Origin of the sequence: Streptomyces sp. NPDC059037 (assembly GCF_042740015.1) — a bacterium.
In the GTDB taxonomy this organism is placed as follows: Bacteria; Actinomycetota; Actinomycetes; order Streptomycetales; family Streptomycetaceae; genus Streptomyces.
The window spans coordinates 1-52,966 of record NZ_JBHYIG010000026.1; the positions used below are offsets into that span (position 1 = coordinate 1).

General features: G+C 69.9%; 40 protein-coding genes, 2 tRNA genes and 4 pseudogenes. 19 read left to right on the top strand and 27 right to left on the bottom strand.

Going from position 1 to position 52,966, the window contains the following annotated elements:
- Positions 1-327: 327 nt before the first annotated feature.
- A pseudogene (locus ACFWY6_RS08435) lies at positions 328-813 on the bottom strand (BRCT domain-containing protein); the annotation flags it as partial.
- Between the two features lie 253 nt (positions 814-1,066).
- Between ACFWY6_RS08435 and ACFWY6_RS08440 the strand changes: the two are divergent.
- Positions 1,067-1,270 (top strand): annotated as a pseudogene (locus ACFWY6_RS08440) (hydrolase); the annotation flags it as partial.
- 2 nt (positions 1,271-1,272) lie between these two features.
- Positions 1,273-1,998 (top strand): annotated as a pseudogene (locus tag ACFWY6_RS08445) (alpha/beta fold hydrolase); the annotation flags it as partial.
- A gap of 135 nt (positions 1,999-2,133) precedes the next feature.
- Here the strand turns inward: ACFWY6_RS08445 and ACFWY6_RS08450 are convergent.
- A complete protein-coding gene (locus ACFWY6_RS08450; RefSeq protein WP_384687461.1) occupies positions 2,134-4,758 on the bottom strand; it encodes a valine--tRNA ligase in 2,625 nt (874 codons plus the stop codon).
- Between the two features lie 136 nt (positions 4,759-4,894).
- Here ACFWY6_RS08450 and ACFWY6_RS08455 point away from each other — a divergent pair, with 136 nt between their 5' ends.
- A complete protein-coding gene (locus tag ACFWY6_RS08455) occupies positions 4,895-5,833 on the top strand; it encodes a hypothetical protein (RefSeq protein WP_384687462.1) in 939 nt (312 codons plus the stop codon).
- Positions 5,834-5,938: 105 nt separating this feature from the next.
- Entirely contained in the window at positions 5,939-6,937 is a 999-nt protein-coding gene (locus tag ACFWY6_RS08460) for a hypothetical protein (protein WP_384687463.1), read from the top strand.
- Positions 6,938-6,998: 61 nt separating this feature from the next.
- On the opposite strand, the gene ACFWY6_RS08465 is transcribed toward ACFWY6_RS08460, so the two are convergent.
- Positions 6,999-7,280, bottom strand: a complete 282-nt coding sequence (locus ACFWY6_RS08465; RefSeq protein ID WP_384687464.1) for a hypothetical protein — start codon at positions 7,278-7,280, stop codon at positions 6,999-7,001.
- A gap of 237 nt (positions 7,281-7,517) precedes the next feature.
- On the opposite strand from ACFWY6_RS08465, the gene ACFWY6_RS08470 reads away from it, so the two are divergent.
- The gene (locus ACFWY6_RS08470) at positions 7,518-8,381 is read left to right on the top strand and encodes a hypothetical protein (protein ID WP_384687465.1); all 864 of its coding nucleotides are present in this window, start codon (positions 7,518-7,520) and stop codon (positions 8,379-8,381) included.
- 69 nt (positions 8,382-8,450) lie between these two features.
- Here ACFWY6_RS08470 and clpX read toward each other — a convergent pair whose 3' ends face one another.
- The 5 genes from clpX to ACFWY6_RS08495 form a co-directional block, all read right to left on the bottom strand.
- The gene (gene clpX / locus ACFWY6_RS08475) at positions 8,451-9,737 is read right to left on the bottom strand and encodes an ATP-dependent Clp protease ATP-binding subunit ClpX (protein WP_160505024.1); all 1,287 of its coding nucleotides are present in this window, start codon (positions 9,735-9,737) and stop codon (positions 8,451-8,453) included.
- A gap of 178 nt (positions 9,738-9,915) precedes the next feature.
- A complete protein-coding gene (locus ACFWY6_RS08480; protein ID WP_361820235.1) occupies positions 9,916-10,596 on the bottom strand; it encodes an ATP-dependent Clp protease proteolytic subunit in 681 nt (226 codons plus the stop codon).
- Between the two features lie 60 nt (positions 10,597-10,656).
- Positions 10,657-11,262, bottom strand: coding sequence for an ATP-dependent Clp protease proteolytic subunit (locus ACFWY6_RS08485; protein ID WP_167829019.1), 606 nt, complete (start codon positions 11,260-11,262; stop codon positions 10,657-10,659).
- A gap of 407 nt (positions 11,263-11,669) precedes the next feature.
- Positions 11,670-13,061 (bottom strand): trigger factor, encoded by a 1,392-nt coding sequence (tig, locus tag ACFWY6_RS08490; protein ID WP_384687466.1) that lies wholly within the window; start codon positions 13,059-13,061, stop codon positions 11,670-11,672.
- Between the two features lie 172 nt (positions 13,062-13,233).
- Positions 13,234-13,310 (bottom strand) — tRNA-Pro (locus ACFWY6_RS08495).
- A 149-nt stretch (positions 13,311-13,459) separates the two neighbouring features.
- Between ACFWY6_RS08495 and ACFWY6_RS08500 the strand changes: the two genes are divergently transcribed.
- A tRNA-Gly gene (locus ACFWY6_RS08500) sits at positions 13,460-13,530 on the top strand.
- A gap of 45 nt (positions 13,531-13,575) precedes the next feature.
- Here ACFWY6_RS08500 and ACFWY6_RS08505 read toward each other — a convergent pair.
- On the bottom strand, positions 13,576-13,770 hold the full coding sequence (locus ACFWY6_RS08505; RefSeq protein ID WP_135335839.1) for a hypothetical protein: 195 nt from the start codon (positions 13,768-13,770) through the stop codon (positions 13,576-13,578).
- Between the two features lie 632 nt (positions 13,771-14,402).
- Here ACFWY6_RS08505 and ACFWY6_RS08510 point away from each other — a divergent pair.
- Positions 14,403-15,629 carry an acyltransferase family protein gene (locus ACFWY6_RS08510; protein WP_384687467.1) on the top strand — a complete coding sequence of 409 codons (1,227 nt, stop codon included), beginning with the start codon at positions 14,403-14,405 and terminating at the stop codon, positions 15,627-15,629.
- A 14-nt stretch (positions 15,630-15,643) separates the two neighbouring features.
- Here the strand turns inward: ACFWY6_RS08510 and ACFWY6_RS08515 are convergent, their stop codons facing one another.
- The 3 genes from ACFWY6_RS08515 to ACFWY6_RS08525 all read right to left on the bottom strand — a co-directional run bounded on the left by ACFWY6_RS08515 (position 15,644) and on the right by ACFWY6_RS08525 (position 19,992).
- Complete coding sequence (locus ACFWY6_RS08515) at positions 15,644-16,147, bottom strand: HD domain-containing protein (protein WP_384687468.1); 504 nt, start codon at positions 16,145-16,147, stop codon at positions 15,644-15,646.
- A 432-nt stretch (positions 16,148-16,579) separates the two neighbouring features.
- A complete protein-coding gene (locus tag ACFWY6_RS08520; protein ID WP_384687469.1) occupies positions 16,580-19,021 on the bottom strand; it encodes an FtsX-like permease family protein in 2,442 nt (813 codons plus the stop codon).
- A gap of 143 nt (positions 19,022-19,164) precedes the next feature.
- The gene (locus ACFWY6_RS08525; protein WP_384687470.1) at positions 19,165-19,992 is read right to left on the bottom strand and encodes an ABC transporter ATP-binding protein; all 828 of its coding nucleotides are present in this window, start codon (positions 19,990-19,992) and stop codon (positions 19,165-19,167) included.
- Positions 19,993-20,263: 271 nt separating this feature from the next.
- Here ACFWY6_RS08525 and ACFWY6_RS08530 point away from each other — a divergent pair, with 271 nt between their 5' ends.
- Positions 20,264-21,439 carry a cation:proton antiporter gene (locus ACFWY6_RS08530; protein ID WP_384687471.1) on the top strand — a complete coding sequence of 392 codons (1,176 nt, stop codon included), beginning with the start codon at positions 20,264-20,266 and terminating at the stop codon, positions 21,437-21,439.
- Here ACFWY6_RS08530 and ACFWY6_RS08535 read toward each other — a convergent pair.
- The gene (locus tag ACFWY6_RS08535; RefSeq protein ID WP_361820251.1) at positions 21,425-22,585 is read right to left on the bottom strand and encodes a PP2C family protein-serine/threonine phosphatase; all 1,161 of its coding nucleotides are present in this window, start codon (positions 22,583-22,585) and stop codon (positions 21,425-21,427) included. The genes ACFWY6_RS08530 and ACFWY6_RS08535 overlap by 15 nt on opposite strands.
- 129 nt (positions 22,586-22,714) lie before the next feature.
- On the opposite strand from ACFWY6_RS08535, the gene ACFWY6_RS08540 reads away from it, so the two are divergent.
- Complete coding sequence (locus ACFWY6_RS08540) at positions 22,715-23,944, top strand: GNAT family N-acetyltransferase (RefSeq protein ID WP_384687472.1); 1,230 nt, start codon at positions 22,715-22,717, stop codon at positions 23,942-23,944.
- On the opposite strand, the gene ACFWY6_RS08545 is transcribed toward ACFWY6_RS08540, so the two are convergent.
- The 3 genes from ACFWY6_RS08545 to ACFWY6_RS08555 form a co-directional block, all read right to left on the bottom strand.
- Positions 23,941-24,171 carry a superinfection immunity protein gene (locus ACFWY6_RS08545; protein WP_384687473.1) on the bottom strand — a complete coding sequence of 77 codons (231 nt, stop codon included), beginning with the start codon at positions 24,169-24,171 and terminating at the stop codon, positions 23,941-23,943. The genes ACFWY6_RS08540 and ACFWY6_RS08545 overlap by 4 nt on opposite strands.
- A 63-nt stretch (positions 24,172-24,234) precedes the next feature.
- Positions 24,235-25,053 (bottom strand): Fpg/Nei family DNA glycosylase, encoded by an 819-nt coding sequence (locus ACFWY6_RS08550; RefSeq protein WP_384687474.1) that lies wholly within the window; start codon positions 25,051-25,053, stop codon positions 24,235-24,237.
- Between the two features lie 122 nt (positions 25,054-25,175).
- Complete coding sequence (locus ACFWY6_RS08555) at positions 25,176-25,661, bottom strand: ribose-5-phosphate isomerase (RefSeq protein ID WP_361820260.1); 486 nt, start codon at positions 25,659-25,661, stop codon at positions 25,176-25,178.
- A gap of 173 nt (positions 25,662-25,834) precedes the next feature.
- Between ACFWY6_RS08555 and ACFWY6_RS08560 the strand changes: the two genes are divergently transcribed.
- The gene (locus tag ACFWY6_RS08560) at positions 25,835-27,349 is read left to right on the top strand and encodes an amino acid permease (RefSeq protein WP_384687475.1); all 1,515 of its coding nucleotides are present in this window, start codon (positions 25,835-25,837) and stop codon (positions 27,347-27,349) included.
- Here ACFWY6_RS08560 and ACFWY6_RS08565 read toward each other — a convergent pair.
- Positions 27,346-28,398 carry a serine/threonine-protein kinase gene (locus ACFWY6_RS08565; RefSeq protein ID WP_384687476.1) on the bottom strand — a complete coding sequence of 351 codons (1,053 nt, stop codon included), beginning with the start codon at positions 28,396-28,398 and terminating at the stop codon, positions 27,346-27,348. The two genes, ACFWY6_RS08560 and ACFWY6_RS08565, sit on opposite strands and share 4 nt — an antisense overlap.
- Before the next feature lie 158 nt (positions 28,399-28,556).
- Here ACFWY6_RS08565 and ACFWY6_RS08570 point away from each other — a divergent pair, with 158 nt between their 5' ends.
- Positions 28,557-29,888 (top strand): FAD-binding oxidoreductase, encoded by a 1,332-nt coding sequence (locus ACFWY6_RS08570; RefSeq protein ID WP_384687477.1) that lies wholly within the window; start codon positions 28,557-28,559, stop codon positions 29,886-29,888.
- Here ACFWY6_RS08570 and ACFWY6_RS08575 read toward each other — a convergent pair.
- The gene (locus ACFWY6_RS08575) at positions 29,878-30,456 is read right to left on the bottom strand and encodes a biotin transporter BioY (RefSeq protein ID WP_266866941.1); all 579 of its coding nucleotides are present in this window, start codon (positions 30,454-30,456) and stop codon (positions 29,878-29,880) included. The genes ACFWY6_RS08570 and ACFWY6_RS08575 overlap by 11 nt on opposite strands.
- Positions 30,457-30,733: 277 nt before the next feature.
- On the opposite strand from ACFWY6_RS08575, the gene ACFWY6_RS08580 reads away from it, so the two are divergent.
- The 3 genes from ACFWY6_RS08580 to ACFWY6_RS08590 all read left to right on the top strand — a co-directional run bounded on the left by ACFWY6_RS08580 (position 30,734) and on the right by ACFWY6_RS08590 (position 34,719).
- On the top strand, positions 30,734-32,230 hold the full coding sequence (locus ACFWY6_RS08580; protein ID WP_384687478.1) for an amino acid permease: 1,497 nt from the start codon (positions 30,734-30,736) through the stop codon (positions 32,228-32,230).
- Between the two features lie 146 nt (positions 32,231-32,376).
- The gene (locus ACFWY6_RS08585) at positions 32,377-33,816 is read left to right on the top strand and encodes an amino acid permease (protein ID WP_384687479.1); all 1,440 of its coding nucleotides are present in this window, start codon (positions 32,377-32,379) and stop codon (positions 33,814-33,816) included.
- A gap of 252 nt (positions 33,817-34,068) precedes the next feature.
- Positions 34,069-34,719, top strand: a complete 651-nt coding sequence (locus tag ACFWY6_RS08590; RefSeq protein WP_384687480.1) for a superoxide dismutase — start codon at positions 34,069-34,071, stop codon at positions 34,717-34,719.
- A 170-nt stretch (positions 34,720-34,889) separates the two neighbouring features.
- Here ACFWY6_RS08590 and ACFWY6_RS08595 read toward each other — a convergent pair whose 3' ends face one another.
- Positions 34,890-35,531, bottom strand: coding sequence for a DsbA family protein (locus ACFWY6_RS08595; protein WP_384687481.1), 642 nt, complete (start codon positions 35,529-35,531; stop codon positions 34,890-34,892).
- A 177-nt stretch (positions 35,532-35,708) separates the two neighbouring features.
- Between ACFWY6_RS08595 and pepN the strand changes: the two genes are divergently transcribed.
- Both pepN and ACFWY6_RS08605 read left to right on the top strand, forming a co-directional pair.
- Positions 35,709-38,291, top strand: coding sequence for an aminopeptidase N (pepN, locus tag ACFWY6_RS08600; protein ID WP_384687482.1), 2,583 nt, complete (start codon positions 35,709-35,711; stop codon positions 38,289-38,291).
- Positions 38,292-38,586: 295 nt separating this feature from the next.
- The gene (locus tag ACFWY6_RS08605; RefSeq protein ID WP_384687483.1) at positions 38,587-39,642 is read left to right on the top strand and encodes a hypothetical protein; all 1,056 of its coding nucleotides are present in this window, start codon (positions 38,587-38,589) and stop codon (positions 39,640-39,642) included.
- A gap of 90 nt (positions 39,643-39,732) precedes the next feature.
- Here the strand turns inward: ACFWY6_RS08605 and ACFWY6_RS08610 are convergent, their stop codons facing one another.
- From ACFWY6_RS08610 to ACFWY6_RS08630, 5 genes are all read right to left on the bottom strand, one after another.
- A complete protein-coding gene (locus ACFWY6_RS08610; RefSeq protein WP_384687484.1) occupies positions 39,733-40,908 on the bottom strand; it encodes a serine hydrolase domain-containing protein in 1,176 nt (391 codons plus the stop codon).
- A gap of 71 nt (positions 40,909-40,979) precedes the next feature.
- Positions 40,980-42,767 (bottom strand): TIGR03767 family metallophosphoesterase, encoded by a 1,788-nt coding sequence (locus tag ACFWY6_RS08615; RefSeq protein ID WP_384687485.1) that lies wholly within the window; start codon positions 42,765-42,767, stop codon positions 40,980-40,982.
- Between the two features lie 255 nt (positions 42,768-43,022).
- Positions 43,023-43,472 carry an NUDIX hydrolase gene (locus tag ACFWY6_RS08620; RefSeq protein ID WP_384687486.1) on the bottom strand — a complete coding sequence of 150 codons (450 nt, stop codon included), beginning with the start codon at positions 43,470-43,472 and terminating at the stop codon, positions 43,023-43,025.
- A gap of 82 nt (positions 43,473-43,554) precedes the next feature.
- The gene (locus ACFWY6_RS08625) at positions 43,555-44,448 is read right to left on the bottom strand and encodes a pyridoxamine 5'-phosphate oxidase family protein (RefSeq protein WP_384687487.1); all 894 of its coding nucleotides are present in this window, start codon (positions 44,446-44,448) and stop codon (positions 43,555-43,557) included.
- A gap of 40 nt (positions 44,449-44,488) precedes the next feature.
- Positions 44,489-44,953 carry a VOC family protein gene (locus tag ACFWY6_RS08630; RefSeq protein ID WP_266866917.1) on the bottom strand — a complete coding sequence of 155 codons (465 nt, stop codon included), beginning with the start codon at positions 44,951-44,953 and terminating at the stop codon, positions 44,489-44,491.
- 130 nt (positions 44,954-45,083) lie between these two features.
- On the opposite strand from ACFWY6_RS08630, the gene ACFWY6_RS08635 reads away from it, so the two are divergent.
- Positions 45,084-45,635 carry a CGNR zinc finger domain-containing protein gene (locus ACFWY6_RS08635; RefSeq protein WP_384687488.1) on the top strand — a complete coding sequence of 184 codons (552 nt, stop codon included), beginning with the start codon at positions 45,084-45,086 and terminating at the stop codon, positions 45,633-45,635.
- Between the two features lie 25 nt (positions 45,636-45,660).
- Here the strand turns inward: ACFWY6_RS08635 and ACFWY6_RS08640 are convergent, their stop codons facing one another.
- Positions 45,661-46,731, bottom strand: a complete 1,071-nt coding sequence (locus ACFWY6_RS08640; protein WP_384687489.1) for an alpha/beta hydrolase family protein — start codon at positions 46,729-46,731, stop codon at positions 45,661-45,663.
- A gap of 85 nt (positions 46,732-46,816) precedes the next feature.
- On the opposite strand from ACFWY6_RS08640, the gene ACFWY6_RS08645 reads away from it, so the two are divergent.
- Positions 46,817-47,773, top strand: coding sequence for an ArsR/SmtB family transcription factor (locus tag ACFWY6_RS08645; protein WP_384687492.1), 957 nt, complete (start codon positions 46,817-46,819; stop codon positions 47,771-47,773).
- 213 nt (positions 47,774-47,986) lie between these two features.
- Positions 47,987-51,298, top strand: coding sequence for a S8 family serine peptidase (locus tag ACFWY6_RS08650; protein WP_384687490.1), 3,312 nt, complete (start codon positions 47,987-47,989; stop codon positions 51,296-51,298).
- 68 nt (positions 51,299-51,366) lie between these two features.
- On the opposite strand, the gene ACFWY6_RS08655 is transcribed toward ACFWY6_RS08650, so the two are convergent.
- The gene (locus ACFWY6_RS08655) at positions 51,367-52,317 is read right to left on the bottom strand and encodes a molybdopterin-dependent oxidoreductase (RefSeq protein ID WP_384687491.1); all 951 of its coding nucleotides are present in this window, start codon (positions 52,315-52,317) and stop codon (positions 51,367-51,369) included.
- Positions 52,318-52,396: 79 nt separating this feature from the next.
- Positions 52,397-52,966: pseudogene (locus ACFWY6_RS08660) on the bottom strand (hypothetical protein); the annotation flags it as partial.

Here is a 52,966-nt window from a genome sequence, read left to right on the forward strand (position 1 = left end):
GAACAGGACCGAACGGAGCTTGAGGGGGGCGCGGGCGCCGCCCGGGGGGGGGGGGGCCCCACACTCCCGGGGTGGGTGTCGCGGGCGTCAAAACAACCCCCGGGGTCCCGTGGGGCACCCCGGGGCTTGTCGCGAGCGCTGGGCAGGCCTTGCACCTGCATTTCCCCACGGGAAGTGGGGCGTCTTTCCTTGGACCACCAACGCGAGGCCCGGTGCCGGGAGTTCCGGCTGTGGGCTCAAGATCAACTATAGCGCAGGCGCACGTGGTCCCGTGCCACCCCCGTTCGCACGGGGCCGGCCCACCCTTCTCCCGCTCGCTAGCTGCGCTCAGGCCAACAGCCCTGCCACCAGCTCGGCGAACTCATCCGGCGTGGCCAGGCGTACGTCGAGGGACTCGGCCTTGGTGCGCTTGGACCCGGCGCCTTCTCCCGCCATGACGAGGCTGGTGCGCTGGGAGACACTGGAGGACGCCTTGCCGCCCGCGCGCTCGATCAGTTCGTTCATCTGGTTGCCGCTGAGCTGCTCCAAGGGGCCGGTCATGGCGCCGGTGACCACCACGGTCATGCCCTCCAGCGGACCCGCCTGCGCGGCGGGCTCGCCCTGGCCGTCGGGCGAAGGTGCCGTGGCGCCCGGCTCGGTCATGTTCACCCCGGCCGCGGTGAGTTTGTCGATGCCCGGGCCGAGCACGTCCAGCTCGCCGACGATGACCGGGGCCTTCTCGCTGCCGATGCCCTCGACCTGCCGCATCGCCTCCGCGTCGGCGGACCGGATGTGGTCCATGGTGACGAAGTGCCGGGCGATACGGCGGGATTGGGGCGGTGACGGTCTGGCTGACGTGGACGGTCGGCATCTCGGCCTCTTGCGGGGGCTCGGGCGGCGGGTGAGCAAGACAGTGCCGACAGATCCCGAGGACGACTACGGACATCACTTGCGCGGGTAGTGCGCTGTCGTGCCAACTCCTGGGCACGGGGAGAAAAGTAGGTCGGTCGGACCGGTCGTAGTTTTCGGGTGTGCCGAGCCGCAAAACGCGGACGGCACGGTACCGACTTCTCCGAAAGGCCCCCTCATGTTCGACATCGCCAAGGTGCAGGCCGCCCCGAGTGCGGACCTCCTTACGCCCGACAACGCCGTCATGCTCTTTGTGGACCACCAGCCGCAGATGTTCTTCGGCACCGGGAGCGGCGATCGCGCCGCGATCATCAACAGCACCGTGGGTCTCGCCAAGGCGGCTCAGGCGTTCGACGTGCCCGCCGTCCTGACCACGGTGGCCGTCACTCCTGGGAGCGCCAGCGCGCCGCGCTCCTCGACGCCGGCCACCGCGTCATCACGTACGACCGCCGCGGCTTCGGGCAGTCCTCGCAGCCGACGACCGGCTACGACTACGACACCTTCGCGGCCGACCTGAACACCGTGATGGAAACCCTCGACCTGAACGACGCCGTCCTCGTCGGCTTCTCCATGGGCACCGGCGAGGTCGCCCGCTACGTGTCCACGTACGGCTCCGCCCGCGTCGCCAAGGTCGCCTTCCTGGCCTCCCTCGAGCCCTGCCTGCTCAAGACCGACGACAACCCGGACGGCGTGGCTCCGAAGGAGTTCTTCGACGGAATCGTCGCCGCCGTCAAGGCCGACCGCTACGCCTACTACACCGCCTTCTTCAACGACTTCTACAACCTCGACGAGAACCTGGGCACCCGGATCAGCGAGGAAGCGGTCCGCAACAGCTGGAACACCGCGGCCGGCGGCGGCTTCTTCGCCGCGTCCGCCGCCCCGTCGACCTGGTACACCGACTTCCGCGCCGACATCCCTTCCGTCGACGTGCCCGCCCTGATCCTGCACGGCACTGCCGACCGCATCCTGCCCGCCGAGAACACCGCGCGCCCCTTCCACAAGGCACTTGCCTCCTCCGACTACGTCGAGATCGAGGGCGCTCCGCACGGCCTGCTGTGGACCCACGCGGAGGAGGTCAACACCGCCCTCCTCGCCTTCCTGGCGAAGTGACGGCACACCCCGCCGGTACACACGGGTGAGCGCATCGCCGCGGGGCGCCCGGGGGGGCCCGGCCCGCGGGCCGCCCCGGGGGTGCCCGCACCCCCCCCGCCCCCCCCCCCCTCCCTCCATATCCTCTTCGTCTGACTACGCCTGCGGCAGACCGTCCAGCTGGGCCTGCAGCCGGGCGATGTCGGCGTCCGCCTTGGTGAGGCGGCCGCGGATCTTGTCGACCACGTTGTCCGGCGCCTTCGCCAGGAACGCTTCGTTGCCGAGCTTCGCCGTGGCCTGCGCCTTCTCCTTCTCCGCGGCCGCGAGGTCCTTGGCGAGGCGCTTGCGCTCCGCCGCCACGTCGATCGTGCCGGACAGGTCGAGCGCGACCGTGGCACCCGAGACCGGCAGGGTCGCCGTCGCCGTGAAGGCGTCGCCCTCCGGCTGGAGGCGCAGCAGCTGACGGATGGCGGCCTCGTGCGGGGCGAGCGCCGTGCCGTCCAGGGTGAGGCGGGCCGGGACCTTCTGGCCCGGCTGCAGTCCCTGGTCGGCACGGAAGCGGCGGACCTCCGTGATGACCTGCTGGAGCGTCTCGATCTCCCGCTCGGCGGCGGCGTCGCGGAAGCCGCTGTCGACCGGCCAGTCGGCGATCACGATCGACTCACGCCCGGTGAGCGCCGTCCACAGCGTCTCGGTGACGAACGGGACGATCGGGTGCAGCAGACGCAGGGTGACGTCGAGGACCTCGCCCAGGACACGGCCGGAGACCCTGGCCGCCTCGCCGCCGCCCATGAACGTGGTCTTGGACAGCTCGACGTACCAGTCGAAGACCTCGTCCCACGCGAAGTGGAAGAGGGCGTCCGACAGCTTGGCGAACTGGTAGTCGTCGTAGAACGCGTCGACCTCGGCGACCGTCGCGTTCAGCCGCGAGAGCACCCAGCGGTCGGTGGCCGACAGCTGTTCCGCGGGCGGGAGTTCGCCCTCGGTGGTGGCGCCGTTCATCAGCGCGAAGCGCGTGGCGTTCCAGATCTTGTTGGCGAAGTTGCGCGAGCCCTGGACCCAGTCCTCGCCGATCGGCACGTCCGTGCCGGGGTTGGCGCCGCGGGCCAGCGTGAAGCGCAGGGCGTCCGAGCCGTACTTGTCCATCCAGTCCAGCGGGTTGACCGCGTTGCCGAAGGACTTCGACATCTTCTTGCCGAACTGGTCGCGGACCATGCCGTGCAGCACGATCGTGTGGAACGGCGGGGTGCCGTCCATCGCGTACAGGCCGAACATCATCATCCGGGCGACCCAGAAGAAGAGGATGTCGTAGCCGGTGACCAGGACCGAGTTCGGATAGAACTTCTCGAGGCTCTCGGTCTGTTCGGGCCAGCCGAGCGTGGAGAACGGCCACAGGCCGGAGGAAAACCAGGTGTCCAGGACGTCCGAGTCCTGGTACCAGCCCTCGCCGGTCGGCACCTCGTCATCCGGTCCGACGCAGACGACTTCGCCATTCGGCCCGTACCAGACCGGAATGCGGTGGCCCCACCACAGCTGGCGCGAGATGCACCAGTCGTGGAGGTTGTCGACCCAGTCGAAGTAGCGCTTCTCCATCTCCTGCGGGTGGATCTTGACCTGGCCGTCGCGGACCGCGTCGCCCGCGGCCTTCGCGAGCGGGCCGACCTTGACCCACCACTGCATCGAAAGACGCGGCTCGATGGTGGTCTTGCAGCGCGAGCAGTGGCCGACCGAGTGGGAGTACGGACGCTTCTCGGCGACGATGCGACCCTCGGCGCGCAGGGCGCCGACGATGGCGGAGCGAGCCTCCAGTCGATCAAGCCCCTGGAAGGGACCAGGGACCGTGATGACCGCGTGCTCGTCCATGACCGCGATGTTCGGCAGGCCGTGGCGCTGACCGATCTCGAAGTCGTTCGGGTCGTGGGCGGGCGTCACCTTGACGCAGCCGGTGCCGAACTCGGGGTCGACGTGCTCGTCCGCGACGACCGGGATGGAGCGGTCGGTCAGCGGCAGCTTGATGAGCTTGCCGACGAGGTGCTTGTACCGCTCGTCCTCCGGGTGGACGGCGATGGCGGTGTCACCGAGCATCGTCTCGGCGCGGGTGGTGGCGACGACGACGGTCTCGTCCCCGTCCCCGTACTTCAGCGAGACGAGCTCGCCGTCGTCGTCCTGATACTCGACCTCGATGTCCGAGATGGCCGTCAGACAGCGCGGGCACCAGTTGATGATGCGCTCGGCGCGGTAGATCAGCTCGTCGTCGTACAGCTTCTTGAAGATGGTCTGGACGGCCTGCGAGAGACCCTCGTCCATGGTGAACCGCTCACGGTCCCAGTCCACACCCTCGCCGAGGCGCCGCATCTGCCCGGAGATCTGGCCGCCGGACTCGCCCTTCCACTGCCAGACACGCTCGACGAAGGCCTCACGGCCCAGGTCGTGGCGGGACTTGCCCTCCTTGGCGAGCTCGCGCTCGACCACGTTCTGGGTGGCGATGCCTGCGTGGTCCATGCCCGGCTGCCACAGCGTCTCGAAGCCCTGCATGCGCTTGCGGCGGGTGAGGGCGTCGATGAGCGTGTGCTCGAAGGCGTGGCCCAGGTGCAGGGAGCCGGTGACGTTCGGCGGCGGGATGACGACGGTGTACGGCGGCTTCTCGCTCTTCTCGTCGGCGGCGAAGTAGCCCCGGTCTACCCAGCGCTCGTACAGCGTCCCCTCTACCTCGGCCGGCGCGTACTGGGTCGGCAGTTCGGAGGTGGGCGCTGGATTCTGCTGCTGAGTGTTCTCGGTCACGGGCTCAGTTTAGAGGTGTCACAGGCCCGTCCCGAAACCGGATTCTTCAGTAACGGTTGCCGCCCCGCGCCCCATGGCGCGTCTCCTTCGTACAGGATGTCGGGAACACATAAGCGTTCGGAGGGGAACCCACGCAATGAGCTACAACCAGCCGGGCCCGTACGGCGGGCAGCCGCAGCAGCCCGGACCGTACGGTCAGCAGCCGGGCCAGCCTGGCCCCTACGGCCAGCAGCCGCAGGCCCCGCAGCCCGGCTATGGCTACCCCCAGCAGGCGCCGCAGGGTGTTCCTCCGCAGCAGGGCGGCTACAGCCAGCCCCAGCAGCCTGGCCCGTACGGTCAGCAGCAGGCCCCCTACGGGCAGGTTCCGCCTCCGCCGCCGCCCGCGGGTGGCGGCAAGAAGACCGGCCTCATCATCGGCGCGATCGTCGCTCTCGTCGCGATCGGCGGCGGCGTGTGGTGGTTCACCGCGGGCAAGGACTCCTCGGGCGGCGGCAACTCGGCGGTCGCGGACGACGGGGCGCACAAGCTGGTCACTCCGGAGACGGTGCTCTCCGACTACAAGAAGAAGGCCGGGGCCAGCGACGGCTTCGATGACGAGGCCATGAAGGACGCCGAGAAGGATGGCGTCAAGAACGGCACTCCTGTGGACGCCGAGTACCAGTCCGGCGACGAGAGCAACCCGCTCGCCGGGAAGATGATCAAGTTCATGGGCGTCTACGGAGAGATCGACGACCCCTCCAAGGTCGTCGACGGGATGTTCGCCAAGATGAAGGAGAAGTCCGCGTCGGAGCAGAGCGACACGGGCGAACTGGTCGGCAGCCCCAAGAGCTTCGACGCCGACGGCGCCGTGCTCAAGTGCCAGGAGACGGTCATCAAGAACGACTCCCCCTCCAGCGGCTCGGCCTCCGGTCCCAAGGAGATCCGGATGCCGGTCTGCATCTGGGGCGACAAGAGCACCATCGGTGTCGTGATCCCGGTCGAGATGGCGAGCGCCATCACGGGCAAGAGCCCCTCGCTCGAGGACGCCGCCGACACAACGACGAAGTTCCGCAAGGAAGTCCGAGTCAAGGCCTGACGCCGCGCGGCATCGCGCGTCTCGCTCAGCAGCCCCGGTCGCATCGGCCGGGGCTGCTTCCGTCAGGATGTCTGATACGCATAAGCACGGAGGGAACCCCAGACAATGAGTTACAACCAGCCGGGCCCGTACGGTGGCCAGCAGCCCCAGCAGCCCGGACCGTACGGCGGTGGGCAGCCTCAGCAGCCCGGCCCCTACGGTCAGCAGCCCCAGGCCCCCCAGCCCGGCTACGGCTACCCGCAGCAGGCTCCGCAGCAGGGCAACTACAGCCAGCCCCAGCAGCCTGGCCCCTACGGCCAGCAGCCGCAGGCCCCCTACGGGCAGGTCCCGCCGCCTCCGCCCCCGCAGGGCGGCGGCAAGAAGGTCGGCCTCATCATCGGCGCCGTGGCCGTGGTCATAGCGGCGGCGGTGGGCGGCTACTTCGTCTTCGCCGGCGGTGACGACGAGAAGGGCGGCAAGGACGGCGGCTCCTCGAACGTGGCGGGCGGAGGCGACGACTCCGGCGTCAAGGACGACGGCCCGCACAAGCTGATCACCCCGGCGACGGTCCTCACGGAGTACAAGAAGAAGAAGGAGGGCCCCGCCGAAGGGGGCATGAGCTCCGGCGACGTCGCGAAGGCCGAGCAGTACGGCGTGAAGAACGCCAAGGACGTCGCAGCCCAGTACCAGTCGGGCAGCGAAGAGAACCCACTCTCGCAGAAGCTCCTGCAGTTCAACGGCGTCTACGGCGACATCGCGGACCCCGAAAAGGTCGTCGACGCGATGTTCGGCGAGGCGGAGAAGAACGCCAACGAAAGCGGCAGCGGCAGCACGGGCGAGAAGATGACGCTGGTCGGCGAGCCCAAGGAGTACAAGCCCGCCGGGCTCGATGGCGCGGTGATGAAGTGCCAGGAGATGAAGTACAACCTCGGCTCGGCCGGGACCGGCAGCACCGCGGGCCCGAGCGACATGTCGATGGCGACCTGCATCTGGGGCGACAACAGCACCATCGGCATCGCGATCACCACGGACATGGCGAGCGCGATGGGCGGCAAGCCCGCCGACCTCGACGCGGCCGCGGAGACGACGGCCAAGTTCCGCGGGGAAGTCCGCGTCAAGCTCTGAGGCAACCGAACGTGTTTGGAGGGGACATCGCCCTCCAAACACGAGCCTACGGATGCAACGCCTAGGCCGCCGCCGCACGGCATGCGGTGGCGGCGTGATTGGGCTTAACGCCGAACGTCACAAGGGTGACGGGGCACGACTGCCGGATAACCGCGCTGCCGGAGTCCCCGTTCTTGCAGGAGTTTATCGCCTTCGACCCAATTGAATAGCCCTCGTGCTTCAGGTAAGTGACGCACTCGATCGGCGTGGCCGACGCCGGAGCCGCCGTCACGATCGGCACAACTGCTGCCGCTGCGGTCATACTTGCCGCCACCAAAACTCGCTTCGCATTCAGCGACTTCACGCTGTACCCCCATCAGTACTTGTTCTGCCAGCCGCCAGAAGTGGCGGTTGACGTGGTCATACATCAGTAGATCAGTCCGAGCGGTAGTGATCAATTTCTGGCGCCGCTATCGGCCTGAACCACTCGCTCCCACCTCGGCCACTGAAGTGCGCCAGGAGGCAGGCCCGCCCTCCGCGTCCCCACCCCCATCAGTCAGGATGTCGGGACCACATCAATACGCGGAGGGAAACCCACGTAATGAGCTACAACCAGCCGGGTCCGTACGGCGGTCAGCAGCCGCAGCAGCCGGGGCCGTACGGCCAGCAGCCGCAGGCGCCGCAGCCCGGCTACGGCTACCCCCAGCAGCCCCAGGCTCCGTACGGGCAGCCGCCTCAGGCCCCGTACGGGCAGGTTCCGCCGCCGCCCGCCGGTGGTGGCGGCGGGAAGAAGACCGGGCTCATCATCGGTGCCGTCGTCGCGCTCGTCGCGATCGCCGGTGGCGTGTGGTGGTTCACCGCGGGCGGGGGCAGCAGTGACGTCGCCGACGACGGCAAGACGTACAAGCTGACGACGCCCGCGACCGTGCTCGGCGAGTACAAGAAGCAGGAGGGCGCCGGCGGCGGCATGGAGGACGACGACCTCAAGGAGCTTGAGCAGGCCGGCGTCACCGACCCCAAGAACGTCAACGGCAACTACCAGGCCGGTGACGGCGCCACCATGAAGGCCATCAACTTCGGCGGCGCGTACGGCGACATCGAGGACCCGGAGAAGGTCGTCGACGCCATGTTCGCCCAGATGAAGAAGAACGCCGAGACCGGCGACTCCGAAGGCATGCATCTCAAGGGCGAGCCCGAGGAGTTCACGCCCGACGGCTTCGAGAACGGCATCATGAAGTGCCAGGAGGCCGAATTCCGCATGGGCGGCGCCGACTCCGCCGAGACGGAGGACGGCATCCCCAACACCTTCCAGGTGCCGATGTGCGTGTGGGGTGACCACAGCACCGTCGCGTTCGTCGGCCGCAGCGACGCCTCCGCCACCGCGACCGGCAAGAAGCTGACCATGGAGGACACCGCCTCCATGGCCGCCAAGCTGCGCGACGAGGTCCGCGTCGAGGTCAAGTAGTCACGGGTACGTGAAAAAAGGGGCGCCCGGCGAATCAATCGCCGGGCGCCCCTTCTGCGTACGTAACCGCTACGCCGACTTCTGCTCCCCCGCGCCCGGCCCCCGCGCATCACGCGGCACCAACGTCGGGTTCACGTTCGAGTGGACGACGTCCGCCGTGATGACGACGCGGGCCACGTCCTTGCGGGACGGGACCTCGTACATCACCGACTGGAGGACCTCCTCCATGATGGCGCGCAGGCCTCGCGCGCCGGTCTGGCGCAGGATCGCCTGGTCGGCGATCGCCTCCAGCGCCTCGCGCTCGAAGTCCAGCTCCACGCCGTCGAGTTCGAACAGGCGCTGGTACTGCTTCACCAGTGCGTTGCGCGGCTCGACGAGGATCTGGAGCAGGGCCTCGCGGTCCAGGTTGTGTACGGACGTGATGACCGGGAGGCGGCCGATGAACTCGGGGATCATCCCGAACTTCACCAGGTCCTCCGGCATGATGTCCTCGAACCGGTCCTTCTCCTGAAGCTCCCGCTTGGAGTGGATCGTGGCGCCGAAGCCGATGCCCTTCGCGCCCGCGCGGGATTCGATGATCTTCTCCAGGCCCGCGAAGGCACCGCCCACGATGAACAGGACGTTCGTCGTGTCGATCTGGATGAACTCCTGGTGCGGGTGCTTGCGACCGCCCTGGGGTGGCACGGAAGCCGTCGTGCCTTCCAGGATCTTCAGCAGGGCCTGCTGGACGCCCTCACCCGAGACATCGCGCGTGATCGACGGGTTCTCGCTCTTGCGGGCGACCTTGTCGATCTCGTCGATGTAGATGATGCCGGTCTCGGCCTTCTTGACGTCGTAGTCAGCGGCCTGGATCAGCTTCAGGAGGATGTTCTCCACGTCCTCGCCGACATAGCCCGCCTCCGTCAGCGCCGTCGCGTCGGCGATGGCGAACGGGACGTTCAGCATGCGCGCGAGCGTCTGCGCGAGGAGGGTCTTGCCGGAGCCGGTCGGACCGAGCAACAGGATGTTGGACTTGGCGAGTTCGATCGCGTCGTCACGTCCCTGCGCCCCGCCGGTCTCGCCGGCCTGGACCCGCTTGTAGTGGTTGTACACCGCTACCGAGAGAGCCTTCTTCGCGGGCTCCTGGCCCACGACGTATCCCTCGAGGAATTCGTAGATCTCGCGAGGCTTGGGGAGTTCCTCCCACCGCACCTCGCTCGTCTCCGCGAGCTCTTCCTCGATGATCTCGTTACAGAGATCGATGCACTCATCGCAGATGTACACACCGGGGCCTGCGATGAGCTTCTTGACCTGCTTCTGACTCTTCCCGCAGAACGAGCACTTGAGCAGATCGCCGCCGTCACCGATGCGTGCCACGAGGTGCTTCCCCTTCGCCTGGGAGACGCCACGTTCAGCGGCTCCTGGTGCCTCATATCCGACGGTACCTTGCCGGGCCCCCCGTTCGGGCCCCCCTTGGCACGGTTCGCTTTGACGTGAACCGATCGGGATCGGTTCGCGAACCATGCCAAGGAGCGGCAGATGCTACAGCTCTGCGTCAGACGACCGAGGAGTTGTTCATCTTCCGGGTGGAGATGATCTGGTCGATCAGGCCGTACGCCAGCGCGTCCTCGGCAGTGAGGATCTTGTCGCGCTCGATGTCGTCGCGGATCTTCTCGATCGGCGTCGTGGAGTGCTTGGCCAGCATCTCCTCCAGCTGCGCACGCATCCGGAGGATCTCGTTGGCGGCGATCTCCAGGTCGGAGACCTGCCCCCGGCCGGTCTCGCTGTACGGCTGGTGGATCAGGACGCGCGCGTTCGGCAGCGCCATGCGCTTGCCCGGCGTGCCCGCCGCGAGGAGCACGGCGGCCGCGGAGGCGGCCTGGCCCATGCAGACCGTCTGCACGTCGGGCTTCACGAACTGCATCGTGTCGTAGATGGCCGTGAGCGCCGTGAAGGAGCCGCCGGGGCTGTTGATGTAGACCGAGATGTCGCGGTCCGGGTCCATCGACTCCAGGCACAGGAGCTGCGCCATGACGTCGTTGGCGGACGCGTCGTCGATCTGCACGCCGAGGAAGATCACGCGCTCCTCGAAGAGCTTCGCGTACGGGTCGTACTCGCGCACGCCCTGCGAGGTGCGCTCGACGAAGCGCGGGATGACGTAGCGGGATTCGGCGGTGGGGCCGGTGTACTCGGCCTGAGTGCGCTCGTAGAGGCCGCTGCCGGGGTAGTTCTTCATCTCTGTAGGTCTCCTGAGGAGCGTGGGCTGTGTCGGCTTCGGATGGCTGAGCGGTGAGGCTCAGGCTCCGGTGCCGCCGCCGCCCGGCATGCTGGCCGCGTTGGGCATGATGTCGTCGATGAGGCCGTACGCCTTGGCCTCTTCCGGGTCGAACCAGCGGTCACGGTCCGAGTCGTGCGTGACCTGCTCGACGGTCTGACCCGTGTGGAACGCGGTGAGCTCGGCCATCTTCTTCTTGGTGAGAAGGAGCCGCTCGGCGTGGATCTTGATGTCCGACGCGGAGCCCGCGAGTCCGGCGGAGGGCTGGTGGATCAGGATCTCGGCGTTCGGCAGCGCGAAGCGCTTGCCGGGCGTGCCGGCGCTGAGCAGGAACTGGCCCATCGAGGCGGCCATGCCCATCGCGATCGTCACCACGTCGTTCTGGATGTACTGCATGGTGTCGTAGATCGCCATGCCGGCCGTGATGGATCCACCAGGGCTGTTGATGTAGAGGAAAATGTCCTTGTCCGGCTCTGCGGCAAGGAGCAGCAGCTGCGCGGTGATCTTGTTGGCGATGTCGTCGTCCACGGCCTGGCCGAGGAAGATGATCCGCTCGCCGAGCAGCCGGTTGTAGACCTGGTCGCCGAGGCCACCACCGATGGAGGGGTCGCCGGCGGCGGAGGGCATCAGATTCGTCACGTATCCACCTGCTCGTCTTACGACGGCGCCGGGCCGTCTCACGTCTTCTTCTGAGGCTAGGGACCCCGCGTGCTCGCCGCTCCGGGGCGGCTTCGGGGACTCCCCTGCCCTCGTATTCATGGACCCTAACGCGCGGGTCCCTTCGGGGAATCCCGCAAATGGAACTGTTCGCTGTGAGCGCAGGTAGCACCCTGCCGGGGGGGCGCCCCGTAAGGGGCACGGGGAACTGCGCGCTCAGCCCCGCAGGGCCGCAGTCGCGTCTGGCGCAGCAGGTCTACGGCGGGTGCGGCTTGTACGTGGTTGCTCGCGCAGTTCCCCGCGCCCCTTGCGGGGCACGACAGGGCCCCCGGGACCGAAGTCCCGGGGGCCCTGTCGTACGAGCGTCAGAGCGAGACTCAGGCCTCGGTCTTCCCCTCGGCGGCGTCAGCCGACTCCGTGGCCTCGGCGACGACCTCGGCGGCCGTCTCCGTCTCGTCCTCGTCGTCCAGGTCGACGACCTCGCCGTTGGTGTCCTTGACCGTGGCAGCCTCGACGACGACCGCGAGGGCCTTGCCGCGGGCGACCTCGCCGACCAGCATCGGGACCTGGCCGCCCTCGACGACGGCCTGGGCGAACTGGTCGGGGGACATGCCGGAGGACTGCGCGCGACGCATGAGGTGCTCGGTGAGCTCCTCCTGGTTCACGTTCAGCTTCTCCTTGTTGACGAGCTCGTCAAGGACGAACTGCGTCTTGATGCCCTTCTCGGCCTGCTGCTTGGTCTCGGCGTCGAACTCTTCCTCGGTCTTGCCCTGGATCTCCAGGTACTTCGCGAGGTCGAGGCCCATCTGGCCGAGCTGGTGGTTCACCAGGTTGTGCTTGCGGGTCTCGATCTCGTCCGCGAGGAGCTTCTCGGGGACCGGGACCTCGACCAGCTCGAGCAGCTTCTCCAGGACACGCTCCTGGGCCTGCGTCGCCTGGTCGTACTGCTTCATGTTCTCGAGGCGCTTGCGGCTGTCGGCCTTGAGCTCGTCCAGGGTGTCGAACTCCGACGCGAGCTGCGCGAAGTCGTCGTCCAGGGACGGCAGTTCACGGGCGGCGACCTGGGTGACCTTGACGGTGACCTCGGACTCCTTGCCGGCTGCCGAGCCGCCCTTGAGCTCGGAGGTGAAGGTGGCCTCGCCACCGGCCTCCAGGCCCTTCACGGCGTCGTCGATGCCCTCGAGGAGCTCGCCGGAGCCGATCGTGTAGGAGACGCCGGACGCGACGCCGTCCTCCAGGACCTCGCCCTCGACCTTGGCCTCCAGGTCGATCGTCACGACGTCGCCGTCCTCGGCGGCACGCTCGACCGGCGAGGTGGACGCGAAGCGCTCACGGAGCTCCTCGACGGCCTTCTCGACGTCCTCGTCGCTGACCTCGACCGCGTCGACCTCGACCTCGATGCCGGAGTAGTCCGGGATCTCGATCGCGGGACGGATGTCGACCTCAGCGGTGAAGTTGAGGGTCTCGTTGTCCTTCAGCTCGGTGATGTCCACCTCGGGCTGGCCCAGGACGTTGAGCTCGGCCTCGTTGACCGCTTCGGTGTAGAACTTCGGGAGCGCGTCGTTGACGGCCTCTTCGAGAACGGCGCCGCGACCGAACCGCTGGTCGATGACGCGGGCCGGGATCTTGCCCTTGCGGAAGCCCTTCACCGTGACCTGCTGGTTGATCTTCTTGTACGCCGCGTCGAGGCTGTCCTTGAGCTCCTCGAAGGGCACCTCAACAGTGAGCCGAACCCGAGTCGGGTTCAGGGTCTCCACGGCGCTCTTCACGGTTCGGTCTCCTTGGGGCTGACTTCTTGGGATTCTGCCCGGCTCAGAGACACACGGGCACACAGCTTGCATAGTAACGGCAAGCGGGAGCCGACCCACAATGCGATCTTGAGAGGCCCGTCGGGCGGCTGATCGACGGGGCGGCCTTGATCGACTCGATCGATCAGCCTGGTGGTCGGGGTGGCGGGATTTGAACCCACGGCCTTCCGCTCCCAAAGCGGACGCGCTACCAAGCTGCGCCACACCCCGTCGGTGCGACACGTAGGGTACATGCCCGCAGGCCGTGCGACCCCCGCTTAATCGGGAGTACGTACGGGGTGTGCGGGGAGTGCGTCCGACCCGCTACGATGCTTGCCGTGCCGCGGTCGCCGACCAGCGATTTCCGTGGCGCGATCTGTGCGGGCGTAGCTCAATGGTAGAGCCCTAGTCTTCCAAACTAGCTACGCGGGTTCGATTCCCGTCGCCCGCTCTGTCGACCTCAGGCCCGGTTCCTCAGAACCGGGCCTGAGGCGTTTCAGAAGCTGATCGAGTTGATGGTCTCCGCCACTTCATTGAGGAAGCGGTTTATGGAGGGTGCCATTCCGGTTGAGGCGAGGAAGAACCCGAAGAGCACCGCGACGATCGCCGGCCCCGCCTTGATCGATCCCCCGCGGATCAGCACCACAAGGATGATCGCCAACAGCAACACCACTGACAGCGAAATGGCCACACTGATCACACCCTAGGTCGGTCTCTCCCCGGCCCGGGGGGTACGACCCCGCACACCCCCGCCAGAACCATCGTGCCACCAACGCGCCATCCGTATGCGGCAGGTGACACATCGTCGGCCAGCGCCGCACGTGCCGGGCGCGACCCCGGCGGCCGGGGGGCGACCCTGGGGCGCATGAACAGGGCGCCCCCACACGGCAATTCGAGCCCCGCGCACCTCCGCTAATTCGGCTTGATCGTTTCCATTGCCACACAAGTTGTTCGCGGGAAATTCGAATTGTCGCCGGGCCCACACCGCGGGCTCCACAAAGAGCCAATCAATCGGACATTTCACCAGAGTCGCCTGCGGGCGTTATGCGCCGTTTAAGCGGGATGAGTTGTGACGTTCTGGACACCCGGACGGCCTGCGGGCGGCCCGTAAGGAGGTGAATCACCATGTCGACTTTGGTGATTCCTCGGGTACTCGGACCGTATTAGCCAGGATCCGTCTGTGATTGAGATGACAGCCGTGTTGAGGGTTTTACGAAAACACTCGGGCGACGCTAGGGTGCCTCAGATGTTCCACGCTGCCACCATCCCCGCAAGCGCAGTGCGGTCCCAGATCGTCTCACCGAGCTCATGGTGGGAGGGCCTGTGACGAACTCGGTTCAACCGCACGGCCGCCACCGGGCGCCGCTCCCCCCGGCCCAAGAGCCGGCGGCCGGAGTGCCTACTCCCCGCGCCCCCCAATTCCCCACGGCCGCGACCCCTTCCCATGCTGCGGCCGGCAACACCGCCCGACCGGGCAAACCGGCTTCCACGGGCCAACCCGCCAAGCAGCGCGACGCGTTCTTCGACAACGCCAAGTATCTGGCGATCGTCCTGGTGGCCATGGCTCATTCCTGGGAGCCGCTGACGGATCACAGCCGCGCCGCCGAGGCGCTGTACATGACCGTCTACACCTTCCATATGCCGGCGTTCATCCTGATCTCCGGCTATTTCTCGCGCAGCTTCGACATGCGGGCCGACCGGCTCAAGCGTCTTGTGACCGGTGTCGCCGTGCCGTACGTCATCTTCGAAGTCGCGTACACCTTCTTCAAGCGCTACGCGGACGACGATCCGACCCAGCCGATCAGCCTCCTCGACCCCTGGTACCTCACCTGGTTCCTGGTCGCGCTCTTCGTCTGGCGTCTGACGACCCCGCTGTGGAAGATCGTGCGCTGGCCGGTGCCGCTCGCCATCGCCATCGCCGTACTCGCCACGATCTCACCGGACATCGGCGACGATCTCGATCTGCAGCGGGTGCTGCAGTTCATGCCGTTCTTCGTGCTCGGACTGTTCATGAAGCCCGAGTACTTCCAGCTGGTGCGGCGGCGCGAGGTGCGGCTGCTCTCCATCCCCGTCTTCGCGAGCGCGGTCCTCATGGCGTACTGGGCCGCTCCGCGGATGAGCTCGGCGTGGTTCTACCGCCGGGACAGCGCGCAGGAGTTGGGCGCGCCGTGGTGGGCCGGTGTCGTGATGACGCTGGCGCTGTTCGGCTGCTCCGCCGTCCTCACCGCGTGCTTCTTCGCGTGGGTGCCGCGCCGGAAGATGTGGTTCACCGTGCTGGGCGCGGGAACGCTGTACGGCTATCTGCTGCACGGCTTCCTCGCCAAGGGCTCGCGCTTCTGGGGCTGGTTCGAGGACTACGAGTGGATGCACAAGCCGGCCGGTGAGGTCGTCGTGACGCTGGTGGCCGCCTCGGTGGTGACCCTGCTCTGTACGCCTCCGGTGCAGCGGATGTTCCGTTTCGCCATGGAGCCGAAGATGGAGTGGGCGTTCAAGCGGGATGCGGCGGCGTTGGCCCGGGAGCGGGCCAAGGCTTCATCCGGCGCCGGTTAGCCGACAGCCGCTGGTCATGCGCCCAGCAGGGCGCGCATGTGGGCGTACTTCGCTGTGAGGCGGGTGCGGGTCGGCCCGTCTAGCTTCGCTAGGCGGGCCGGGTTCGCGTTGTGGGCCATGTCGGCCTCCTTCACGAGGCGGGCGCCGGGGGTGGCGAGGATGCGGGTCGCGTAGGCCTCGGGGGTTTCTCCCTTCTGCTTGGTGAGGGCTCGGACGATGTCCTTCGTACGTTGGGTGAGGGGCGCGTCGCGCAGCCACTGCTCGCTGAGTGCGTCGTCTTCCACTGCGTCGTGGAGCCAGGCGGCGGCGATCTGGTCCGGGGTGCCGCCGCGGGAGCGGGTGCCTTCGGCCACCGCGTGCAGGTGCTCGGCGTAGGGCCGCCCCGCCTTGTCCTTCTGGGCGGCGTGGGCCGCTCGGGCTATGGCTTCTACCTCGGGGAGGGTTAGGTGGGGGCGGGGGTTGGGGGTGGGGTTGGGGGTGGGGTTGGGGTTGGGGTTGGGGCGAGGGCTGGGGTTCATGCGGGGATTCTTTCCCCAATCCCGCCCCTTCCCGAAAATTTCCGGCTGCGCCGGCCGCGAGGTGGCCGCAGATCACCGCCTTCGGCGAGTTCGTCCTCAAACGCCGGACGGGCTGAAATGCCTGCGGCCGGGCTGGGAGACCTGTCGATGGGTGGGTGGGCAAGTGCCGGGCAATCGGGCGGGCGGGCGGGAAAGCTTTCGCCGCGAAGCGGCGGTACGGCGGCGCGGCCGACGACGGCGCGTCGGCAGGCTGGGACCGCTGCCGGGCAAACGGTGGGTGGGCGGTACGGCGGCGCGGCCGGCAGTCGCGGGTCGGCGGGCTGAGGGCGCTGCCGGGCAAGTGGTGGGTGGGCGGTACGGCGGCGCGGCCGACGACGGCGCGTGGGCAGACCGGGCCGCTGCCGGGCAATCGGGTGGGTGGGTGGGAAGGAATCAGTCCCGTAGTACCGCCCTTGCCGGGAGCAGGGTCGATGCCAGGCCCAGGGTCAGGATTGCCGTCGCGAAGCCTGCGTACACCGGCGGTGGGATGTACGGGGACTCGCCCGTCAGGCCGTTGGTCATGGGGATCAGCGTTGCCAGGGCTATCGCCGAGCCGATCACTATGCCCGCGCACGCGACCAGGAGTGCCTCCCAGCGGACCATCCGCATCACCTGGCGGCGCGTGGAGCCGATCAGCCGGAGGGTGGCCAGTTCGCGGCGTCGGTCAAGGACCGTCATGGCGAGAGTGTTCACCGCGGCTATCGCCGCGAAGCCGCCGAGTACCGCCGCCATCGTCGTGTTCGCCCAGGCGTTGAGCTCTCGGTCCAGGGACTGGGCGGTTGCGTAGCCGTCGCGGTCGCGGAGTTCGCCGAGGGCGGTCAGGGCCTTCGGGGCCTTGCCCGTGGTCCAGATTTCCGTGGCGAAGGGCGATGTCACGTGGCGCTTCACGTCCGTGGCGGGGAGCGTGACCTGGGAGAGGCCGAGGCCCCTGCCGTACGTCGCCACCACCTTCCGCGAGGCCTCCGTGCCGTCCGGCATACGGAGGTTCAGCCTGTCCCCCGTCTTCACGTGCGCGTTGTCCGCCAGCATCGCGTCGACGGCGACCTCCCCCTTGCCGAGAGTGGACAGGGAGCCGGATTTCACGTCCAGGTCCTGCACCTGGGTGAGATCGCGCGTCGAGCCCGTCACGCCCTGCGCCGACGCCGACTCGAGCCAGCGGTCGCCGCCGGAGCCCGCCGGGACGAGGACGGACGTCTTGAGCAGGCCCACCGCCGAGGTGACCCCGGGCGCCCGCGCCGCCCGCGACACCGCGTCAGGGGCGAGGCCCGTGCCCGACGCCGTCACGATGTGGTCCGCCGTGATGCCATCGCGCTGCTGGTCGTGGGCGACCCAGTCCTCGCTTGTGTGCATGAAGACGAGGGTCGATGAGAACGCCATCGCGAGGACTATGGGGGTGATCGCCGAGGCCAACCGCCTGGCATTCGTACGGGAGTTGGCGGCCGCGAGCGACGCGGAGGCGCCCGCGCCGCGCAGCGGGAGGCCGAACAGGGCGGCGCACGCGCGGGCGACCAGCGGGCCGAGCAGGGCCACGGCCAGCATGAACAGCATGACCACGCCGAGCGCCGCGTTCGCCGCGTCCGCGCCGCTCGTCGACGAGGCGACGCCCGCGAGCACACATCCGCCGGCCGCTGCCGCGATCCCAAGGGGCGTACGGATCCAACCGGGCCGCAGGCGCTCCACGGAGGACTCGCTCAGCGCCTGGCCCGGCTTGATGCGGGAGGGGCGGCGGGCCGCCATGTACCCGGCGGACAGCGCGGTGAGCAGGACGGCGCCCGCGGCGGAGACGAGCGGGATGAAGGAGATGGACAGGTCGACCGCCTCCGGGATGGCGCCCTTCTCCTGCAGCTGGCCGAACCACCAGCTCGCCAGGGCGATCCCGGGCAGGCAGCCGAGCGCGCCCGCGAGCGGCGCGACCAGGAGGGTCTCCGTGGCGATGGTGCGGCGGATCTGCCGCGGGGTCGTGCCGATCGCCCGCAGCAGCGCGTACTCACGGGCCCGCTGACCGACGGAGAGCGCCACGGTGCCCGCGGCGGTGAACACGGCGACCATGGTGGCGACGCCGCCGAACGAGCCGCCGAGTCCGGTCAGGAGCTCCTTGGCGTTGTCGAGCGTGGCGTCCCCGGCGCTGCCGCGGTCGTCGCCCGTGTACACCTTGGCCTTGCCGCCGATGGCGTGCGCCACCTGGGACTTGAGGGCGGCGTCCGTGACGCCCGCCTTCGGCAGTACGGCGATGGCGTCGACGCGGCCGGGGTGCCCTGAGATGCGTACGGCGTCGGAGTCGGCGAACCAGGCCGTGGGGGCGCCCTGTTGAGCGGTCAGACCCGCCACCCGGAACTGCCGGGGGCCGTCCGCCGTGGTGAGCGTGACGCGGTCCCCCACGGACGCCTTGGCGCCCGAAAGGACCACTTCGCCGCTGCGGGGCGCCTTGCCCGCCGTGAGTTTCTCGCCGGTGAACGCGGTGGAGCCCCAGCCGTGCGCCGTGACGTCCGCGCCGCGCGACTGCACGGGGAAGCTGACGTCCGCGACGGCCTTGCGCGCTCCGGGGGCCGAACCCGCCTTGGCCACAAGGGAGTTGTCGAGCCGCGCGCGGTCGGGCACCACCGAGGTCGAGTCGCTTCCGCCCACCTTGAAGTGGGCCATCTGGTCGGCGGCGGCCACCACGGGGGCGCCGGCGTACCGGGTGGGCGGCACCGACGCGCGCAGGCCCGTCTCCAGGAGGATGCCGCACGCGGACACGATCGTCGCGGCCATCATCAGCGCGACGAACGTGCCGACGAAGGCGGCGGGCTTGAAACGAACCGCGGCACGAGCGAGCCCGTTCGGCATCAACTGCATGACTGATCTCCGGAGTTGAAGGGCCCCGGCAGGGGGCGCGGGGCTCTGACATGTGCGGCTCCGCCGCGAGGGGGGTCCCCCTGTTCGAGCGAAGCCGAGAACTTGGGGGAGCGACCAGCCACATCCGGCCCGCAGAAAGAAACTCAAGCCGCGGCAGCCGCAAACGCCGGAGCAGCCAGGTCGGCCATGCGCGAGGCGATCTCCCCGGCGGACGCCCGCTCCAACCGGTCCACGATCACGCCATCGGCGAGAAACAGCACCCGGTCCGCATAGGCCGCAGCCGCCGGATCATGCGTGACCATGACGACGGTGGCGCCCATGCCGTCGACCGCCGAGCGGAGCAAGCCGAGGATCTCCGCGGCCGTCGTCGTATCCAGCGCGCCCGTCGGCTCATCGGCGAAAACCACATCCGGGGCGGTGACCAAGGCGCGGGCGATCGCGACGCGCTGCTGCTGGCCGCCGGAGAGCTCGCCGGGGCGCCGCTTGTGCTTGTCGCCGCCGAGGCCGACGCGGGCAAGGATGGCGGCGGCCGCCCGGCGGTCAGGGCGGCGTCCCGCCAGACGCATGGGCAGCACCACGTTCTGCTCGACGGTCAGCGAGGGCAGCAGGTTGAAGGCCTGGAAGACGAAGCCGAGGCGGGCCCGGCGCAGCTCGGTGAGCTTGTTCTCGCTCATGCCGGTGATCTCCGTGCCGCCAAGCCGGACCGTGCCCGCGCTCGGCCGGTCGAGCCCGGCGGCGCACTGCAGGAAGGTCGACTTGCCGGATCCGGAGGGGCCCATGACCGCGGTGAAGCTGCCGCGTTCGAGGGCGAGGTCGATGCCGCCGAGGGCGTGCACGGCGGCGGAGCCGCGGCCGTACCGGCGGCACACGCCGCGCAGTTCGACGGCCCAGTCGCCGCCGGGAGCCGTGGCCGGCATCGGCGGCACCTCGGAACTGCCCTCGCCGGTCCGCTTCTTGCGCCGCAGCCCCATGATTCCGTCCGCCTTCCGTCCGTACGCCCTGATCGCCTGGTCGATACCTCGAACGTACGGATTCGGGGGTGCTGTGGACCATGAGGGCGCCCGGCGGATCGGGGGTGGGGGTAGCCCCAGGAAGGGTCGGATGTACGCCCTACATAGTTGCCACCTAAATCGTTTGGTAAGCTAACTATTGACGCGTTCTTGACGCTTCCTTTGCCAAAGAGGGGCGTCGCTGACTACCAGGAGGAACGGGCCCATCGGACACGCAGACACCCTGATAGCCATGGGCGGCGCCTTTCTCGCCGCCGCCGTGCTCGCCCGCGTGGGCGGCCGCATCGGACTCCCCACCATCCCCCTCTTCATCCTGGCCGGGATCCTCCTCGGCCCGCACACCCCCGGCGTGGTCCTGGTCTCCGACCCCCACGACCTGGAGATGCTCTCGGCGCTCGGCCTGGTCCTGCTGCTCTTCTATCTGGGCCTCGAGTTCCACATGGACGACCTCAGGACCGGCGGCCGCAAGATGGCCGTCGCCGGCGGGACGTATCTCGCGCTGAACGTCGGCGCGGGCCTGGGCTTCGGATTCGCGCTCGGCTGGGGCACCTCCGAAGCGCTGGTCCTCGCCGGAGTGCTCGGCATCTCCTCGTCGGCGATCGTCACCAAGGTGCTCGTCGACACCGGGCGGCTCGGCAACCCCGAGACCAAGCCGATCCTCGGCATCATCGTCGTCGAGGACATCTTCCTCGCCCTCTATCTGGCCGCCCTGCAGCCCATCCTGTCCGGCGCCGACAGCCTCTCATCGGCCGTCATGGACGGCGGCAAGGCCTTCGGCTTCCTGCTGCTCCTCGCGCTCGCGGCCCGCTTCGGCACGAAGGTCGTCGGGCGGCTCATGGACACCAAGGACGACGAGCTGCTCGTCATCTCCTTCCTCGGGGCCGCTGTCTTCGTCGCCGGGGTCTCCGAGTGGTTCGGGGTCGCGGACGCGATCGGCGCGTTCATGGTGGGCCTGATGCTGGGCAGCACCGCGTCGGGCGAACGCATCCGCAAGCTGGTGCATCCGCTGCGGGACGCGTTCGGGGCGATCTTCTTCTTCGCGTTCGGGCTCTCCATCGACCCGGGCGACCTGCCCGTGGTGGTCTGGCCGGTGCTCGCCGCCGTGGCCCTGACGCTCCTCATGAACGTCCTCGCGGGTGTCGGTGCGGCGCGTGTGTACGGCTTCGGGGCGGGCCCCGCGGCGAACATCTCCACGACGCTCCTCGCCCGCGGCGAGTTCGCCCTGATCCTCGCGACGATGGCCGCCACCGCGGACCTCGACGAACGCCTCTCCCCCTTCATCGCGGGGTATGTGCTCGTCCTTGCGGTGCTCGGACCGCTGGCCGCGGGCCGGTCGAAATGGCTGGCCCGGATCCTGCCGGGCAACGGCGAACGGCAGGACGCACCCGAAGTGTCAGGCGCCCGCTGACGCCTCGCGGCAGATCAGAAGCAGCGCACGGTCGTCGTTGACGTCCTTGGCGACGGCCTCGATCAGATGCCACGCAGCGCCGTGGAAGCCGCCCGCGACATAGCGGTCGGCTTCCCCGGTGAGGCGGTCGATGCCCTCACTGATGTCCCGGTCGGACGCCTCGACGATGCCGTCGGTGAACAGCATCAGGACGTCACCGGGGCGCAGGGAGCCCTTCACCGGGTCGAACTGCGCCCCGTCGTAGACCCCGAGGAGCGGGCCGTCGGCGACCTTCTCCTCCCAGCGGCCGTTGCCCGCGCTGAGCTGCAGGCCCGGCGGGTGGCCCGCCGAGAAGAGTTCGTAGTCGCCCGTCTCCAGGTCGAGGACCAGGTGGATCGAGGTCGCGAAGCCCTCGTCCCAGTCCTGGCGCAGGAGATAGCCGTTGGCGGCGGGCAGGAACGCGTGCGGCGGCAGCGAGCCGAGCAGCCCGCCGAAGGCGCCCGACAGGAGCAGGGCGCGCGAACCCGCGTCCATGCCCTTGCCCGACACGTCGGTGAGGACGGCCTCCAGGGTGCGCCCGCCGTTCGTACGCGCCGCGACGACGAAGTCGCCGGAGAAGGACTGGCCGCCGGCCGGCCGCAGCGCCATCTCGCGGTGCCAGCCGCGGGGCAGCTTCGGCAGCTTGCTCTGTACGCGGATACGTTCACGCAGGTCGAAGAGCATCGTTCCGCCGCCGCGCCAGGGCACCCCGACGCGGGTGCGGAACTGCGCGATGAGCAGCCCGAAGAAGCCGCAGGCCGCGACGACCAGGACCACGCCGGGGGTGACCCGTGACGGTCCTTCCGCGTACGGGCCGAGCTGGACGGACTCCACGATCAGGGCGGCCGCCGATGCCGCGTACAGGCCGAGCAGGCTGGAGGGGCGCAGGAGCAGGCCGCCGGCCACGATGGGCAGGACCAGGGCGGCTGGCGAGCACCAGACGTTGTTGATGATCGTGCAGACGGTGATCACCGGGATGGTGAGCAGCAGTCCCGCCAGGGCGATCCAGTCCGAGCCGTCGCCTCTGAAGTAGTCGACACCGGATTTGCGCAGCCCTATCCGAGCCCGGTGGATCCGCTTCTTCATCCGGGCTGTAAACGTCTCTGCTTCCGCTCGCCTGCCTGCCATTGCTCCCGGACCTTATCTACCGGGCAAGACACTTCGCACGGGAGGTGCCCGTTGTCCCCCGTCAGGGGCACGCGGTCAGCGCGCGTAAATCCTGTCGCTTCGCCCGCTTCACCCTGGTAGGCATGGCATATGACGACGGAATTGCGGGAGTTGCGGCCTGAGGACTGGGACAAGTACTACGGAACGCTGGAGCTCGCCTTCGGCGGAGTCGCCGAGGCACCCGAGGAGCATGAGCTCTGGAACGCGCTGACCGAGTTCGACCGCTTCTTCGGGACGTGGGACGGCGACACCTGCGTCGGCACGACGGGAGCGTTCAGCTTCCGCCTGTCCGTGCCGGGTGGCGCCCTGGTGGACGCGGCGGGCGTGACGATGGTGAGCGTCGCGGCGACGCACCGCAGGCGCGGCATCCTGACGTCGATGATGCGCCGCCAGCTGGACGACGTACGCGCGAAGGGCGAGGCACTGGCCGTGCTCACCGCGTCCGAGCCCGTCATCTACGGCCGGTTCGGGTACGGCGCGGCGACGCAGGCGCTGAAGGCCGAGATCGACACGACGCGGGTCCGGCTCTCGGTGCCGCCCGGCACCGACGACGTACGGCTTCGGTACGCCAAGCCCGCCGACGTCCACGCGGCGTGCGAGGAGCTCTACGCGCGCCGGGTGGGCGAGCGTCCGGGCATGCTGGCCCGGCAGCCCGGCTGGGAGCGGCTCGGTCTGCTCGACGTCGAGAGCGAGCGGCACGGGGCGTCACCGCTGCAGTGCGTAATCGCCGAGCGGGACGGGGAACTCGTCGGGTACGCGCGTTTCCGTACGAAGCCGGACTGGGACGCGGCGGGCCCCAAGGGCACGGTCAAGGTGAGCGATCTGGAGGCCGACGACCCGGCGGCGTACGCGGCGCTGTGGCGGTTCCTCTTCGGCATCGACCTGATGTCCAAGGTCGAGGCGCACAGCCGCCCCATGGACGACGCGGTGCTTCAGCTCGTCACGGACCCGCGGCGCTGCAACATCGGGGTGCGCGACTCGCTGCACGTACGGCTGGTGGAGGTCGGCGCCGCCCTGGAGGCGCGCACCTACCGGGCGCCGGTGAACCTGGTGTTCGACGTCGAGGACGCCTTCTGCCCCTGGAACCAAGGGCGTTGGCGGCTCACCGGCGATGTGAAGGGCGCGACCTGTGAGCGTACCGACGACGACGCCGATCTCGCCCTGTCCGTACGGGAGTTGGGTGCGGCCTATCTCGGCGGTCACTCCCTGATGTCGCTCGCGGCGGCCGGCCGGGTGCGGGAGCTGCGGCCCGGCGCGCTCGCGGAGGCGGCACTGGCCTTCGGGTCGGATGTCGCGCCGTGGCTGCCGCACGGGTTCTAGGCGGTCATGCCCAACGGCTGCTTCGGTTGGCGGGTCGCCAGGTAGAAGGCGACCAGCCAGCCGATGAACGAGGCGCCGAGGAAGAGGTTGATGACGAGGATCACCCAACGGAGCTCGGCGCCCCGGTTGAAGGCGATGAGGGACGGCAGCAGGTAGACGGCGACGAAGAGCACGCCGGCCACGATGGCGATCGGCCCGTCTATCCAGCTGACTTCGAACGCGAACATGAGACCCCCGTTGAACTGGCGTTTCGGTCAAGTGATGATCTTATGCGAGCCGCCTGTGAGGGCTCAGGACGCCGATCGCTGGCACTGCGGGCACCAGAACAGATTGCGGGCGGCGAGATCGGCGGTGCGGATCTCGCCGCCACAGATGTGGCAGGGCATGGTGGCCCTGCGGTACACGTACACCTCGCCACCGTGGTCGTCCACGCGGGGCGGGCGGCCCATCGCTTCCGGCGTGTGCTCGGGCCTGACGGTGTCGATGCGGTTGAGGCGTACGCCCTCGCGCATCAGGTCCACCAGGTCCCGCCAGATCGCCTGCCACTGGGCGGCGGTGATGTCCTTGCCCGGTGTGTACGGGTCGATGCCGTGCCGGAAGAGGACCTCGGCGCGGTAGACGTTGCCGACGCCCGCGATGACCTTCTGGTCCATGAGGAGGGCGGCGATGGTCGTGCGGCTGCGCGAGACGCGGCGGTACGCCTTCTCGGGGTCGTCCGCTTCCCGGAGCGGGTCCGGGCCCAGGCGGTCGTGTATCGCCTGCTTTTCCTCGTCGGTGAGCAGGGCGCAGGTCGTGGGGCCGCGGAGGTCCGAGTAGTGCGTGTCGCTCAGGAGGCGGAGGCGGACGGTGTCCGTGGGGGGCGGGGCCGGGGTCTCGCCCTGGGTGTACTTGCCGAAGAGGCCGAGGTGGATGTGGACCCAGTCGGCTTCGCCGAAGCCGAGGAAGAGGTGCTTGCCGTGGGCCTCGGCGGTGGTCAGCGCCTGGCCGGTGAGGAGGGCGGCGCTGTCGGAGAACTTGCCCTGGGGGCTGGTGACGCGGAGAGGGCCGCGGCCCTGGAACCGGGTGCGGTGGTCTTCCGCGAGCCGGTGGATGGTGTGCCCCTCCGGCACGGGTCCCTCCGGGGGTAGTACGGGTGAAATCGCCTTAAGGGCTCGTCCTCAAACGCCGGACGGGCTGAACTGCCAGCCCTCCGGCGCTTGAGGAGCGAGGTCCGGGGCGGAGCCCCAGGAAACTAGCCCTGCGGGTGGTGGGCCGGGATGGGGGGCAGCTCGCCCGTCGTCTCGTACGTGGAGAGCATCTCGATGCGGCGGGTGTGGCGCGCCTCGTCCGAGTACGGGGTGGACAGGAAGATCTCGACGAACTTCGTCGCCTCCTCCTGCGTGTGCATCCGGCCGCCGATCGACACCACGTTGGCGTTGTTGTGCTCACGGCCCAGCGCAGCGGTCTGCTCACTCCAGGCGAGGGCCGCACGGACGCCCTTGACCTTGTTCGCCGCGATCTGCTCCCCGTTGCCGGAGCCGCCGATCACGATGCCGAGGGACTCCGGGTCCGCCGCCGTCCGCTCCGCGGCGCGGAGGCAGAAGGGGGGGTAGTCGTCCTGGGCGTCATAGATGTGGGGCCCGCAGTCGACGGGCTCGTGGCCGTGGCTCTTGAGCCATTCGACCAGGTGGTTCTTGAGTTCGTAGCCGGCATGATCCGAGCCGAGGTACACGCGCATGGATCCGAGTGTGGCACGTCGCGGGGCGAGCGGCCGCGACCGGGGCGGGACCTTGGTCACCAAGGTCTGGGCCATTGGGCCGGAATATCACGATCCGGAGTCAGGACTTCCGTCCCGGGCACCCCTGCGTTTGAATGCGTGGGCTCGTGACCCGAGAACTTAAGGATTCGTCCATGACCTCGCAACCCTCCCTTGCGAAGGCAGACCGCAACCCCAACGAACCTGGGGATCCGCAGTCTGGTGACACCGGTGACGGCCTCAAGGCCGGGCTGAAAAATCGCCATCTGTCCATGATCGCCATCGGTGGTGTCATCGGCGCCGGCCTCTTCGTCGGCTCCAGCTCCGGCATCGCCGCCGCAGGGCCCGCCATCCTCGTCTCGTACGCTCTCGTCGGCACGATGGTCGTTCTCGTGATGCGGATGCTCGGAGAGATGGCCGCCGCACGGCCGACCTCCGGCTCCTTCTCCACCTACGCGGACCAGGCGCTCGGCCGCTGGGCCGGCTTCTCGATCGGCTGGCTCTACTGGTTCTTCTGGGTCGTCGTGCTCGCGGTGGAGGCCACCGCGGGTGCCGTCATCCTCAATGGCTGGATACCGGCCGTACCGCAGTGGGGCTGGGCACTCATCGTGATGGTGGTGCTCACCCTGACGAACCTCGTCTCGGTCGGCTCCTACGGTGAGTTCGAGTTCTGGTTCGCCGGGATCAAGGTCGTCGCCATCGGCGGCTTCGTGGTCATCGGCCTGCTCGCCGTCTTCGGCGTGCTGCCCGGCTCCGACAACCCCGGCGCCGGATTCGCGCACCTCACCGACGCGGGCGGGTTCATGCCCAACGGCGCGGGCGCCATCCTCACGGGTGTGCTCATGGTCGTCTTCTCGTTCATGGGCTCCGAGATCGTCACGCTGGCCGCCGGCGAGTCCGAGGACCCGCAGCGCGCCGTCACCAAGGCGACGAACAGCGTCATCTGGCGTATCGGCGTCTTCTACCTGGGCTCGATCTTCGTCGTCGTCACGCTGCTTCCGTGGGACGACAAGTCGATCGTCAAGGACGGCTCGTACGTCGCCGCGCTCAACTCGATCGGCATTCCGCACGCCGGCCAGGTCATGAACGTGATCGTCCTGACGGCCGTTCTCTCCTGCCTCAACTCCGGGCTCTACACCGCTTCCCGCATGGCCTTCTCGCTCGGCCAGCGCGGTGACGCGCCCAAGTCCTTCGCGCGCACCAACTCCCGCGGTGTGCCGCAGGCCGCGATCCTCGGCTCGGTCGTCTTCGGCTTCGTCGCCGTCTGGTTCAACTACCAGTGGAAGGACACCGTCTTCGACTTCCTGCTGAACTCGTCGGGCGCGGTGGCCCTCTTCGTCTGGCTGATGATCTGCTTCACGCAGCTGCGGATGCGCGGCATCATCCTGCGCGAGCAGCCCGAGAAGCTGGTCGTGAAGATGTGGCTCTTCCCGTATCTGACGTGGGTCACCATCGCGATGATCTCGTTCGTCCTCGTCTACATGCTGACCGACGAGGCAGGACGCAAGCAGGTGCTGCTCTCGCTGCTCGCCGCGGCGTTCGTGGTGGTCTTCTCGGTCGTACGGGAGAAGGTGCGGCCACGCGCCGACGCCGACGCCGTGACCGACGCCGACGCCGTGACCGACGGCGACGCCGTGTCCGACAACGACACGGTCGACGTCGACGCCTAGCCGGAGCCGGAGCCGGAGCCGCCGGACGGTGGCGTGGTCGACGTACCCGCCACCGTCGGTGGCCGTGAGCCCGGTCCGGGCGGTGGATCGCCGCCGCCCGGATCGCGCGCGGTGAAGAACATGACGGCCGCCACGGCGGCCGTGACCAGCAGGACCAGGGCGGTCAGGACGCGCGGACGCCAGTCGGCACCCGACGTCCCGTCCTCCCCCGGAGGCGGCTCCGCGGGCTGCGCCCCGAGCGCCGCCCGCAGGGCCGCCTCCGTCGCGTCGAGGCCCGGCCGCCCCGCCGGCTCCTTGGCCAGGAGCGCCGCGAGCAGGGGACGTAACCCGCTTGATTCCGGCGGCAGTTCAGGTTCCTCGTGCAGCACCGCCACCAGCGTCGTCAGCGCCGACTCACGGGCGAAGGGCGAGCTGCCGCGCAGCGCCGCGCAGAGTGTCGCGCCGAGGGACCAGAGGTCGGACGGCGGGCCCTGCGGCGCCCCGGAGACCCGCTCGGGCGCCATGTACTCGGGCGAACCCACCAGCAGGCCCGCCTGCGTCAGACGGCCCGTGTCCTGGATCGCGGCGATGCCGAAATCGGTGAGGACGACCCGGTCACCGGGGCCGATGAGCACGTTCGCCGGCTTGATGTCACGGTGCAGCACACCCGCCGCGTGCACCCGCCGCAGCGCCGCCACCAGGGCGAGGCCCACCCGCGCCGCCTCGCGCTCGCCCAGCGGCCCCTCGTCGTCGACGTACCGGGCGAGGGACCGGGCGTCGACCAGCTCCATGACGATCCACAGGCGGCCGTCCTCCTCGGCGACGTCATAGACGCGTACGACACCGGGGTGGTCGATCCGCGCACTGGCCCGCGCCTCGCGCAGCGCGCGCTCCCTGCGTATACGGGTGTCCTCCGAGTCCGGGCCGCCGTCGGCCGCGTCGATCCGCATCTCCTTCACGGCGACAGCGCGGTCGAGCAGCTCGTCGGCCGCGCGCCAGACACGGCCCATGCCGCCACGGCCGATGACTTCGAGCAGGCGGTAGCGGCCCGCCACCCGACGCTCCGGCATGGGCGTTCACCCCCAACCTCCTTTCATGACAGCACAGTTCACGCGGTTCTCTAAGGGCAGGAAGGACGCCGGAAAACTTGACGGCAGGTGTCAGGTTTTCCGGGGATGGTCTGTTCCGTCAGCCGGTCGAACGGACCGGCACTGCTTGGAGGATCACCGTGGACTTCACCGATGGGCGACTCGTGTTCCGGCCCGGCGACGACGGGTACGACGCGGAGACCGCCGGGTTCCAGACCGGTTTCGCGCAGCGGCCTGAGATCGTGTTCGCGGCCTCGAGCGCCGATGACGTCGTCGCCGCCGTCTCGTACGCCGCCGACGCGGGGCTGCCCGTGGGCGTGCAGGCCACCGGGCACGGGCTTCCGGGGGCCGCGGAGGGCGGTGTGCTGATCAGCACCCGGCGGATGGACTCCGTCCGCGTCGACGCCGCCGCGCGCACCGTCACCGTGGGCGCGGGCGTCCGCTGGGGCCAGGTCGTCGAGGCCGCTGCGGAGCACGGGCTCGCCCCGCTGAACGGTTCGGCGCCGGGCGTGGGCGCCGTCTCGTACACGCTGGGCGGCGGACTCGGCGTCCTGGCAAGGGAGTTCGGGTACGCCGCCGACCACGTCCGGTGGCTCGATGTCGTCACGGCGGACGGCGCACTGCGGCACGTCACCGCGGAGAGCGAGCCCGAGCTGTTCTGGGGGCTGCTCGGCGGGGGCGCGAACCTCGGGGTCGTGACGGCCCTGGAGATCGGTCTGGTGCCGGTGGCGCGGGTGTACGGCGGGGCGATCGAGTTCGACGGGCGCGAGGTGGACCCGGCGACGGTGCTGCGGGCGTACGAGGCGTGGACGCGGACCGTGCCGGACGAGGTGACTTCATCGGTGGCGGCCCTTGTCTACCCGGACCTGCCGCAGCTGCCGCCGCAGCTGCGGGGCCGCTATCTCGTGACCGTCCGGGTCGCCTACACGGGCTCCGAGGCGGCGGGTGAACGTCTTGTGGCGCCGCTGCGGGAGATCGGGCCCACGGTGTCGGACTCGCTGCGGGAGATGCCGTACACCGACAGCCACACCATCCACAGCGACCCCGACTTCCCGCATTCCTACTACGGAGACAGCGTGGTGGTGGGCGAGCTGGATGTCGCGGCGGCGTGCGAGCTGTTCGCGATGACCGGTCCTGCCGCCGAGAAGATGCACGTCGTCCAGATCAACCAGCTGGGCGGGGCGCTGGCGAAGCCCTCGGGGAACGCGGTGCCGTACCGGGACGCGGGGTGGCTGGTGCGGGTGCTCTCGCCGTTGGACGGCACGGACATCGACGCGGTGCGGGCCGTGCAGGCGCGGGCCTTCGGACTTTTCGCGGGCGAGGGGCGGTTGCTCAACTTCGCCTTCGCCGCCGGGGACCGTCCCGAGGGCCTGTACGACGCCGGAACGCGGAAGAGGCTCGCCGGGCTGAAGGCCACGTACGACCCGGCGAACCTCTTCAGGCGGAACTATGGGGTGACCGCTACCGGTTGAGGAACTTCCACGCCGTGGGCAGCGCGCCCATCGCGAGCGCGGCCTTGACGGCGTCGCCGATCAGGAAGGGCGTGAGCCCCGCGGCGACGGCCTGGGTCAGCGACATGCCGGTCGCGGCGGCCAGGTACGGGACGCCGACCGCGTAGATGATCGCCGAGCCGAGCACCATCGTGCCCGCGGTGCGCAGCACGGAACGGTCGCCGCCGCGGCGGGCGAGGGCGCCGACCACGGTGGCGGCGAGCAGCATGCCGAGGACGTAGCCGAGGGACGGCGCCGCGACGCCGGAACCGGCCTGCGCGAACCACGGCATGCCGGCCATGCCGACGAGGGCGTACACCGCGAGGGAGAGGAAGCCGCGGCGGGCGCCGAGGGCGGTACCGACGAGGAGCGCGGCGAAGGTCTGTCCCGTCACCGGAACGGGGGAGCCCGGTACGGGCACGGCGATCTGGGCAGCGATGCCGGTGAGGGCGGCGCCGCCGATGACGAAGGCCGCGTCCTTCGCGCGGGACGCGGGGAGCAGGTCCGCGAGGACCTGGCCGGGACGGGAAGAGACGGCGGCGATGCTCATCGGGACTCCGCGGGTTCTGGGCGTTCTGGGACGGGGAGGTGGGACCCCGTGACGCTATCTCAGGCGTGGGCGGGGATCACCGGCGGTGGGCGACAAGGTGCCGGGGGCCTCGGTGGTGGGCTCTGTACAAAGTGCGGGGGGTACCCCTGCGGGGGGCGTGATGCTTGTCACCTCGGCGGGTGGCGGCTTGGGGCTGTTTTGCGCGGAGGGCTGTCGCCCGGCGACACTGTGGGTTCCCGCCAAGTTTTTTGTGATCCCGAGAGCAGCTTGAGTCTCCATGCACGACGCACCCCCCGATCAGTCGGCGCCCGGCAGTGAGGGTTGTGCCCACCCTTCCCCAAGCTCTCGGCTTCGCTCGAGCAGGGGAGACCCCACTCGCCGTGCGGAACGCCTGCCCACAACCATGGAGGCCGAGCCTGAACCGCTCGGCGGGGGACTTAAGCAGCGGCACCTCACCATGCTTGGGCTCGGCGGCGTCATCGGAGCCGGGCTTTTCGTCGGGTCCGGGGCCGGGATTGCTGTTGCCGGGCCCGGGATCGTCGTCTCGTATCTGATCGCGGGGGCGCTCGCGATGTGTGTGATGCGGATGCTCGGTGAGATGTCGGCCGCGATGCCCGCGTCGGGGTCCTTCTCCGTGCACGCCGAGCGTGCCCTCGGGCGCTGGGCGGGGTTCAGCGTCGGGTGGCTCTACTGGTTCCTGCTCGTCGTCGTGCTCGCCGTGGAGGCGACCGGGGCCGCGCAGATCGCCAACAGCTGGGCGCCGGGCGTACCGCAGTGGGCCTGGGTCCTCGTCTTCATGCTGGTGTTCACGGGCGCCAACCTCGCCGCCGTGAAGAACTTCGGCGAGTTCGAGTTCTGGTTCGCCGCCCTGAAGGTCTTCGCGATCGTCGCGTTCCTGGTGCTCGGGCTGCTCGCGGTCTTCGGGGTGCTGCCCGACACGAACCCGGTCGGGTTCACCAACCTCACCGGGCACGGCGGGTTTCTGCCCAACGGCTGGGAGGGCGTCACCTCCGGCGTGCTCGCCGTCGTCTTCGCCTTCGGCGGGCTCGAGGTCGTGACGATCGCGGCCGCCGAGTCCGACGATCCGGTGCGCTCCGTCGCCCGCGCCGTGCGCAGCGCCGTCTACCGCATCCTCTTCTTTTACGTCGGTTCGATGCTGGTCATCGTGACGGTGCTGCCCTGGACGGCGGAGAAGGCGGGCGTCAGTCCGTATGTGACGGTCCTCGACTCGATCGGGGTGCCGTCCGCGGGCACGATCATGAACATCGTGGTGTTCGTGGCGCTGCTCTCGGCGCTCAACGCCAACCTCTACGGCTCCTCCCGGATGATCTTCTCGCTCGCCGAGCGCGGCGAGGCCCCGAAGGCGCTGTTGAAGGTGTCGGGCGGCGGTGTCCCGCGGCGTGCGGTGCTCGCCTCCGTCGCCTTCGGCTTCGTATCCGTCGTACTCAATCTGAAGTGGCCGGACTCGGTCTTCCTCTACATGCTCAACTCGGTCGGCGCGGTGCTGCTCTTCGTGTGGGCGCTGATCGCGGTGTCGCAGCTGCGGCTTCGGCGGCGCATCGAGCGCGAGGCGCCGGAGCGGCTCGTGCTGCGCATGTGGGCCTTCCCCTATCTGACGTGGGCGGCGCTCGCGGCGATGGCCGCCGTGCTCGGGCTGATGCTGACGGACGACGGGGCGCGGCCGCAGTTGCTGTGGTCGGCGGGCGCGACGGGGCTCGTCCTGGCGGTGGCCGGGCTGCGGGAGTGGCGCGAGGGACGTCCGAGTCACGCGTGAAGCAGGTGTGAACATTTCGTGGCCATACCTTCACAACGTGTGAGCGTCGTGTCCGTATAGCGGTCAGGTGTTCCCTGTCAGCGGTACCGGACTTCAGACTGTGGGCCGCTCGCTCCCCCGTCTCAGCTACTGAACAGGGCTCGCCCATGTCTCGGACGTCCACCTCCCAGGACGCAGCACCCGACGCGGCCCCCGAGGCCCCCAAGGTCGATTCGCCGCTGGTCCACGGCCTCAAGCAGCGGCATCTCTCGATGATCGCCCTCGGTGGCGTCATCGGCGCCGGCCTCTTCGTGGGCTCCGGAGCCGGTATCGCCGCGGCCGGGCCCTCGATCGTGCTCGCCTATGCGATATCCGGCGCGCTGGTCATGCTCGTGATGCGCATGCTCGGCGAGATGTCGGCCGCGAACCCGGCCTCCGGTTCCTTCTCGGTCCACGCCGAGCGCGCGATCGGACCCTGGGCGGGCTTCACCGCCGGCTGGGGCTTCTGGTTCCTGCTCTGCGTCGCCGTCGGCCTCGAAGGCATCGGCGCCGCGAAGATCATGGTGGGCTGGTTCCCCGACAGCCCCGAGTGGGCCTGGGTCGCGCTCTTCATGCTGGTGTTCTGCGGCGCCAACCTGACGGCCGTGAAGAACTTCGGCGAGTTCGAGTTCTGGTTCGCCGCGCTGAAGGTCGGCGCCATCGCGCTCTTCCTCGGCATCGGCGTCCTGGCGATCCTCGGCATCCTGCCCGGCTCGGACGCGCCCGCCCCCGGCACCGCGAACCTCACCGGCGAGGGCGGGTTCATGCCGAACGGCACGGACGGCCTGATCATCGGCCTCCTCGCATCCGTCTTCGCGTACGGCGGTCTGGAGACCGTCACGATCGCGGCAGCGGAGTCCGAGAACCCGGTCCAGTCCGTCGCCAAGGCCGTGCGTACCGCGATGTGGCGCATCGCCCTCTTCTACGTCGGCTCGATGATGGTCGTCGTCACGCTGCTGCCGTGGGACAACAAGGAGGTCGCGACGAAGGGCCCCTACGTCGCCACGCTCGACCACCTGGGCATCCCCGGCGCCGGCCAGATCATGAACGTCATCGTCCTGATCGCCCTGCTCTCCGCGATGAACGCCAACATCTACGGCGCCTCGCGCATGTCGTACTCGCTGATCCAGCGCGGCCAGGGCCCCAAGGTGCTCGGCCGTGTCCACAGCGGCGTCCCGCGCCTCGCGGTCCTCGCCTCCTCGGTCTTCGGCTTCGTCTGCGTCCTGCTCAGCTACTGGCGCCCGGACGACGTCTTCCCCTGGCTGCTCAACATGATCGGCGCGATGATCCTGGTCGTCTGGATCTTCATCGCCGCTTCGCAGCTGATCCTGCGCCGCAGGACGGAGCGCGAGGAGCCTCAGAAGCTGGTCGTGAAGATGTGGGCCTACCCGTTCCTGACCTGGGTCGCCCTGGCCGCGATGGCGTACATCTTCTACCTGATGACGGAGCAGCCGGACACCCGCAAGCAGCTCCTGGCCACGGGCGCGCTGACGCTGGCGCTCGCGGCGATCGGGTTCGCGCGGCAGAAGGCGGCGGAGAAGCGGGCGGCGGCGGTGGCCGCCGAGTAACCCTCACGTCAGACAGGGGGGGCCGCGGCGGTGGGGGGCGGGGGGGGGGGGGGGGCGGCCCCTCAAAACCCACGTCGCCGCCCGCGGCCCCCCGACCACGCGCCCCCCCCCCCTCTGGCGTGTCCGGGGCCTAGGACCAAGGGCTGATCAACACCGCGCCACTCCTGCTGCTAGCCTGCAGTTGCACATAGATTGCAATAAGCGTTGCACCACAGCAGAGCACAGCAGAGCAGCAGTCGGAGGGCTCGGACCATGGCCATTTACACGCTTCCTGAACTTCCGTACGACTACGCGGCGCTCGAACCGGTCATCAACCCGCAGATCATCGAGCTGCACCACGACAAGCACCACGCGGCGTACGTGAAGGGCGCGAACGACACCCTCGAGCAGCTGGAGGAGGCGCGCGACAAGGAGACGTGGGGCGCCATCAACGGCCTGGAGAAGAACCTGGCCTTCCACCTCTCGGGCCACATCCTGCACAGCATCTACTGGCACAACATGAACGGCCCGAAGGACGGTGGCGGCGGCGAGCCGCTGGCCGTGGACGGCGTCGGCGACCTCGCGGACGCGATCGCCGAGTCCTTCGGCTCCTTCGCCAAGTTCAAGGCCCAGCTGACCAAGGCCTCGGCGACGACGCAGGGTTCGGGCTGGGGCGTGCTCGCCTACGAGCCGCTCAGCAACCGCCTCATCGTCGAGCAGGTCTACGACCACCAGGGCAACGTCGGCCAGGGCTCGACGCCGATCCTGGTCTTCGACGCCTGGGAGCACGCCTTCTACCTGCAGTACAAGAACCAGAAGGTCGACTTCATCGAGGCCATGTGGCAGGTCGTCAACTGGCAGGACGTGGCGAAGCGTTACGAGGCCGCGAAGCAGCGTGTGAACAGCCTGCTGCTGACGCCCTGAGCCACGGCCGCCGCCGGGCTCCCCCTCGGCGGCGGCCCCCCGAACGGCCTGCCTCGTGATCGTCTTCTCAACCTTCACTGAAGCAGGCGGACAGAGGAAAGGCCCCCGTGAGGACGTGACTCACGGGGGCCTTTCTGTTCGTGTCCCTGGGCAGTACCGGGACCATGGGGTCAGTCGAAGATCGGCCCCTGCGTCCGCGTCCGCTTGATCTCGTAGAAGCCGGGGACCGAGGCCACCATGAGCGTGCCGTCCCAGAGCTTGGCCGCCTCCTCGCCCTTGGGGGCGGGGGTCACCACGGGGCCGAAGAAGGCGATCTGCTCGCCGTCCGCTCCGGGGACGGCGATGACCGGGGTGCCCACGTCCTGGCCGACCTTGTCTATGCCCTCCTTGTGCGAGGCGCGCAGTTGCGTGTCGTACTCGTCGGAGTCCGCGTACCGCGCGAGATCCTCGGGCAGGCCGACGTCCTTGAGTGCGGCGGTGACCGCCTCGATGGTCGGGCCCTCGCCGCGGTTGTGGAAGCGGGTGCCGAGCGCGGTGTAGAGCGCTCCGGTGATCTCTTCGCCGTGCTTCTGCTGGGCGGCGATGACCACGCGGACCGGGCCCCAGGCCTTCGTCGCGAGCATCTCGCGGTACTCCTCGGGGAGCTCGTCGATCTTGTCCTCGTTCAGGACGGCGAGGCTCATCACGTGCCAGCGGACCTCGATGTCGCGGACCTTCTCGACCTCGAGGACCCAACGGGACGTCATCCAGGCCCAGGGGCACAGCGGGTCGAACCAGAAGTCGACGGGGGTCTTGGTGCCGTTCTCGGACATGTCTCTCCCTAAGGAATCCGTTCGCATCTGGCGGGGGAAACGTCGGTGACGCACCAGGGCATTCCCGGATACCGGGTGCCGACCGCACATGCGAGGATCGTGACATTCGTACGAGACCTGCGTACGAGTCGTGCGATCCACGGCTTCAGACATGCGAGTCACAAGGGAGTGCCGCCCGTGCCCGGTGAGAATCTGTCCCGCGACGAGGCCCAGGAAAGGGCCGCGCTGTTGTCCGTCGACGGGTACGAGGTCTTTCTCGACCTGCGCTCCGCGATCGGCGAGAGCGACCACGAGCCGCGCACCTTCCGCTCCGTCACCACGATCCGCTTCCGCTCAGCGGAGCCCGGCGCCACGAGCTTCGCCGATCTGATCGCCCCGAGCGTCACGGCCGTTTCCCTCAACGGCAAGGACCTCGACCCCTCCGAGGTCTTCGACGGCTCGCGGATCACCCTGGAGGACCTGGCCGCGGAGAACGAGCTGGTGGTGGACGCCCAGTGCGCCTACAGCCGCACCGGCGAGGGCATGCACCGCTTCGTCGACCCGGAGGACGGCGAGGTCTATCTCTATACGCAGTACGAGCCCGCCGACTCCCGCCGGGTCTTCGCCAACTTCGAGCAGCCCGACCTGAAGGCGCCCTTCCGGTTCGAGGTGCAGGCCCCGGAGGGCTGGACGGCGTGGTCCAACGGCTCCGGTGAACTGGCCGACGGCGTATGGAAGTTCGCCGAGACCAAGCCGATCTCGACGTACATCACGGCCGTGGTCGCCGGTCCGTACCACTACGTGACGGACTCCTACAGCCGCACCTTCGACGACGGCACGACCCTGGAGATCCCGCTCGGCGCGCTCTGCCGCAAGGGCCTCGCCAAGCACTTCGACGCCGACGACGTCTTCCTGGTGACGAAGCAGGGCCTCGACTTCTTCCACGACAACTTCGACTACCCGTACCCGTTCGGGAAGTACGACCAGGCCTTCGTGCCGGAGTACAACCTGGGCGCGATGGAGAACCCGGGCTGTGTGACCTTCCGCGAGGAGTTCATCTTCCGCGGCAAGGTGACCCAGGCTTCGTACGAGCGCCGGGCCAATGTGATCCTGCACGAGATGGCGCACATGTGGTTCGGCGACCTCGTCACCATGCGCTGGTGGGACGACCTGTGGCTCAAGGAGTCCTTCGCCGACTTCATGGGTTCCTTCTCCATGGTCGAGGCGACCCGCTTCACCAACGGCTGGATCACCTTCGCCAACAACCGCAAGGCGTGGGCGTACCGCGCCGATCAACTCCCCTCCACCCACCCGGTCACGGCCGACATCCACGACCTGCAGGCCGCCAAGCTCAACTTCGACGGGATCACGTACGCGAAGGGCGCTTCGGTTCTGAAGCAGCTGGTGGCGTACGTCGGGCGTGACGCGTTCCTCGAAGGCGCGCGGCGCTACTTCAAGCGGCACGCGTACGGCAACACCCGCCTCGGCGACCTTCTCTCGGTCCTGGAGGAGACGTCCGGGCGCGACATGGCGTCCTGGTCGCGGTCCTGGCTGCAGACGGCGGGAGTCAACTCCCTGACCCCGCAGGTGATTCTGAACGCGGAGGGGCGGATCACGGAGCTCTCCGTGGTCCAGGAAGCGGCCGAGTCGCACCCCGAACTGCGGCCGCACCGTGTGGCGGTGGGCCTGTACCGCCGCTCCGTCGAGGGCGAGCTGACGCGGTACGCACGCGCGGAGCTTGATGTCGACGGGCCGCGCACGGTCGTCACCGAGCTGGCCGGCGAGGAGGCTCCCGAGCTGGTCCTGGTCAACGACGACGACCTGACGTACTGCAAGATCCGTTTCGACGAGAACTCCCTCGTCACGCTGCGGGAGCACCTCGGCGACATCACCGATCCCCTCGCCCGTGCCCTGTGCTGGTCGGCGCTGTGGAGCCTGACGCGGGACGGGCTCATGCCCGCGCGGGACTTCATCGGGCTCGTGCTGCGGTTCGCGGGGCGCGAGAGCGACATCGGGGTGCTGCAGATGCTGCACGCGTGGGCGGACTCCGCGCTCACGCACTACGCGGCGCCCGCGTGGCGCGAGGAGGGCGGGCGTGCGCTCGCCGAGGGTGCGCTGCGGGAGCTGCGGATCGCGGAGCCGGGCAGCCAGCACCAGTTGACGTGGGCGCGGTTCTTCGCGGCGGTGGCCTCTTCGGACGCCGATCTGCAGTTGCTGCGGGGGCTGTTGGACGGCACGGCGAAGATCGACGGGCTCGATGTCGACCAGGAGCTGCGATGGGCCTTCCTCGGCCCGCTGGCCTCGCACGGGGTCGCCGACGAGAAGGTCCTCGGCGTGGAGCTGGCGCGGGACGACACCGCTTCGGGCAAGCGGCATCAGGTGCGGTGCCTGGCCTCGCGGCCTTCCGCGGCGGTCAAGGCGCAGGCGTGGGCCGCCGTGGTGGAGTCCGACGCGCTGTCCAACGCGCTGGTCGGGGCGACCATCTCGGGGTTCTCTCAGGCCTCCCAGAGGGAGTTGACCGCGCCGTACGCGGAGAAGTACTTCGCTGCGATCGAGCGGGTGTGGGAGGAGCGGTCCATCCAGATCGGGATGGACGTCGTCAAGGGGCTGTTCCCTCATCTGCAGGACCGTCAGGGGACGGTGGACGCGGCGGACGCGTGGCTCGCGGCGCATGCGGGTTCCGCTCCTGCGCTGCGGCGGCTTGTCGTCGAGGCCCGCGATGACCTCGCGCGGTCTCTGCGCGCGCAGGCTTGCGATTCGGCTGCCGCCGCCGCTTCGTAGGTCGACTTGGGTGGGCGCCTCGTTCATCGGTGCTCGGCAGCGTGGCGTTGTGCCCACCCGTTCCGCCGTGCGGAACGCCTGCCCACAACGCGGGCGACCGGGGCGGGGTTCGCCGTGCGGAACGTCTGTCCACGACGCGGGCAGGCGAATCAAGCGGCGGCCCGTGGAACGTACCGAGCAGAAACGGGCCTTTTCGGCAGTCGAACGTCTGCACTTTAGTGCAGGGTTGTCCGGTTATGTCGACGGGCGTGTAACAGCGGTTAGGGGGGCGAGTGGGGGCGGGGATAGCCCGGTCATGAACCACAACACCCCGCTCTCCCCCCGCCCCCAGCAGCGCCTCGCCGACGTCCAGCGCCGCGTCATGAGCACCGCCCAGCTGCGCGCCCACGGCATCTCCGCCGCCGACACGGCCGCCCACTGCCGCCCGGAAGGGCCCTGGCAGCAGCTGCTCCCGGGGGTGTGCCTGCTGCACCCGGGGCCGCCGACCCCTGAAGAGCGGCTGCACGGCGCCCTGTTGTACGCGGGGCGGCCGCCGGCCAAGGCGGCGAAGACCGTGCCCGCGCAGCCCGGCCCGGGCGAGGCCCACGCCCCGTACGCCGACGCGCTGATCACCGGCCTCGCGGCGCTCGCCCTGCACCGCTTCTCGTCCGCTCCCCCGCTGCTCTCGCTCGACCGCATCGACATCCTGGTGCCCCGCACCCGGCGGCTGCGGTCCACCGGATTCGCGCGCCTGGTGCGGACCCCGGCGCTGCCGACCGCCGTACAGATCACGGGAGTTCCGGTGGCACCGGTGCCACGTGCGCTCGCCGACGCGGTGGCGGGGCTCTCCGAGGCCGCTGCGGTGCGCAGGCTGCTCACCGAGGCGGTGCGCGGCGGGCACTGCGAACCGGCCGCCATCGTGCGGGAGTTGAACCAGGCGCGGCTGCTCGCCCGCCCCCATGTGGTGAACGCAGTCGACTCGCTGATCGCCGAGGGGCGGGCGATCGCCGAGGACCGGCTCTACCAGATGGTCACCGAGCACGGTCTTCCCGATCCGCTCTGGAACGTCGATCTGCGATTGCCCGGCGGGCCGCATCTGGGGGGCGTCGACGCCTACTGGCCCGATCTGGCCGTCGCGGTCGAGCTCGACACCCGGGCGCCGCGTCACGGCTTCCGTCAGGAGGACGACGCCCTGTGGTCCGAATACGCCCGTAAGCGCGAGCACTTGGAGCGGCTCGGCATCACCGTGGTCCATCTGACGCCCAAGAAGCTGCGGGATTCGCTCGAACAGCAGGCGACCGTCGTACGGACCGCGCTGATGGCCGCGACCGACCGTGACCCGGCGGCGTACGTGGTGGTGCTGCCCAGATGACGCGGGGCGGCGCCGCCCGATAGGAGGGGAGCGAAAGGGGGCGGGACCCGGACGGCGGGCCCCGCCCCCTTTCGCGTACGCGTCATGGGTCTACTTGCCGCAGAACTCCGCCTCCAGGACCGAAGGGCCGTCCCCCGCGGGCCCGTTGAAGTTCAGCGCCAGCGCATGGCGGCCGTTCGCCGTCGTGCCCGCCATCGACGACGAGCCGTGGATGTCGCCGCCGTGGCCCCAGACGACCTTGCCGCAGGACGTCTTGAGGCTCTCCAGGCCGAGCCCGTACCGGCTGTCGGGCCGGTCCTCGCCCCTCGGGACGGTCGTCTTCATCGCGGCGAGCTGCTTCTTCGGCAGCAGCTTGCCGCGCAGGAGTGCGCTGTAGAAGCGGTTCAGGTCGGCCGAGTCGGAGATCATCGAGCCCGCCGCGCCCGCCACGGACGGGTTGAACTCCGTCACGTCGTGGTTCTTGGCGTCCGGGGCGTCGGACAGCTTTGTGTACGCGCGTGAACTGGGCTCCGGCATCGACGCGTCCGTGCCGGGCAGGGTGGTGTGGTGCAGGCCGAGCGGTTCGATGACCCGCCGTCGGATCTCGTCCGCGTACGACGCGCCCGTCACCTTCTCGATGATCATTCCGGCCAGGACGTAGTTGGTGTTGGAGTACTTCCAGCCCTTGCCGGGCTCGAAGTCCGGCTTGTGGCGCATGGCGATGGCTACCCCCTCTTCGGGGGTCCAGGTGTCATAGCGGTGTTCGAGGAACTTCTCCGTGAACACCTTCTCCTGGAAGCCTTCGTCCGACGACACGTCGAAGACGCCGCTGGTGTGGTTGAGGAGCTGTCGCACCGTGATCCTGTCGCCGTCGTGGCCGTTGCCCTCGACGACGCCCGGCAGCCACCGCCCGACCTTGTCGTCCAGGTCGAGCTCCCCCTCGGCCTCCAGCTGGAGCAGCACGGTGGCGACGAAGGTCTTGGTGATGCTGCCGACGCGGTAGTGGTCGTGGGCCCCGCGCGGGCTCTGGTCGTGGAGGTTGCCGACGCCGGCGGCGGAGTTCCAGGCCCCGTGCCGGTCCCTGGCCTGGACGGTCACACCGGGGGCGTCCTCGTTGACGGCGGCCTCCATCGCCTTCTGGGTCGCCCGGTGCCGGTCCCCGTGCCCGGACCCGGGCGCCGAGGCGAGCGCGGGCGCCGCGAACGCACCCGCCGCCAGTGTCGCGGCCACGACCGCCGCCACCCCCGTGATCCCCGTACGCATCGACATCCGCTGTCCCTTCGTCATCGAACGTGGTCGACTCAGGGGACTCGCGGCGCGGGCGCGGAGTTGACAGGACCGCGCGGGTTGAGCGGGATTTAGCCCTTCCGGAGGATCAGTTCCGTGTTCCGGTCGCCCGGCTCGCCGCCCAGCGTGGGCTTCGCGCCCGGTGCGTTGAAGGAGAGCTCGCGGTAGAGCGCGGCGAGGCCGGTCTGCGAGAGGTCGGCGTAGTCCGTGCGGTGCGGGGCCGACGACTCGATCAGGGTGGTGAACAGGGAGATGGTGCCGTCGTGGTTGTCGGTCAGCTCCACGACGCGGGCCAGCTGCGGGAAGTCGATGTGCGAGGCCGTGGAGACCTCCCAGAAGGAGCCGTGCGGGGTCTGGTGCGCGGTGATGTCGTTCTTGTGGCTGTGGCCGTTGACCCAGGCGAGGACGGAGCGGTGGCGGCCGAGCAGGGCGACGATCTCGTCGCCGCCGTGCCGGGCCTCGCGCGGGCGGTGCGGGTCCTGGCGGAGGTTCCGCATGGTCTTGCTGGTGTGGTGGCTGAACACGACGACGTGGGAGCCGCCGTCCTTCTTCTCGTTGGCCTTCAGCTCCCGCTCCAGCCAGTTCAGTTGGTCTGTTCCGATGGAGCCTTCGTAGTGGCCCGCGGGGTCCGTCGTGTCCAGGCTGATGCCGAGTACGTCGTCGCTGATGCGGAAGGAGTAGTACTGGGTGCCCGCGTCGAGGTTCTCCTGCGTGTAGCCGTGGCCGACCGGGCCGTGGCCCTTGTACGCCGGGTCCAGGTGCGCATGGACGTATTCGGCGGGGGTGAAGGGCGCCCGGCTCTCGTCCGGGGTGACCGAGCGCATCCGCCGTGACTCGCTCTTCAGGAGATCCTTGAACTGGGCGCCCTTGGGATCGCGCCCCTTCTTGACGGCCTTCCACAGGGCGGCGCCGCGCGACTCGTCAAGGGACATCAACTTCCGCCCGCCGACGGCGAATTCGGTGAAGTACGAGTCTCCGGGGCCCCAGCAGCCGCCGGGCAGCGCGTCGTGGTTGCCGACGGTCGAGTACCAAGGGAGCGCGAGGCCGGGGCTGTTGACCTCGCGGAGCGCGGCCTGGAGGAAGCCGTCGACCCGCGGGAAGCCCCGGGCCTTGTCGGCGTCGCGGAGGTCGCCGTCCGGATGCCAGTAGAGCTTGAGCCCGCTGTCCTGTACGCCTTCGTAGCGGCGCGGGTCACCGGTGTTGGGGGTGATGCGGCCGCCGCTCATCGCCTTGAGGAACCAGTCGAGTTCGGAGCGGGAGTTGTTGTCGGTGTTGTCGCCGGTCGTCACCACGCAGTGCAGCGGCGATCCGGTGGCGGGCGCGCCGCGCAGCGCGTTCACCCGCTCGACGAGCGCGACCGCGCCCGCGACCGACAGGGCCTCCTGCGGGCGCCAGGCGCTCGCGGTCTGGGCGCGCAGATACTCGTACCGAAGCGGGTGCTGTACGTCGACCAGATGCAGGTCGGTGAACTGGACGAACGCGGCGAGCGCGGTACGCCGCCCCTCGCGGCCGGGCTTGGCGGCGGCCAGGTCGCCGCGGACCACCCGCTCCCAGGCGGGCCCGTCGCCGAGCCGCCGGTATCCGGAGCCGCCGCGCGGGGCGGCAACCGTGGCCAGGGTGGTGCCGCCCCGGTACGGCATCAGGGGCGCGGCGGGCGCGGGCCGGGAGAGCGCGACGGGGGCGGGGCCGCCCGCGGCGGCATGGCTGCTGCCCGGCCGGAGCGCGTAGCCGACGCCCGCGGAGAGGGAGACCGCTCCGGTGGCCGCGAGGAAGGCCCGGCGGTCCACGGCCGATGCGGCGGAGGCGACGGAGTGGGTGGCGGTCTTGGCGGCGGTGGCGACAGAGCGTATGCGCGGCATGGCGCGGTCTCCCCGATTGCGAACGCGTCGGCAGTGGTCGCGGGGAGTCCGGCGTGCTGCACTGCCCGAACTTCCCGCTCGTACTGGATCGTTGGCATCCGGGATGACCTGCACGTTAACGAGACCGCAACGGGCAGCGCCGATCACCGTACGTGGATCATCGGGCACCCTGCGCGGCCATCAACCCCTCTCCGGGCGTAGAGGAGGCGGTCACTCCATGTTCACCTTTCGGGGAAGGGAAGGGGCACTGGAGCCTCAGGTCGCCAGGTGGCCGTCGGCGGGGCGCTCCCGCCAGAGGCCGAGGCCGATGTCGACGAGCCCGACCCGGTCGAGTTCGGGGACGGCGTCCAGCGGGTGCCATGCCGCGAGGTCGGTCGAGCCGTCGGTCTCGTGGCGCAGCTCGCCGCCGGTGATCCCGGCCTCGTAGATGATGCGCAGGCCGTGGAAGTCGGCGACGGCGCCGAGCCTGCGGGGGTAGCGGCGGCGCAGGGAGTCCATGCCGAGCAGCGTGACCGGCTCGATGACGTAGCCCGTCTCCTCGTCCGCCTCGCGGATCACCGTGTCGTACGGATCCTCCCCGTGGTCCATGCCGCCGCCGGGCAGCGTCCAGCGTTTGCTGCCGTCGCCCGCCACCCAGCGGGCCAGCAACACCTGCCCGTCGCGTACGCATACGGCGTAGGCCGCCACCCGGAGCTCTTTGTGCACAGGCTGACGCTAGACCTAATAGGGTCCCGCCAGACCTAATAGGGCTTTATACGGTCCTTCTACGGTCGTCCTATCGCTATCGCTATCGCGGGTTCGCCGGTGAGTACTCGGGCGGCGACCACGCATAGGGGCTCGCTCCCAGGGTTTCCGCGGTCCTTTCGACGGTGAAGCGGACCGTGCGGGAACCGTCCGGCGCGTATTCCGTGCGGGCCGTGCCGGAGAGCTGGAGGGTGGTGCCGGTCGCCCAGTCGAGGAAGAGGAGCCCGGCGCGGGGGTCGGCGGCGAGGTTGCCGAGGGTCAGGAACATGGAGTTGCCCGGGTAGTCCCGCCAGACCAGCTCGTAGGGGGACGGCACCTCGACGAATCCCGGGTCGCCGCCCCGGTGGCTGGCGTCGGCGCCGTGCTCGTGGACGGTGGCGAGGAAGAAGGTGTCGGCGGCAGCGATGAACGCGCGCTGGTCGCCGGTGAGTTTCACTCCGTGGCGGGGCGAGGCGGGGCGGCCCGGCGCCTTCCCCTCCAGGAGGTCCCGCTTCTGCAGATACTTGGGGCAGTTCGAGAAGACCTGCTCGGCCTCGATCGCCAGGCCGCGCGGAGTGGGGCGCGCCCTGCCGTTGAGCCGCATACGGCGCCGGGTGCGGGGGTCGAGGGCGATGGTTCCGACAGGGGTGCCTTCGCGGGCGAGGCTCCGGGCCAGCGGATCCTTTGCGTGCACGCCTCCCCGGACCGATATCTGCTGCGGCCCCGTGGCCCGCACGAACCCGGGGGCGCCGGTGAGCAGCGAGGCCCAGACGGCGCCCTCGGTGTCCGCGCCGCCGAGCACCAGCATGGGCTGGAGTTCGAGGAAGGCGGCGGCCACCGGGCGGATGCCCTGACCTATGGAGCGGCCCACGTGATCGGCGAGGTCGCGTACGCCGACGCGGTCCTGGACGGTGCGGGAGCCGTGGTGGTAGGGCCCTTCGGGTGCGTGCGAGGCCATGGGGTTCATCGCGTCCTTCCGGGGTTACGGGCGTACAGGCTCAGAAGAAGCCGCAGGTGGGTGCCGACTCCACGGGTGCGGTGGCCGTCTCGGCACCGGTCGGGGAGTAGATCTCAAGGCGGGTGCCGTCCGGGTCGTGGAAGAAGATGCCGCCGGACGCGGCGCCCTCGCCGTGCGGGACGACGCCGTCGTAGGCGAACTCCACACCGTACGCACGCAGGGCGCTTTCGTACGCGCGGACCTGCTCGATGGTGTCGACCTCGATCGCCAGGTGGTGCAGGCCTGCGTTTCCGGCGGCGTACGCGGCACCGGCCTGCTGCCAGAGCGTGAGGACGGGCCGTGTGCCCTCCCCCAGGAAGGCGAACCTGCGGCCCTCCTCCTTGCCCTCGCCGATCACGCCGTAGCCGATGACGTCCCGGTAGAAGGCGAGCGAGCGGTCCAGGTCGGTGACGTTCAGGCCGATGTGGCCGGTGCGGAGTGCGCTCGGCGTGCTGGTCGCGGTCATGACTCTCCCCTTGTCAGCGGCGGCGGCCCGCCCGGCGTGGGCTAACCGCTCACATTTAGATTAAAGGTTAGACACGGCGAGCGTCAACCGGTCACGTACCCTTTACTGGTTAGCCGTGAAGGGAGCCACCATGTCCGCCGATGCCGCTCGCGACCCTCGCCCCCTCGTCGGCGAGCCGCTCTCCCTCGACCTGCTCAACACCCGGTGGATGCTGGACGGCGTACGCCAGGACCTGCTGACCGATGTCGAGGGTCTCGGCATCTGGCTCGCCGCCAACGGCATCGCGGACCGCTTCGAGGCGGACGGGCGGACGCTTGAGCATGTCCTGCGGGCACGGGACGCGATCGCCTCGGTGGTGGACGCGCCGGGCGAGCCCGCGGGGGTCGCCCGCGTGAACAAGATCCTCGGGCACGGGCGGATCCGGGCGACCCTGGACGAGCAAGGCCCCGGCGAAGAAGCCGAGTTCAAGGACCCGACATGGGGCGCGGCATGGCTGGCCGCCCGGAACTACCTGGAACTGCTCGCCACGGCGCCCGACCGGATCCGGCGGTGCGCCCACGAGGCGTGCGTCCTGCACTTCTTCGATACGTCGCGGAACGGCACCCGGCGGTGGTGCTCGATGGCGGCGTGCGGCAACCGGGCGAAGGCGTCTCGCCATTACGCGCGGTCCCGCGAGGGCTAGGGCTGGGCGGTTGCCCGCGGTCCCGCTACGAGAGATGGCGGGCGAAGAAGATCCCGACCCGGCGCCGTACCTGAGCGAGTGTCACCGCAGGGTCGCCGGTGCCGACGAGCGCGGCCCGTGCCCTCGCGGTCATGAGACCGCTGGTCTGGAGCTGCGGGACGAGCGGGCCGTAGTCGGTGAACGCCCAGTGGTCGGCGTCGGCGAGGAGCGCACGGCGGCCGCGGAGGTTCGCCCAGGAGGACTCGATACGGGGGGCGCCCTCGAATCGTTCGGTGCGGAACAGCAACAGCGGCCGGTCGAAGCCGATCGGCGGGTACAGGTCGAGATAGCCCTCCAGGTTCGCCACCGCGCCGACCCGGCGGTCGCCGCGGGCCGCGTAGACCACTGCTGTGCCGCCTGCCGAGTGTCCGTAGAACCCGATCCGGCAGAGGTCCATGACCGGGGCGAGCGGCAGGCCGCCGAGCCGGTCGAGGACCAGGCGGAGGTCCGCGATCCGCGTGTCCACCATCGTGCGGAAGGTCGCCGGGTCCGGCGGTCCGGCCAGGACGGTCGTCCTCATCCCGGTCGGCAGCTCCACCTGGGAAGCGTCACCGGGGTGGTCGACGAGGACGACCACCCGGCCGTGGCTCGCCAGGTCCTCGGCGAGGCTTGTGCCAAGCGTGCGGGAGTCGCCGCCGCCCGGTGAGTACACCAGCACCGGTCGCCGCCCGGGCAGCGGCGGCGCACCCACGTACCCGTGCGTGAGGACCGCGCCCCAGTCCACCGCTCCTTGCTCCGGCAGCCCCGGGTGGATCCGTGGCGCGAGCTCGGCGAACGCCCCGGCCTCGTCCGGGGTGAGCTGCGGGGCCCGGACGAAGCCGCGCACTGACCGGGCCGGGTACAGGACGGTCAGCATCAACTCCCGCACGCCGCCCACCCATGGGTCGGTACGGGCAGGATCCGTCAGATGGACCGTCCGCATGCCTACGGGGTACGGGCCGGCGGGCGCGGGCAGCAGGAGCGACGGGCCGCCACCGGATGCGGTCGCAGCCGTGGGCAACAGGGCGGCGGCACTCCCGAATAGGGTGCCTTGCAGAAGAGTGCGTCGAGAAACCATACGAACATCCTTGGGGCGGGGACCGTCACGACGCGAAGGTTCAGGCCCTGGCCGAAAGGCCGGCCCAGGACGAGGAGCTGTGACGGTGCTGCGAATCCACTTCACCGCGCAGGACTTCGCCCGGATCCGCTTCGCCCCCCGCCCGGCGCCGCTCCAGGAGCTGCACGCCGCCCTGGCGACAGCCGTGGCCCACCGCGGCGGGCCGCTGTTCGCACCGTGGCGCGGCCGTGTCCTGCGCTCTCTCCCCGCCGTCACCGGCGCGCTCGCCGACCTGGTTCCCGCAGGCCGCCCGCCTTCCTTCCTCGACGTCCTCGGCGAGACGATGGGCGACGGCTTCGAACGGATCCGCGCCACAAGACCCGGCCTCGTCCGCTCCGAGCTGGTGCGGGTCTACGGGGCGGCGCCCGCGCCCCGCTGGATCCACGGCCTGCACGCGGGCGACGAGACGGCCTGGCGCACCCTGCACCGCGCCCAGCAGGCCGCGTACGAGACGGTCCTCGCCCCGGTCTGGTCCGTCGTCCAGGATCTGCACCGTGAGGAGTTCACCCGCTACGCCCTGGCTGCCGCCGAGCACGGCGTGGCCGACACCCTGACCGGCCTGGCCCCGGGCTGCCGACTCCACGAGGGTGTGTGGGAATGGCCCGACGCGGCGCCGGCCCGCGATGTCCGCCTCGATGGGCGCGGCCTGGTTCTGCTGCCGACCTTCCACCACCCGGCGGGCCCACTTCTGCAGGACACCCCGGGCCGTCCCGCGGTCCTGACGTACCCTGCCGGCCCCGGGCTCCCGCCCACACCGGAGCGCCCGGTCGAGGCCCTGGCCGCCGTCCTGGGCCGCACCCGGCTCGACGCCCTGCGCCTCCTCGCCGAGCCGCACACCACAACCTCCCTGGCATGCGCCCTCGACGTCAGCAACGCGACGGCCTCATCCCATGCGGCGGCGCTCAGATCGGCAGGAATGGCGACAACGACCCGCACAGGCCGCACGGTCACCCACCGGCGTACGGCTCTCGGCACACTGATCGCGGGTGGCGGTGCGCCGTAGGTCGCTGCAGTTCGCTGAAAAGACAAAGATCCGCCGTGAAGCGGCGGTTCAGTCCGACATAGCCGCATACGCCCCCGCTGACGCATGGCGGAATTACGCCACGCCCCGATCCGCCCCGGACAACTCTCCCCAAACAGCAGTCACTTACGTGAAGCTAAGCGGTCATCCGGTACCGAATTCCGGACCCTTTCGACCTTACGTACAGGGATGCTGATGACCCCCGAAGCCACACCCTCCACACCCAAATCGCGGGCGAGACGCACGGCTCGGCTCGCGATAGCCGTCGGCCTGACCGCCGCGCTCTCCGCCGCCGGGCCCATACCCATGGCCTTCGCGGCCGACGACGACCCCGGCACCCCCGCCCCCGCCCCCAAGTCCGCCGAAGGCAAGCTCGGTTCGGCCGACGCCGGCCTGCTCGCTGAGGCCAAGGCGGACGGTGAGAAGACCGTCACGATGATGGTCGCCACCGCGCCCGGCGCCACCGAGAAGGTCGCCGGCCAGCTCGACGCCGTCAAGGGCGGCTCCGTCGGCCGCACCGACGACAAGCTCGGCTACGTCCGCGCCTCCGTGCCCACCGCGAAGGCCGACGCCGCGATCGAGGCCGCGGGGAAGCTGTCCTCCGTGCACGGCATCGATCTGCGGCACGAGATCGAGCTGGACGATCCGACGCCCGCCGCCGACCACGCCAAGGGTGCGGACGTGGCGGCGCAGGGGGCGTACGCCGGGCCGGACAAGAACACCCCGGCGAAGAACCCGTACAACCCCTCCTTCGAGACCGGCGCCGTCGACTTCGTGAAGCAGAACCCGAAGGCGGACGGCCGCGGCACCACCATCGGCATCCTCGACTCCGGCATCGACCTGGGTCACCCCGCGCTGCAGAAGACGACCACGGGCGAGCGGAAGATCACCGACTGGGTGACCGCGACCGACCCGATCGTCGACGCCGACGCGACCTGGCGGCGGATGACCAACCCCGTCACCGGGCCCGTCTTCACCTGGGACGGCCAGACCTGGAAGTCCCCGGCGGGCTCGTTCCAGATCAGCCGGTTCAGCGAGAAGGCCACCACCGGCGGCGACGCCAAGGGCGACCTGAACCGCGACGGCGACACCACCGACACCTGGGGCGTGCTCTACGACCCGGCCGCCGGGACGGTGCACGTCGACCTGAACAACAACAGCGACTTCACCGACGACGACGCCATGAAGCCGTACAAGGACGGCCACCAGGTCGCCTACTTCGGCAAGGACGACCCGGCGACCGACGTCGTCGAGCGCGTCCCCTTCGTCGTCGAGATCCGCAAGGACGTGCCGACCGACCCGTACGGCGGCGACTGGGTCGGCAAGAAGGCCGACTTCGTCAACATCGGCCTCATCGAGTCCGAGCACGGCACGCACGTCGCGGGCATCACCGCGGCCAACGGCCTGTTCGGCGGCAAGATGAACGGTGCCGCTCCCGGCGCCAAGCTGGTCTCGTCCCGCGCCTGCACCTGGACCGGCGGCTGCACGAACGTCGCGCTCACCGAGGGCATGATCGACCTCGTGACCAAGCGCGGCGTCGACATCGTCAACATGTCGATCGGCGGCCTCCCGGCCCTCAACGACGGCAACAACGCGCGCGCCGAGCTCTACAAGCGGCTCATCGACGAGTACGGCGTGCAGCTGGTGATCTCGGCCGGCAACTCCGGCCCCGGCGCCAACACCATCGGCGACCCCAGCCTCGCCGACAAGGTCATCTCCGTCGGCGCGTCCATATCCAAGGACACCTGGGCCGCCAACTACGGCTCCACCGTGCGCAAGCCGTACGCGATGATGAACTTCTCCTCGCGCGGCCCGCGTGAGGACGGCGGCTTCGCGCCGATCATCTCCGCGCCGGGCTCGGCCATCAACACCACGCAGACCTGGCTGCCGGGCGCCCCGGTCGCCGAGGCGGGCTACAAACTCCCCACCGGCTACTCGATGTTGCAGGGTACGTCGATGGCGTCCCCGCAGGCGGCGGGCGCATCCGCGCTGCTCCTCTCCGCCGCCAAGCAGAAGAAGATCGATCTGCCCCCGGCCAAGCTGCGCACCGCGCTCACGTCGACCGCGGACCGCATCCGCGGCGAGCAGGCGTACGCGCAGGGCACCGGCCTGATCGACATCGTGGGCGCCTGGGGTGCCATCAAGTCCGGTGCGAGCGCGCACGGTTACACGGTGAAGGCACCGGTCGACACCGCCCTGGAGCAGGAGCTGAAGAAGCCCGGCACGGGCATCTACGACCGTGAGGGCGGCCTGAAGGCGGGCCAGAAGCGGACGTACGAGGTCACCATCACGCGGACGTCGGGTCCGGACCGCGCCGTGCGCCACGAGCTGGACTTCGCGAACAACCACGGCGGTACGTTCCGGCTGCTCGGCGACGACGAGATCTCGCTGCCGCTGAACAAGCCGGTGACGGTCAAGGTCCAGGCGCGGCCCACCTCCGCCGGGCTGCACAGCGCGATCCTCACCGTGGACGACGAGCGCACCAAGGGCGTCGACCAGCAGATCATGTCGACGGCTCTCGTCTCGGCGCCGCTCGCCAAGCCGTCGTACACCTTCTCGGCGGCCGGTTCGGTGCAGCGCAACAGCACCAAGTCGTACTTCGTGACGGTGCCCAAGGGCGCCAAGTCCCTTGAGGTGGCGCTCGGCGGCCTGAAGGACAAGAGCCAGACGCGGTTCATCGCGGTGCACCCGTACGGCGTCCCGGTCGACTCGACCTCGTCGCTCGTCTGCTACCCGAACTACGAGAACCCGGCCAACACCTGCCGTCCCGACCTGCGTGCGTACGCGGACCCGCAGCCGGGCGTCTGGGAGATCGAGATCGAGTCGCGCCGGACGTCGCCGCTGCTCGACAACCCGTACAAGCTGGACGTCGCCGCGCTGGGCGTCGCCTTCGACCCCGCCGTGCAGAAGGTCCCGGAGGCCAAGGTCGGCACGCCGGCGCCAGTCTCCTGGAAGGTCACGAACAACTTCGCCGCGGTCGACGGCAAGCTGAAGGGCGGCCCGCTCGGCTCGTCGAAGGCCGCGCGGCCCTCGATCAAGCAGGGCGAGACGCAGACCACGACCGTGGTCGTGCCGGAGGGCGCCGAGCGGCTCGACGTCGCGATCGGCTCGACGTCCGACGCGGCAGCCGACCTCGACCTCTCGGTCCTGAAGGACGGCAAGGTCGTCGGTTCGTCGGCGGACGGCGACTCCGAGGAGTCGGTCAGCCTGCCGAAGCCCGCGGCCGGTATGTACGAGATCGAGGTCGCCGGATACTCGATTCCCGCCGGGAGCACCGAGTACGACTACCTGGACGTGTTCTTCTCGGCGGCGCTCGGCGCGGTCACGGTCGACGAGTCGGCGCCGGTGAAGCTGGCCAACGGCGCTTCGGCCGACGTCAAGGCCGAGGTCGTGGCGAAGGCCCCGGCCGCGGACGGCCGTGCGCTGTTCGGCGAGGTGTCGCTCCTGAACGCGGGCGGCACGGTCGCCGGCAACGGCAGCGTGTCGATCGAGAAGGTCACGTCGTAGCGGCCTTTCCTTGAGGCCTCTCTTTGAGGCTTCCCTGCTCCCGGGTAGCCGGCACCTTGCTCCGCCGGCTACCCGGGAGCACCCCCGGCCACCTCGACCGTCACCTCGTGCACCGCGTTGCGCGCCCCCTCCAACGGCTGCACCCGGCCCGCCCGGTCCGTCGCACGGCAGCGGATACGGTGCGCGCCCGGCGCCAACTCCCGGGTCAGGGCGAAGCGTTGCCAGGTGGGCCCGGCGCCCGGCGCGTCCACCGCCGCGGACTCCCAGGGGCCCCCGTCGACCGAGATGCCGACCGCCACGATCTCCGTCGTGCTCCAGGCCCGCCCCGAAAGACCGACACCGCCGGCCGCGACGCGCGCGCCGTCCCGTGGCGCGAACAGCTTGCTGCTGACGTCCACTTCACGCACCGGGGTCGCCTCCGTGTCACCCGGCAGGACGCGGTTGTAGAACCGCGTGGTGAACATGTTGTCCGCCCTGCGGTCGGCCAGCACGATCCGGGTCAGCCACTTCACCGAGTTCGTGCCGAACATCCGGGGCACCACCGCCCTCAGCGGGTACCCGTGCTCGGCGCGCAGCGCCTCGCCGTTCATCCGGTGGGCGAGGAAGACGTCACGGCGGGCCACGTCCAGGGGCAGGTCCTTCATGTACGTCAGGCCGTCCTCCCCGTGGAAAGACCCCGTGTCCGCGCCTTCGAACCAGACGTGCCGGGCCGCCGCGCGAGGCACCGCCCGGTCAAGGAGCACGGCCAGCGGCACCCCCGCCCACTCCACCTGCGCCACCGCCCGCGTCGGCACGTCCGGCGCGAACGGACTCCCGAAGCACTCGTGGAAGGCGGGGAGCCGCTCGGCCCCGAGCGCGAGCACGGCGGCCATGTCCAGCCGCAGGGGACGCTCGACCAGGCCCTCCACGGTCAGGGTCCAGTCGGCGACGTCGACGTCCGGCACACCCAGGTGCTTCCTGACGAAGACATCGTCCAGCGGGGTGAAGTCGGGTTCAGGCAGGGGCACTTGACTCGTCATGTAGCAACCTTAGAGGCCATTCGGTCCTTACGCGCGGAGGCCGTGCCGCGGGGCAGTTCCCCGGCCCCGCGGGCAGCGCCTAACAGCTGAGGCCCTCCGCCCCGGGCAGCGCCCGCTCGATCCACGCCCGGTCCTTGGCGATGGCCGCCTCGCCCGTGGACCAGATGTCCGGCGACACCCCGTCCCGCGGGACGCCGATCAGCGTCCGGTCGCCGGGGCGCAGCCGCGGGTCCACGTCCGCGTTCATCACGAACGTGATCCGTTTCTTGCCGCTGTCCGGCTTGTAGTAGCGGGAGACGTCCAGGACGATCCGGTCCTGCTCGGCACCGGGAATCGCCTCGACCCTGCGCACCGTCCCCTCCACGATGAGCCGCGCGCACGCCACGTACCCCTCGTCCGTGAGGTCCTCGGCGGCCCCGTCGCCCGCCTTGCCGTCGTCCGCCGTGCCGTCGTGCGCCTTGTCGTCCCCCGGAGCCGCTCCCTTCGCCGTGTCGGCGTCGCTCTGGGTGATGCCGCCACCACTGTCCACCGCGAGCCAGCCGAGCCCGCCGATCAGCGCGGCGGGGGGCCGGGGCGGGGGCCGGGGCCGCGCCCGCCCGCGGCCGCCGCGGCCCCCCCCCCGGCGGGGCGGGGGCGCCCGCGCCCCGCC

Bases quoted from the DNA above. Each gene is read 5' to 3' on its own strand.
- ACFWY6_RS08595 (WP_384687481.1), bottom strand. From the start codon at position 35,531: ATGTCCGAGAACGGCACCAAGACCCCCGTCGACTTCTGGTTCGACCCG.
- ACFWY6_RS08525 (WP_384687470.1), bottom strand. From the start codon at position 19,992: ATGGGGCTGCGGCGCAAGAAGCGGACCGGCGAGGGCAGTTCCGAGGTG.
- ACFWY6_RS08555 (WP_361820260.1), bottom strand. From the start codon at position 25,661: ATGCGCGTGTACCTCGGCTCGGATCATGCCGGCTACGAACTCAAGAAC.
- ACFWY6_RS08605 (WP_384687483.1), top strand. From the start codon at position 38,587: ATGAACCACAACACCCCGCTCTCCCCCCGCCCCCAGCAGCGCCTCGCC.
- ACFWY6_RS08515 (WP_384687468.1), bottom strand. From the start codon at position 16,147: ATGAACCCCAGCCCTCGCCCCAACCCCAACCCCAACCCCACCCCCAAC.
- ACFWY6_RS08610 (WP_384687484.1), bottom strand. From the start codon at position 40,908: ATGACGAAGGGACAGCGGATGTCGATGCGTACGGGGATCACGGGGGTG.
- ACFWY6_RS08650 (WP_384687490.1), top strand. From the start codon at position 47,987: ATGACCCCCGAAGCCACACCCTCCACACCCAAATCGCGGGCGAGACGC.
- ACFWY6_RS08585 (WP_384687479.1), top strand. From the start codon at position 32,377: ATGTCTCGGACGTCCACCTCCCAGGACGCAGCACCCGACGCGGCCCCC.
- ACFWY6_RS08485 (WP_167829019.1), bottom strand. From the start codon at position 11,262: ATGCCCTCCGCCGCCGGCGACCCCTCCATCGGTGGTGGCCTCGGCGAC.
- ACFWY6_RS08625 (WP_384687487.1), bottom strand. From the start codon at position 44,448: ATGGCCTCGCACGCACCCGAAGGGCCCTACCACCACGGCTCCCGCACC.
- ACFWY6_RS08470 (WP_384687465.1), top strand. From the start codon at position 7,518: ATGAGCTACAACCAGCCGGGTCCGTACGGCGGTCAGCAGCCGCAGCAG.
- ACFWY6_RS08635 (WP_384687488.1), top strand. From the start codon at position 45,084: ATGTCCGCCGATGCCGCTCGCGACCCTCGCCCCCTCGTCGGCGAGCCG.
- ACFWY6_RS08520 (WP_384687469.1), bottom strand. From the start codon at position 19,021: ATGCAGTTGATGCCGAACGGGCTCGCTCGTGCCGCGGTTCGTTTCAAG.
- ACFWY6_RS08545 (WP_384687473.1), bottom strand. From the start codon at position 24,171: ATGTTCGCGTTCGAAGTCAGCTGGATAGACGGGCCGATCGCCATCGTG.
- ACFWY6_RS08615 (WP_384687485.1), bottom strand. From the start codon at position 42,767: ATGCCGCGCATACGCTCTGTCGCCACCGCCGCCAAGACCGCCACCCAC.
- ACFWY6_RS08460 (WP_384687463.1), top strand. From the start codon at position 5,939: ATGAGTTACAACCAGCCGGGCCCGTACGGTGGCCAGCAGCCCCAGCAG.
- ACFWY6_RS08565 (WP_384687476.1), bottom strand. From the start codon at position 28,398: ATGCCGGAGCGTCGGGTGGCGGGCCGCTACCGCCTGCTCGAAGTCATC.
- ACFWY6_RS08630 (WP_266866917.1), bottom strand. From the start codon at position 44,953: ATGACCGCGACCAGCACGCCGAGCGCACTCCGCACCGGCCACATCGGC.
- ACFWY6_RS08455 (WP_384687462.1), top strand. From the start codon at position 4,895: ATGAGCTACAACCAGCCGGGCCCGTACGGCGGGCAGCCGCAGCAGCCC.
- ACFWY6_RS08535 (WP_361820251.1), bottom strand. From the start codon at position 22,585: ATGGCAGGCAGGCGAGCGGAAGCAGAGACGTTTACAGCCCGGATGAAG.
- ACFWY6_RS08590 (WP_384687480.1), top strand. From the start codon at position 34,069: ATGGCCATTTACACGCTTCCTGAACTTCCGTACGACTACGCGGCGCTC.
- ACFWY6_RS08580 (WP_384687478.1), top strand. From the start codon at position 30,734: ATGCACGACGCACCCCCCGATCAGTCGGCGCCCGGCAGTGAGGGTTGT.
- ACFWY6_RS08540 (WP_384687472.1), top strand. From the start codon at position 22,715: ATGACGACGGAATTGCGGGAGTTGCGGCCTGAGGACTGGGACAAGTAC.
- ACFWY6_RS08530 (WP_384687471.1), top strand. From the start codon at position 20,264: ATGGGCGGCGCCTTTCTCGCCGCCGCCGTGCTCGCCCGCGTGGGCGGC.
- ACFWY6_RS08655 (WP_384687491.1), bottom strand. From the start codon at position 52,317: ATGACGAGTCAAGTGCCCCTGCCTGAACCCGACTTCACCCCGCTGGAC.
- ACFWY6_RS08480 (WP_361820235.1), bottom strand. From the start codon at position 10,596: ATGAAGAACTACCCCGGCAGCGGCCTCTACGAGCGCACTCAGGCCGAG.
- ACFWY6_RS08640 (WP_384687489.1), bottom strand. From the start codon at position 46,731: ATGGTTTCTCGACGCACTCTTCTGCAAGGCACCCTATTCGGGAGTGCC.
- ACFWY6_RS08560 (WP_384687475.1), top strand. From the start codon at position 25,835: ATGACCTCGCAACCCTCCCTTGCGAAGGCAGACCGCAACCCCAACGAA.
- ACFWY6_RS08575 (WP_266866941.1), bottom strand. From the start codon at position 30,456: ATGAGCATCGCCGCCGTCTCTTCCCGTCCCGGCCAGGTCCTCGCGGAC.